The following is a 57,671-nucleotide window of genomic DNA, read 5'->3' as shown; positions in this document are numbered from 1 at the left end:
GCTCTCTGCGTGTCTTGTATGCGGGCCGCATTGGCTTCTGTCGGGCTTGCCCCTTGCGCGAGCAGTGTCAAGAACATCCTTCCACCAAAAAACCACGCCGCGTCAGTGCCGTCTTCTGGCCTCTGCCTCCTGATCCGCTCTCTGCTCCTGCGGTGCCATCCTTGCCGCATGTTCCCGCCGTGTCTCCGTCGGCTCCCTTGCTCTGGCGCGATTGGCCTCGTCGCTCTGTGCGCCGTCACTGGACCCAGCTCCTACGGCGAGAAACAGCCACCTTTTCCTGGGAAGCTTGCCCTCAGTCCTCACAGCCAGCACATCCTCTGAAGCCAGACGAGACGCTGCTGACTCGCGAGCAGCGTGCTCATTATCGGCTCTCCTGGTCCCAGCGCCTCGCTCGCAATGCCCGTTCCGCTGATGCTCCCAGGCTCTCTGTTCTTTTACATGGCCTGCCCGTCCGCTTCTTCGAAACGTTTGGCCCTCCTGCTCAAGCCGTCGCGTAAGCCTTTTTTCCTGTCTTTGGCAACCCTTCCGATGCGCTGCTGGCTGGGCATCACCTCTTCATCGAAGTCTATCGATGCAAGGCTTTTGCTTCCTTTCCTTTTCCTGTTGAGGTTTTCAATTGATTCCATTGCCTGAGTTTACCTCGTTGCGCATCCCGTGGGATACGTTTCGTTTAAGCGCTTTTGTGGTTACAAAAGCTGTTGTGAAAAAAAGCAGCGGATCGTCCGTGGAGAGGGCGCCACACGCGGAGGCCGGCATGCGGCGTGATCATGGAGCGAGGGGCTCAACGAGCAGCGCATGCCTGTGGCGCCTCCACCGCGACGGATCGTGTGTCGTGATCCTTTCCGCACCGGTACGGGGAGGATCCACGCGCTCACCCACCACGTTGCTGCGCGAGCAGGCCACGGTACGGCACACACGATCCCTGTAGGCGCCACAGCCCTGCGCGTCGTTCGAGCACGCTGGCCTGCGCAAACGCAGCAGGGCGGCCTCCGCGTGTGGCGCCCTCTCCACGTACACCTTGCTTGCTGGTCACGTCGAACCATCTCTCAACATATCGCTAAGTGAAAAGTATCAGGTCTTGGGCCTGCTAGCACCTCTCCCAACGGAACGGCAGGTCTTGGGCCTGCTAGCAGTTCACGTACGAGTAAGCACCATCCAAAGGCGGGATGAGCTCGCCTCACCACGACTACGTGTGTGAGGAACCTCTCAGACGTGATCAGGTCGCAGGCTCAAGCCCTACCTTGCAATCGTGTGAGCGGCGTTCACGATTGTCTTTCAAGGGGCCCTGCCGCTACGCTGAGAAACCTGCTCACGGTTCTTCGGCGTCTCAATCGCTGACGCTACTAAGTGAAACGTATTAGCCACCAGGGCTGCCGCGACGCGACTGTTCGGCTTGCTGGGGCGTATTATAACTGAAGATGTTCCATTGCAAGGTGGAAGATTTTGGTGACATGATGGAAGTTGAAAAAGCGCCAGGACCGGGCCCGGGCGAGCCAGTCTGGTGTCCTGGATGCAGGAGTTTTTGTTAGTGGTGCGGCTAATATCTGGATAAAACAGGAGTGTAATATGAAGGCGAAAATTGCGTTGTTTGGGGCCACGGGTATGATCGGTCAACGTGTACTCAATGAGGCGCTGAGGCGCGGTCATCCGGTAACAGCGATCGTGCGCGATCCTGCCAGCATGGATCTATCCAATCCCAATCTGATGGTGGTAGCCGGCGATGTCATGGATGTTGAGAGTATCGCGCAAAAAGTAGTGGGTCATGATGTAGTCGTGAGCACGCTGGGTCCTGGCCTGGATGCCGATCCTGAGAAACTGGTCACAATTACGCGTTCATTATTGGAAGGCGTACGCCACTCGGGGATCAAGCGTGTGATCGCGGTCGGCGGTGCCGGCAGCCTTGAGGTAGCCCCTGGCGTCCAGTTAGCCGACACCCCCCAATTTCCCCCCGCATGGAAAGGGATCGCCAGCGCTCATCGCGACGCCCTGGATGTCTATAAGCAAGAACAAAAACTGGACTGGGTCAATGTCAGTCCTGCCGCTCTGATTGAGCCAGGTACGCGCACCGGCCAATATCGTACTGGCACCGATCAGTTACTCACCAATGCACATGGCGAAAGTAAGATCTCCGCCGAAGACTTCGCCGTGGCGATCATCGACGAGGTCGAACAGCCCCATTTCAGCCGCCAGCGCTTCTGCGTCGCTTATTAGTCGAGCTGAGACCTCAAGGGGCGAATCTACCTTGCTTGTTTGCTTATGGTGGAATATAATTTGGTGAACAAATTATTGGATTTACAAATAAACCCATGAGCTTACAGATGAAGGACGGCAAGATGGATAGCAATTCAGGCACGGCGGCGGATACGGTGCGCATGCTGTGTACGACGGTGATGAAGACGGCTCGACAGGAGTTGATGCAGCGTTTGGAGGATGCTGAGATCGGGCTTTCTCCGCATCAGTTTCTGGTGCTGCGCCGCATCAGTGATCGGGCGATGGCTCTGAATGAGGTGAGTAGAGATCTGGGGCTGGATCCTTCGACGCTGGCTCCAACGGTCGAGCTCCTGGTGCGTAGAGGATTGGTGCAGCGGGAACGCGATCCTCTGGACCGTCGCCGCACGCCCCTATCGCTCACACCAGAGGGTAGCGAAACACTGGAGCGGCTCATGCGCACCAGCGGCGAGAGTCCTTTGAATAAGAGCTTGAGCGCAATGGGGCCTGAGAAGAGTCAGCAGCTCGTGGCCCTGTTACAGGAATTTGTGACCTCACTGGGCCATGATGCCCGCGATGAAGCGATGGGCCATTGTGGTCCTTCTGCACTTGAAAAGCAATCGTAAGCATTATGTTGCTTGCATATTTGCTGAAAAGTTCATCTATAAAGGATGTTTTAAGAAAATGACACGTTACGCGTTTTTGAATGTAGGCGCCTATGGCCACGTGAATCCAACCCTGGCCCTGGCCGAGGAACTGGTAGCACGCGGCGCACAGGTTGATTATTATCTGACCGAAGAATTTCGGGACTCGATTGAAGCAACCGGGGCCACGTTTCATGCCTATCAGACGCCGAATTTTGGACCTCCCATCGCGATGCCCAATCAGCAACGCGATGGCATGCAACAGGCACTGATCCACATGCTACGCATCAACACGGCGTCCCTGCCCGAGATCATCGAGCTATTACAGGCCGAGCCGCCCGACTGCTTGATCTATGATTTTATGAGCCTGCCCGGCCTGCTGGCCGCCCGCATCCTGCGTGTACCGCCGTCAAACTGCGACCCAGCTATATGCCCCATCGTAACCTGGCCGCACTGATGGCCCAGGGTCCCTTTGGTCGGGGCATACCCCCTACTGGCGCACCTGCCACGCAACCCATCAACGCCCAGGGTACACAACCCACCGACACGCCTGCCACGAAGCCTGGCGCACCATCAGGACACCCCCCCATGGCCATGGGACCTTTTTCAGGGGTCCAGGGTCCGGAAATAGTCGCGTTTGAGCAGGAATTGGAACAACTCTGTAACCGCTATGGAATCGCGCCGATTCGTCCACAGGATATGTGGATGCATAATGAAACGTTGAATATCAGCTTTATCCCACGCACATTCCAGCCAGGCGGCGACACCTTCGACGAGCGCTTTATGTTTGTCGGACCATCAATCTTTGCGCGCCAGGATGCACCGGCCTTCGAGATCGAGAACAGTGAGGAGAAACCGGTCCTGTATATCTCGCTGGGCACGGTAATGAATAATCGACCAGATTTCTTCAAGCTTTGCTTCGAGGCCTTTGGCGATGGACCCTGGCATGTCGTGATGGCCCACGGACAACGCATCGACATGCAGCAACTGGGACCAATACCGGCCAACTTCCAGGTCGCGCCCTATCTTCCCCAGCTTGAAGTGCTCGCCAAAACTCGCGTCTTTATTACCCATGGCGGCATGAATAGTACGATGGAGGCCCTCTATTATGGGGTGCCGCTGATCGTCGTGCCACAGCAGCCAGAGCAGGGCATGACTGCGCAACGCGTCTCCGACCTGGGATTAGGCGTGGCCCTCAATCCCAACGAACTGAGCACCGAAGTCCTGCGCGCAGCCGTTGAGCGCGTCGGTGATGACGAAACTATCCGCCAGAACGTCGAAGCCATGCAGGAAACGGTCCGCGACTCCGGCGGAGCCTACGACGCCGCCGATGCCATCACCACCATGATGGAAACACAAGCCAGCCAGGCAGAAACCGTCTAAAGGACAAAAAAATACAGGCCCTTCTGATCAGCATATGATCAGAAGGGCCTGTATTGGTTACAGACGCGACGAGAAGAGTCAGGAAGGTGTATATTCGCCGGGAACGCTGCGGAAGCTGATGCAGAGGCGGTTCCAGATATTGATGGTGCCAATGGCCAGGGTGAGATTGGTGATCTCTTGCTCGTTGAAATGCTGGCGCACCTGCTCATAGACCTCCTCGGGCACCCGATCAACCGAGATCAAGGTCACCTTCTCGGTCCAGAGTAAGGCGGCCCGCTCACGCTCCGTGAAAAAGGGGTCTCCTGCCAGACTGGAAGCGCGTAGAGTCGCTGCTCGGTCTCGCCCGCCGCGCGTGCATCCAGGGTATGCATATCGACACAGTAGGCACAGCCGTTGATCTGTGAGGCCCGCAACTTGACCAGTTCTTTTAAAGCCGGCTCCAGACCGCAATCAGCCAGATACGCCTCAAGTGCATTCATCGCCTTCATAGCTCCAGGAGCAGCCTTACCGTAATTCATTCTAGCTTTCATAGCGTTTATATCCTTTGCTTCTATAATCTCTCTAAGAGACACGTTTCTTTCACTTGTGGATGTAGAATACCATAACAATGGACTTGTAAAAAGAGCCATTTTCCGCTATAGTAAGAATGCCATTTAAGAAATACGAGTACCGGCAGGTCTTGGGCCCAATACGTTTCGTTTAGCGAGACGTTGAGAGCTGGTTCGACGTGACCAGCAAGCAAGGTGTACGTGGAGAGGGCGCCACAAAAGCACTTCACCGAAACGTATTGGCCCTGGTGGCTGCGATTGATAAAAAAAAAGGGGGAAAGGTGGCGAAACGAGCGTTACCGATTAAGAAGCCGGATATTATTCTGGATCAGAAGGCGGCGGCGCCACTTTATCGGCAGCTGTATGAGCGGCTGCGGGCGCAGATTCTGGTGGGCCAATTGGAGACGGGGGCGCGTCTGCCTTCGACGCGCGTGCTGGCCAGTGAGCTGGGGGTGTCGCGCAATACGACGGCTCTGGCCTATGAGATGTTGCTGCTGGATGGCTATATTGAGAGCCGCGTGGGGGATGGGACACGCGTGTCACGGCTAGAGCCAGAACTGTTACAGCAAGCCAGCAAGGTGAGCAGGAAACGTCCGCAGCAGCCAGCGGCAGAGCCACAGATAGCACGGCGTGGTCAATTGCTGATCACAGCCTCACATGAATCGGATTCCTATACGACACTGGACCCAACTCATGCCAATCCGTTTCTGTCCGGCATGCCCGATGTCAAGCATTTTCCCTATGAGCTCTGGGCGCGGCTGCTGGCCAGGCATGCACGGCAATCGCTACAAAGCGTCTCGCTCTACCAGAATGCGCAGGGCTATGCTCCGCTACGCGAGCCATCGCCACGCACATCGGCATCACACGCGGCGTCCAGTGTACACCCGAACAAATCATCCTGACCGCCGGCTCGCAAGGCGCCCTCGACCTGGTCGTACGCGTCCTGCTGGATCCTGGTGAGCAGGCCTGGGTTGAGGATCCTGGCTACTTCGGCGCCCGTGGCGCGCTAATGGCCGCCGAAGGTAGCTTAATACCGGTACCAGTCGACGAGCAAGGTATTAATGTCGAGGCCGGTCGGCAGTTGGGTCCCAACGCTCGCATGGCCATCGTCACACCCTCACACCAGTTTCCGACCGCCGTCACCATGAGTCTGGGACGCCGCCTGGAATTACTGGAATGGAGCCGCGAAGCACAATCCTGGATCGTCGAGGATGATTATGATAGTGAGTATCGCTTCAGTGGTCGCCCCCTGCAAGCATTACAGGGACTGGATCGCAACGGGCGCGTCATCTACATTGGCACCTTCAGCAAGGTCCTGTTTCCGTCCCTGCGTCTGGGCTACCTGATCATTCCACCCGCGCTCCTGCCAGCCTTTATGGCCGCGCGCCGCCTGATCGATGTACATACGCCGTTACTCGAACAGCTCGCCCTGACCGACTTTATTACCGAGGGCCATTTCGCCCGCCATCTGCGCAAGATGCGCCTGCTCTATTTAGAGCGCCGCAACACCCTGGTCGCAGCGCTCTCCAGGAGCTTGGCGACCTGCTGGAGATCACCATACCTGAAGCCGGTATGCACCTGGTCGCCTGGTTGCCCCCTGGTATCAGCGGCCAGCATGCCTTTGAGCAAGCCGCCGCGCAAGGACTGAATGTGCAAGTGGTCACGCAGCATAATCAGCACACCCAGCAGCGCGATGGCCTCGTGCTGGGCTTTGCCACTACCACGCCACAAGAGCTACAGGCCGGCGTAAAAATGCTGGCCCGCGCTCTGCGTGGCTAAGGACTTTCCTCAGGAATTGGTGGTGGCGCAATCATACAACTGCGTCCCACCCTGAGTGGCGGTGTTAGATGAACTGGAAGACGGCTGCCAGTCACTGGTTGGCACGACATGACAATTGTTCGTGACCCAGGTAGCCGCCTCGTTCTGGCGACCAAAGCCGCCCACAGGATTCGGGCGAGTTTCCTCGGTGCCGGTTCCGGTTCCAGTGCGGGTGGTCGGTGCACTCAGCCAGAAGTAGCGCACGGTCCCGTTATTGATCATGCTCTGCAATTCAGCCGGCGTTAAGATCGGGTCGCTACCACCAAAGCCGCCCAATGCCATCACCGGCTTGTTCGTGGTCATAATAATCGAGTCGGCGGTACTGGAACTGGCAGTGCCACCAGAAATTCCGCCTTGCCCTGATGAGCATTCAGATAAGAGATCAACGCCGGATTAGCGTTGCCTCCCTGTCCAAAGCCCGCAAACCCCTGGCCAGGTACATTTTGTCCTGTGCGTGGCGTGCGGCCTGCACCCTGACCCGGAAAGCCACCATTTGCTCCCCGACCAGGAAAACCACCATATCCCCCTGACCACGGAAACCACCATATCCCCCTTGACCAGGGAAAGCAGCAGCATCAGCAACCTGCGCGGGCGGACCAGCCGTAGGCGCAGATGATTCAACATTGTGGATCACCGCATAGCCCGACCAGATAGTGGGAGCAACCAGCAGCACCGCCAGACCCAGTCCGGCCGCGCTGGCCGCTAACTGGGAAACCGACAGCGACCATTTGAGGGTTGGACGTAAGCGGAAGAAGATCAAAGCGGCCACCGCCACGATCGTCAGGATACCGATGATAGGGCTCAACCACTGCGACCAGCTCGGATAACTGAGCAACATATAGATCTGGGCCACAGCCGTCAGGGCCAGCGCCAGAGGCAGCAACCAGCCACTCCAGGACCGACCACGATAGGCCTGCCACATCACCACCAGTCCGATACCCACCAGCGCACCCAGGCCCGGCGACATCTCGGTCATATAATACTGGTGGAAGGCACCATCGACCGTGAAGAAGATCGCCATGGTCAGCAACCACATACCCCACAGCACCATCCCGATCTGGCGCTTATTTTCCTGGAAACGGAAACGCTGTACAGCGAGCAGGGCAATAATCGCGATCAGCGCAAAAGGTAACAACCAGCCGATCTGCCCACCCAGGTTAACCCCAAACAACCGAACGGACCAGCATCATTATTCTGTCCTCCTCCTGGAGCACCTGCGAATTGACCAGCACCGTTGCCACCCTGGAATTCACGGTTCGTCGCAGGAGGTGTAGGGGTGCCAGCAGCACTGGCAGCAGCACGACGATAGCTCACCGCGGACTGCGAACCTGTACTGGTTCGCGGCGGCGTCGTAGGAGTTGTTGTATTTGGACGCGCACGACCACCGCCAAAACCATTCCCGCCAATATGCAAACGGTTAAGACCATTATAACCAAAGGCCAGACTCAACTCCGAGTTATCCTGGGTCGAGCCAACATAGGGGCGCATAGAAGCGGGCGTCAGGTCCACGGCCAGCGCCCAGGAGAGCGAGAGGGCGAACATCACGACCAGGGCCAGCAGCAAATGCCAGACACGGGTCCAGACCTTGCGTGGCGCACAGAGCAGATAGGTCAGTCCGAGGGCCGGCACCACCAGATAGGCCTCGGCCATCTTGACGTTAAAACCGAGACCGACAAAGACCGCGCTGAGCAACAGCCAGCGCAACTTGCCACTTTCGGCCGCATGGATCACCGCCCACGCCGCCAGCAGCAGTACCAGGGCCAGCGTACCATCAATCGTATTATTGCGGTTAGTGACCACACTGATCGGCGTCACCGCCAGGACCAGAGCCGCCACCAGACCGGCCACCGCCCCGAAATGACGCGTCACCAGACGATAGAGCAGCCAGACCGCCAGCACGCCACACAGCGCCTGCGGAAAAAAGATACTGAACGGCGTAAAACCAAAGATCTTCGTGCTCAGCGTCTGTAGCCAGAAACCAAGTGGTGGCTTATCCACCGTCACAAAACCACCGGGATCAAACGAAACAAAGAAAAAATTATGCCAGCTATCAGCCATACTCCGCACACCGGCCGCATAATAGGCATTCCCATACCCATTTTGACCCAGCTGAAAAAAGTCCATAAATACAGCCAGCACGAGCACCGCCCTAAAGCGATGCGGCGCCAGAGCGTAGGCAGCTCGAAATTTCGATCAGCCACACGCGGGCCACGGATAGATGCCGGTGCGGCATCAACAAGATCAGCCATCTACTCTATCTCTCCTTCACAGGAAGTATTATCCACATCCAAAAAATTAGCACGTTGCCAACATCACCCCAACTACATAAGCATATGCGATTTTCGCTATGCACAGTATAAAGGAGAGTTCTCAATAAATGCGCAGGCAATTGTAAATAAACTATGAAGTTATCTGCAAAAGCTGATCTTTTTTTGCGCAAAAGCGCGCCGCATACCGGCGGCACTTCTAATCCCCTCGTAAGAGAATAACACACGCGACGCCAGAAGAGTTGCAAGGTTATGGTGCAGTATGACGCAGATCATATCCCATACGTATGGTAGCTAGCGTACGGACAAGCTTTGCGGCACATCACGTAGAAATTGGCGAAATTCTTTGGGTGAGTGGATGTGGATAATGTGCGTGTCTGTTTTATCAAGGCTGTCCAGGTGCTTGATAAGCTCAGGCCGATAGTTTTTGTGGACAGAGTAAATCGTCTTCAGCATCGGCCAGGTCATCGGGAGCAAGGGACAGCCTTCGGACCACCAAGACGTGGACGGAATATGGACTGGATCTGCCGTTTCATGGCCCACCATAGATGCGTCTGCAAAGGGAAATCCACAAAAATGATAGTGTCGGCCAACTCGAAACGCTTCTGCATAGCATCCCATGGCCCCCAGCCATCAATAATCCAGCGCTCTTGACGCAGGATCGCATCATGCTTCTCACGCACCTCATCCAATGGAGTGCTTACCCAACCTGGCTTGAATTGAATCTGATCGATTTCATAGATCGGCAACTGCAACACAGCATGTAAACGCCAGCAGAGCGTGGTCTTGCCACCACCACCATTACCAATAACAGCAATACGCTGTATCAATATTGTTCTCCCGAGATGACTATTCATAAAGCGACTTTGGTGAATAAAAGGCAGCATACACATTACGCTTAACAAGTAAATAGCCCATAATTAATACAGGCATAATGATAACGTTTTGCAGTGATGTGGTCAGTGCAGAAGCAGGCGCCGACGCAAGCTGAATAATGCAATAAAGGAACATTGCACCTTGCAGGACGAGGGTAGCGCCATATGCCCAGGACTTTAATTTCCAGACGCCCCAGGCAATCGGCAAATGCGCCAGCCCAAGTACATCTGCAACGACATTAAATTGCACGGGTGCGCCATGGGACCAGGCAAGAACCAAAGCAACAAGTATGAAACAGATCGTCAAGCCCCAGAATCCCATCCATACAGTACAAAGGATTACGCCTAATGGACGTTTACGCTGCATTAATTGATTGGTGCTCTGCATAATATTAAACCTCTTTTCATCCCAAAACTCTTACAATACCAGAAACTTGATAAGTATGTACGAATCAATTCAATCACATTATATATGAATATTTATTATAACATATACTTCTATTGAATTATCTATAAAACCATAAAAAAACATTAAACGTAATCCACATCCAGACATCAGATAAAGCAGAACGAACAGAAAATTTTCTCTGACGTAGCGGCAGCGCTGGTCGCCAATCCGTTTCGGTTAAGGATGGAATGGCTATGATTGGTAGCATGATAATGAAGCAAAACCAGCTCAAATAATCAAGAGAGATACAAGCGGTAGGTTCGACCCTTGAGGTCGATTTCCTGACCCCCACGATAACGCATCGTATAACATGCCACGGCGTGCTCATGGTCAAACGGTGATCTCATAAAGGGTACAAATCGACCTCAAGGGTCGAACCTACATCTGCGATTTTACCGATTTTTTGACGCAATGGAACCTTTTATCGCGCGCATACGTTCGCTCATAACATCCAAGGATCAAACCAATCCAGGGCTTAAACGAAAAGTATTGGCCTTCACGGCTGCGACCTGTCGGCGTACCGACAAGCAACCACCACGCAACGGCATGCGCCCATGGAAAGACCATCGTGAACGCCGCTCAATCGCGGCTAGCTTCGCTCACACGATGGCAAGGTAGGGCTTGCCGCTGCCCCGTTGCACGCACGGACAAGCCACGTCATCACCCACGTGTCCGGGGCCATTCCCATGATGTGCGGCGTGGGCCCATCGGACGTCGAGAAGGGGCAGCGGCAAGCGCATGCCGTTGCGAACAGGGAGTTCTTCATACGCGGAACAGATCGCAGCCGTGAAGGCTGCCGCTACGTTTACGTTATATCGTCCTCCGACCGGGGCTTAAGCGAAACGTATTGGATGAATTCACGGGCCACGCGTGAGATGGGTCCGATGCGGCGATAGATGAGGGCGAAGATGAATTCTTCGCTGAGGTCAGCGATCGGTAGCAGGACGAGGTCGTGTTCCAGATGCGATGGGCGGATCAAGGCGGGCAGGGTCAGAGTAACGCCGATGCCCTGGCGCACCATCTCTTTCAGGCCTTCCACCGACTCTATCTCTACCAGCGGCTGCATGGCCAGGCCGCGCTGCATAAAAATACGCTTGGTGATCTGGCCCATGCGCGATGTCTGGTCCAGGAGCAGGAAGGGCTCGGCGATGGCCTGGGCCAGGGTGACAGACGGCTGGCTGGCCAGTGGATGCTGCGCCGCAACCAGCAGGTGCAGCGGCTGGCGGAAGAGTTCTTTGATGATCAGGAGCTCGGATTGCAACCGGGGATCCAGGATCAGACCAAGCTCGACCTCTCCCTGCTCGACACTGGTTACCAGTTCATCGGTATGGTTGACGCGCACCTTGAGGCGTACATGGGGATATTGCTGGTGGAAGGAAGCGAAGAGCTCCGGCAGAAAGGATGTGGCCAGCGATTCAATACAGCCCACCTGGATCGTCCCACGGTGTCCGGACTGCAACTCACTCAGCAACTGCTGACCCTCCTGCAACTGCTCCAGGGCATTACGCACATGCAGCGCGAACTCCTCGCCCGCAGGCGTCAGGGTAACACGTTTCTTGTGGCGTGCGAACAGCTCAACCCCTAACTCATCCTCCAGGGCCGCGATCTGGCGACTCAGGGCCGATTGCGCCACCAACGCTAGCTCGGCCGCCTTGCGGAAATTCTGCGTCTGTGCCGCCGCCAGAAAATAGGTCAACTGATGAAACTCCATTGCTATTCTTTCCTCCCAGAATTGATCTCACTGTGAGATCAACATTATATCAAACAAGTGTTGGACGCATCAACTTGCATGCGTTATAGTGTGTATGTGATCACACTAGCGCTGGCGCATATAAAAGAATCTATGGTAGTTAAGGATACTTTTCAGTACTCTAAGGTAGAGTAGAAAAGAGGGCAAGATGACCCAGGTTGAACAATTAGCAGCGTTTGTTGTGCGTATGAAGTATGAGGATCTCTCACAGGATGCGCGTCAACAACTAAAGATACGCATTATTGATGCGCTGGGCTGCGCCATCGGGGCGTTGGAAGGTCAACCGATCAAGCAGTTGCGTGCCCAACTGGACGATTTTGGTGGCAATCCCCTGACCACCCTGATTGGTGGCGGCAAGACCTCTCCTGATCGTGCGGCACTCTATAACTCGGCCCTGGTGCGCTATCTGGACTATAACGACAGCTATATCGCCAAAAAGGAAACCTGCCATCCCAGCGATAATCTGGGCGCGGTACTGGCGGCCAGTGAGTATGCGCAGCGCGATGGCAAGGATTTTATGACAGCGCTGGCTATGGCCTATCAGGTGCAGTGTCGGCTCTCCGATGTCGCACCCGTACGGGCCAAAGGCTTCGACCATACCACCCAGGGTGCCTATGCCGTCGCGGCCGGCGTGGCCAGAGCGCTAGGACTGGACCAGCAGGGAGTCGCCAACGCGATAGCAATCAGCGGCACAGCCAACAATGCCCTGCGCGTCACCCGCACCGGCAATCTCTCCAACTGGAAAGGACTGGCCTATCCCAATACCGCCTTTGCCGCCACCCACGCCGCCTTCCTGGCCATGCGCGGCATCACGGGTCCGATGGAGGTCTTTGAGGGCAATAAGGGTCTGATGGATGCCATCACCGGCCCCTTCACCCTGGACTGGTCGCAGGAGAATCTGGAGGCCGTGTGCTCTACCAGCGTCAAGAAGTATAACGCCGAATTCCATTCACAGTCCGTGCTTGAAGGCATACTGGAACTACGCACGGCCCACAAGATACAGCCAGAGCAGATCGAGCACATCCAGATCGACGTTTTTGATGTGGCCTACCACATCATCGGCGGCGGCGAAGAGGGCGACAAGCGGCAGATCCACACCAAGGAAGAAGCCGACCATAGCCTCCCCTACATGGCAGCCGTGGGCCTGCTGGACGGCGAGGTTTCGCCACAGCAATATGTTCCCGAGCGCATCGGACAACAGGATGTCCAGAATCTGCTGCGTAAAGTCAGCATCCAACCCGACGAGCACATGAGCCAGCGCTTCCCCGATGAGATGCCCTGCCATATCCAGATTACGCTCAAGAACGGCCAGGTACTCAGCAAAGAAAAACAGGACTTCGAGGGCTTCCACCGCCGTCCGATGTCCTGGGAACAGGCCGTCGCCAAGTTTGAACGGCTCACCACAGCGTATACCGATGCCGCACAACGTGCAGCAATCATCGAGACCGTGGCAAACCTCGAAACCAAAACCGTCGCGCAACTAACCGCAGTACTACAACCGTCATTTGCACAGGTAATTTAGACTATACGAAAGAGAGAATATTATGAGCAACCGAGCATTTCCATTTGTCCGCATGAACGAGCGTGAAGGCAAACCCCGCACACGCGGCATTACTGAGATCCGTGGACCATACTACACGCCGATGGGCAAGCGTTACCTGGAGGATGTACTGGAGACAATGGGTGAATATGTGGATTCGCTGAAGTTCGCCGGCGGAGCCTTTACACTGATGCCGGAGAAACAACTAAAAGAATTGATTGAGCTGGCCCACAGTTATAATGTACAGGTCTCGACCGGTGGCTTCATCGAACATATGCTCACCCAGGGACCCGAGGCCGTCAATCAATACATCCAGGAATGTCGCAACGTCGGCTTCGATATCCTGGAGATATCCAGCGGCTTCATCACCATCCCGGTCGACGACTGGCTGCGCCTGATCGAGAAAGTCCAGAGCGTCGGACTCAAAGCCAAACCGGAAGTAGGCATCCAGTTCGGCGCGGGAGGCGCTACCGCCATCGAGGAACTGGAATCCGAGGGCACCCGCGACGTGGATTGGGCTATCGGCCAGGCCAGAAGATTCCTGGATGCCGGCGCCTACATGATCATGATTGAGTCAGAGGGCATCACCGAAAACGTCAAAACATGGCGCACCGATGCCGCCGCAAAGATCATCGGCGCCCTCGGACTGGAAAAAGTCATGTTCGAGGCCGCCGACCCGAGGTCTTTGCCTGGTACATCAAGAACTATGGTCCTGAAGTCAATGTCTTTGTGGACCATAGCCAGATCGTCCAGCTTGAATGCCTGCGCGCCGGCATCTGGGGCAACAAAAGCCTCTGGGGCCGTGTGCTGACCTACAAGGGCTAATGTGTATGTATGCTCTGGCTCTCCCGAGGAGGGTCAGAGCATACATACACGAACAGGTACCCAATTTCTATGCGCGCATCGTGCCAGTACAGGGACGAAACAGCGGGCGCAGGAGGCGATCTGCCTGGCGAGTGCTGATGCGATGGCCCATATTGCACAGCTGGCCTCTTGCCCTCATCCGCTATGCTCGTTAGGAGTCGTTGCATGGATGAAATCCTCAACAATAGCGTCATTCAGCTCGCGGATCGAAGGGACACCAGTCGCGTGGCGCAACGAGCACCGCGATGCTGCGACGCCAGGTACGAGCCAAAGGGAGATAAACAATGGAAAACCAGGAAATTCGGACAGCCCTGGATCGGCACTGGGCAGCCTCCGCGGCTGGTGACATTGAAGCGGAACACGAGATCTATCACGACGACGTCCTGGTCGAGTATCCTCAGTCGGGCGAGCGAATCCGCGGTCGCCACAACATTCAGGCCCTTCGCGGCCACCACCCGGCGAAGCTGGGCTTCACCATCCGGCGCATCCTTGGGAGCGGCGATCTATGGATCACCGAGTACGTGCTCAGCTATAACGAGCAACCAACTCAAACAGTCAGCATTATGGAGTTTCGCGATGGCAAGGTTGCCCACGAGACACAGTATTTTGCCGATCCGTTCGAGCCACCTGCCTGGCGAGCTCAGTGGGTCGAGCACCAGAAGAAATAGTTCAGTAAAATTGCAGAGGTTTGACGTGCGCGGAGGCGTGCAGGGAGGTGCTAGCCAGGGGGCAACTGGCTACGCTCGTAGGGGGACGGGCGCAGCCTCCAGGGCTGCCGTTACGACAGGGTGGTGTATGTGCCGTGTTCGTAGAGTTCGGTGACGATGGTACGCATGTGTTCCAGGACGGCGCGCTGGATGTTTCCGGCGAGGCTGACGCGGGCCACGCCGAGTTGTTCGAGTTCCGGTATGGTGGGAGAGGGCGGGCCGCCAAGGATGTTGATGGGTCCGTTGATGGCTTTGACCAGGTTGGCGATAACGTCACGATCGAGGCGGCCAATGGGATAGATGCAGTCCGCGCCGGCCTGGAGATAGGCGTTGGCGCGCTTGACTGCGTGCTCGAAGCGTTCCTCGGACTCGCCGATTCCCAGTAGAAACACATCCGTGCGGGCATTGATTACCAATGGGATATCCAGCGTGGTCGCCAGTTGTCGCAACGCCTGGATCAACTCGACCTGGGTGGTAATATACACCAGCTTATCCTCATCACCAGGATGAGAGTCCTCGATATTGATGCCGACCTCGCCAGCCGCGATGACCTGACGCACCGTTTCGAGTATTTCTGCAGGCGTAGAGCCATAGCCGGCCTCGATATCGGCCGTTACTGGCAGGTCGACCACACGTGTAATGCGGGCAATGGCCTCGATCAGCATCGTGCGACTGATCTGCTGACCATCCTGATAGCCGAGCGCGGCCGCGACCGCCGTGCTGGCTGTAGCGATCACCGGAAAGCCTGCCTGCTCCACAATGCGCGCGCTGGCCGCATCCCATACATTCGGTAACACCAACAACGCCGGATCATGATGCAACTGGCGCAAACGCCGCGCCCGCTCTTGCTGTATCCCAGAATCCATAGATATCGTCTCCTCACAGTATTTCATTGGACGTGATCACAGGGAAAAATCGGAGGCATGCTCCGAACCTACAAAATCTGAGGCATGCTCCGAACCTACAAAATCTGAGGCATGCTCCGAACCTACAAAATCTGAGGCATGCTCCGAACCTACTATAGAGGGATAATGGCATGAGGGAAAGATCCAATTATGGTAGAAATAACAATACCATTATAGTAGCGGCAGCCTTGAAGACTAATACTTTTCACGTAAGCCTTTTTCTGGACGAGATTGACGAAAGCATCTGAGCCGATCAGAGGCCCAATGACTTCAAAGGATCAAGAAAAGCGAACAGGTAGGTTCGACCCTTTGGGTCGATTCGTGCCTGCATGATATCCTTGCTTGACCATGAGCAAGCCTCTTCACGCCTTGCTTCACCGCTTTTTCACTTGCGTGATCCTGCGGAGGTGAGGGTAGCGTGGAGGCAACCGAATCGACCCAAAGGGTCGAACCTACACGTTTTTCCTCTCTTGATCCTTTGAGAAGGTGTTCCTTCACCGTTATGCTATCATTTCAGCCATTCAATCCTTAAGTGAAAAGTATTAGCCTTGAAGACTGCCGCTACACTTTTTCACTCTTTCTTCGAGCATGGAAATCCCCTGCGTGTCTCCATCTGTCACCATGATTTGAACCATGTCTTATGTTCTTATGTTCTTAAGCTTGATACATTGTGGTGAGGCAAAAAATTGCATATACTTGCTTAGATAGTAGTGCCTGTAATTTTCAGCATCTGCCAGTTATACGAATAGTGCAGGATGTAAAGGCGTACTGCTAAACGGAGGTGTGTTTGTCGCAGAATTAAAGGGAACCAATCGACGCAGGGGTCGAACCTACATCTACAATTTTATTGATCATTTGATGCAATGAAACCTCTTATCGGCGCAGACATTTTCTCATCGCCTCCAAGGATCAAATCGTCCCTGGGCTTAACCGAAAAATATTGGCGGCTAGCGCTGCCGCCACGGGGAAAGGAAATGAAATGAACAGTCACGAAATAAATTCTCTACTGCTTTTTTGCGGTGGATTAATGGGATACTATTTAATCGCCATGTATTCGTTAATAGGTATACGGACATTGCGCCAGGCCAGACGAAACAGAAGGGTTTATCGGCAAATCCAACAAGATTGTTTACTAATAGGAATTGCATCAATTCTGGTGAGCATCGTAATGTGGTGGGGATGTATTTTCCTTCCTCACCAGGTAAATCCTATATGGGGAGGGCTGATAGGGATTCTAGCTACTCTCATACTCACGTATCTGTTCCCTAATCTGAACGATTTCTTTGACCTCCTACGCCAGGGTATACAAATGGTATGTTTGGCAAAAAGGATAACTGGAAAAAGACGCTGAACTGGAGTGGGATATTGCTTCTTCTAATCCTGGGGAAATGGAAATATCTCCCGCTTATTGGGGGATGCATTATTGGAGTATTTTCAGCTCTTTTGTTACGATGAAAGTAAATATATCAATATATGACCAAAAGCAAAGTTTGAGCACACCTGGCTGGTTTGCACAAAACTTTGCTTTGCTTTTATTAAGGCTATAGGAGGTGGTGGATCAGGGTGATGGAGGAATCCTGAGGGGTGGAGATGCCGGCGTCGTTGAAGCCGTAGCGTTCGTAGAGGCGGCGGGCAGGATTCTCGCGATCCACGGATAGGCTGAGGGCTGGACATCCTTGTTCGGCGGCGGCCTGCGAGAGGGCCTGCAATAGTGCTCCTCCGATGCCTAAACCACGGGCTTCGGGGGCGACGCTGATCGTCAGTTCTGGAATGTTGGCGGCGACAAAACCATAGCCGGGCGCATCGGCGGGAAAGAAGCGATACCAGGCTGCCCCCAGCGGCTGGTGATCTTCTCCCACGGCGATCCAACCCATATCTCCGGCACGCTCCCCCCAGTCCGCCAGATATTTACGTACGCTGGATACTGCCAGCGCCTGCTCACGCCCCAGGGCACGCATGGCCGGCGACACAGCGGCGGCCTCGTAGAGCATATCCCATAAAAAATCTTGATCTGCGGGCTCAACTGGCCGCAGAATAAATGTAGAAGCCATAGAGTAGCATCCTTTCTGCTCGGTACCTGAATAAATAACCCACACGCTTATCTATCTGGACGAGGTAGATAGGTGGCAGGCATTGATTATGATAGTTTTAATGCTTTTCGAAAGCGATGAAGGGTGGCGATACTTGCTCAGACGGGTACTGATCGCAGCGACCAGCGCTGCCGGTACGTTGAGTCCCTTGTATAGTTTTAGCATATGGAGTGCGGGAGCACAAAAAGCTATGGCGTGTTGGCTGCTTTCCGCCTTCTCTTGATCAGGGCGACGATCAGTCCGCTTAGCAGGATGATGGTGCCAATAGCGGCGAGCAACAGTAGTGGTATCATGAGGACAAAGAGGATCCAATAGGCTCCAAAACCGTGGTTGGCGGTAGCAGGACTTTCCTGGTAGTCCGCGAAGAGCAGGGCGATCACGGCGAACCAAAAAGTGAAGAGCAGTATTATACAGCCTGTGAGCACTAATATCTTTTCTATTGACGCTCTTTTTCGTGTCTTGCGCGCTGGCGGCTTATCCATGCTAACACCATCCTTCTATGAGCGGTGAAGGTGAATAAAGCGTGGAAGCATTGCTTCCTGTACTTAGAGCTAGAAACGTTTTATTTGGTGCGAAGGTAACAGGAGTATGTGCTTGAATGGAGTATTCTGATAAGTTCTCTGGGAAATGTTTACGTGGGGGATGGTGGAGGGAAGTACCGTGGGTACACAATTTGCATACCCACGGCATTAAAAAGCGTTAGTGGATGATTACGCCGGGACGATCTTAAGCCAGGTCGCTGCGGGTGACGACTTCGGCTTTGAGGCGCTCGGCAAGGTCGGCGATGGAGAGGGTGCCGAGGTCTCCGCCGCTACGACGGCGTACGGCGACGGCTCCGTTCTCGGCTTCTTTATCGCCAAGGACAAGCATGTATGGGATTTTCTGCATCTGGGCGTTGCGGATCTTCTTCTGCATGGATTCGCGGCCTCGTCGATCTCGACGCGCAGGTGCGACCATTGGGTAGCTCGATGGCCTGCAGGGCCTTTTTGACTTCGTAGGCATAGTCCACGTGGCGGTCGGCGATGGGGATGACGACGGCCTGAACCGGGGCCAGCCAGGTTGGGAAGGCTCCGGCATAGTGCTCGATCAACACCGACATGAAGCGCTCGACCGAGCCCAGGATGGCGCGGTGCAGCATAACCGGGCGCGTTGGATGGCCATCGGCCCCAATATATTCCAGGTTGAAGCGCTCGGGCAGATTGAAGTCCAGCTGGATGGTTGCCAGCTGCCAGGAGCGATCCAGGGCATCCTTGGCGGTAAAGTCGATTTTGGGTCCATAGAAGGCGGCTTCGCCCGCTTCTTCGGTCCAGGTCACGTTGTTGTCACGCAGGAACTGGCGCAGCTGCTCCTGGGCATTGTTCCAGGTTTCAGCGGTGCCCAGATATTTCTCTGGATGCCGCTCGTCCCAGAGGGAGAGCCGGATTGAGAGATTCATGCCAAAGGGTTTGTAGAAACCATCGATGATCTCGTAGATACGTCGGGCTTCATCGGCCACTTGATCGGGACGGCAGAAGACGTGGGCGTCATCCTGGGTGATGGCCCGGACACGCGAGAGACCTTGCAGGGTGCCGGGTAGCTCGTCGCGATAGACGGCGGTCACCTCACTAAAGCGGATCGGGAGCTCACGATAGCTACGCATACGGCTGGCAAAGATCTGCGTGTGGTGTGGACAGTTCATCGGCTTCATGCAGAAGTCCTCACCACTCTTGCCGCTGACATGGAAGATATCATCCTGGAACTTATCCCAGTGGCCCGACACCTTATACAGATCGCTTTTGGTGATATGCGGAATACGCACACGCTGATAACCATGGGGCTTTTCCAGCGACTGCACAAACTCTTCCAGCAGATCGCGGATCACGGTGCCCTTGGGGGTAAAGAGTGGCAGGCCACCACCAACCAGGTCCGAGAACGTAAACAGGTCTAACTCCTGACCCAGGCGGCGATGATCACGCTTCTTCGCCTCCTCCAGGAACCAGAGATAATGGTCCAGCTCTTCCTTATTATTGAAGGCGGTACCATACAGACGCTGCAACTGCGGATTCTTCTCGTCGCCACGCCAGTAGGCGCCAGCGATACTCATCAGCTTGAAGACTCCGATCTGTTTAGTGCTATCGACGTGTGGTCCACGGCACAGATCGACAAAATCACCGGTCTGGTAGAACGAGACCTTGTCGACACCCTGATCGCTGCTCACGCCGACCGCATCACTATCACCGGTCTCCTCAACCACAGCGGTACTACCACGCTCTTTGAGCAGGTTCAAGAGCTCAACTTTATATGGCTGCTTGCGCTTGCTCATCTCTCAATAGCGGCATCGATATCCATCTCAATGCGCTCATAAGGAAGCTTCTTATTCTTCAGCTCGCGCATCTTAATCTCGATACGCTCCAGGTCTTTGGTGGTCAAAGCAACCGGCAACTCGATATCATAATAGAAGCCGTTTTTAATCGCCGGACCAACGCCAAATTTCGCATCCGGCCACAGCAATTGCACCGCCGCCGCCATCAAGTGAGCGGTAGAATGGCGCATGCTCCAGTTCAAACTGCGCCTGCTGCTCTTCAGATACTTCCATCGAAGCACTCATAGTGTATGTTCCCTTTCTAAACTCAATCTATATTCTCAGCACTGGTATAGTTCCAATGCTAGCTGCATGCAGAATCGTTTCTCAAGCGGGGCAACGGCAATAAAAAAAACTCCCTCATCCCGCACAACGGGGACGAAAGAGTTAACTCATCCGTGGTTCCACCCACAATTCATTCATTCTATGTATAGAACGAATCTCTATAGCCCGCTAACGGAGGCCCACCGCTCGAATAAGAGAAAGCTTCTTGAGTGGTATCCATCGGTATGTGTTCAGGACAACTTGCAGCCAGTGATTGTCCTTCTCTATCAACACCAAACACGATAGCGTTGTCTCAAGCCATGCCAGTATCTATTGAAAGTATGTAGCTTAACTACCATACTGAAGCGACTATAACATAAAACAGCAGCAGTGTCTACACTCATAATTTTGTCAGCCATGGACCAGTGAGTATCCAACAAAATCATCAAGAAATTTGGAAAACCTTCCGGTTTTGATCTTCTAGTACATTGTCAAACTTCGTGTGATGAGTTGTGCGCCCGCTACGCGGGCGGGATGGGGGGAGATGCCGGGGCACAGCCCCCGATCCCCCAGTCAAGGGGCTTAGCCGCCCTTGCATCCCCGCCTCCCCATCACATGATGTCTGACAGACTACTAGCTGGTATCTGTTTATAGAGAGGTGTATGCAAATGTGTCAGGAGAGATAAATTGCATTTAGCTGGATATGATTATCGCTTGCCAGGGCCCGATCCATGGTGATCCAATAAGCGCCAATGCCACGATGGATATTTGCAGGAGCTGCGCGATATTGACGTCATATAGACCGTGGCGGCAGCGGTTGCGGCGGCGTTGCTTGTTCGTACGCCAACTGGGCGCAGCGGCTAGCGCCAATACGTTTCGGTGAAGCGCATTTGTGACCATAAAAAACATGGTGGAGAAAAGCAGCGAATCATCCGTGGAGAGGGCGCCACACGCGGAGGCCGGCATGCGGCGTTCTCGTGGAGCGAGGGCTCAAAGCGCAGCGCATGCCTGTGGCGCCTCCACCGAGCCGGATCCTGTGTCGTGATCCTCTTCGAGAAGGTACGGGGAAGATCCACGCGCTCTCCCACCACGTTGTGGCGCGAGCAGGCCACGGCACGGCACCCACGATCCCTGGAGGCGCCACAGCACTGCGCGTCGTGCTTGCACGCTGGCCTGCGCAAACGCAGCAGTGCGGCCTCCGCGTGTGGCGCTCTCTCCACGTACACGACGCCACGCCATACCGTTGAGATTCTCTCCTTCACCGAAACGTATTGGCGGCTAGCGCTGCCGGTACGAGAGGGCTTTGCCAGCGAGGCCACCAAGGGCGGCGAGGCCTGCTCCCAGGCCGACGGAGATGATGAGAAAGCTGGCGGCAAAGACCATAAACAGGAAGGTATAGTCGGCGTCGGAGAGCAGCATCTGCCGGGTGATGGCGCTTTGCTGGAGAAAATATACGACGATCACACTCAGGAAATACCAGAGATTGATCCAGAGGCTCGTAAATACACCAGCCCTGACTTTCCCGGTGCGCCAGGCGGCAATGAAGCCACCAGCCAGATAAAGAAACCATTGTACCAGCAGCGGCAGGCTCCAGAGATAGACGAGATATAGTCCGGCGTTGGTGGTAAGCTTCATATGCGGCAGGACATAACTCAGAAAGATAAATAGAGCACTCAGGAGTATACCAATAATCGATCCAAACATGACGGCAACACGGCCAGCTTCAGGCCGCCGCGGAGGCTCTCGCTGCGGCAGAGGTGGGAGGGCATTGGGAAATGATGAGGGCGGTGAGTAAGGGTCTCCAGGTATGGGAGATGGCGACTGGTGCATTAACGATGTCCTTTCTCTCCAAATAGATGTGATAACAGAAACCGGCAGCGAGCTCCAGGCACATGGGCGTAGGCTGGCTGCCGGTGCAAAAAAAACTGCTTACTTATAGTTTACGCTACTGCTGTTTAGCTTTGACATCCTTGTGGGTAACAGTCAGATAGCCAACGAAGCAGATGATCAGAACGGTTAAGATCAGGCTGACCAGTCCCGTACCGACCCCGAGGCCACCCTGGTCGCGCGCCTTACCAAGCCAGTCCGCAATTGAGGCACCAAGCGGCCGGGTTAAGATGTAGGCAAGCCAGAAGGCGACGATCTCGTTCAGGCCGAGCCGCCAGTAACCCAGCATTGGGATCAAGATCAACACGGCAAAGAGGATACCAGCCGCAAGATAGCCCAGGTTGGTAATGGTAGCAGCCAGGTCACCGGCGGCGGTACCGAGCGCGAAGGTCGCCATAACGGTCGCCCAGTAGAACAGCTCACGACGGCGGGTATAAATACTGTGAATCGATAATGTCTTCTCGACGCTATACCAGGTCGCAAAGATAATGGCCAGCACCACCAGAAATAAGATAGTCGATACAATATATGGTACATGAAATCCGACGTGTAATACATCAGCGGCCATGGTGCCAAACACGGCCACCATCACAACGGCCAGCCAGTAGACCCAGGGAATATAGCGACGTACCGCGAACTGCAAGACCAGCGCCACCACCAGACCGACGCCACCGATAGCGACCGCGATCATCGGATCAAGCTGGTGGGCCAGATAGTCAGAGGTCACCTCACCCATGGCCGTGGTCAACAATTTAATAACCCAGAAGAAAACCGTAATTTCAGGCACCTTCCGCAGCGCATGCAGGACAGGCTGTCCAGGCTGCGCAGGACGAGCCAGCGTGCCCGATGGCGCTAATTCAGCCTCGGTATCTGGTTGAATTGGAGAAATATTTTTACGCAATGACGAATGCTCCCTATAATAACCATAACACTATATATTTAAACCTGCTTTTTCTTGAGACATTCAAATTTTCGGCATAGTGCAAACAACAAGAAGTTCACCAGAAAAAAAGAAAGAACCACAGGCCTACACTTTTCTTAGCATGTACATGTAGCGACTGTCAATAAAACCACCACACATGAGACGAGAGGGCTACTTTTCTCGTCACATGGCGGTGGGGGAGCGAGCTCATGCGCGAACAGATCGCATCTGGGGGATTATTATAGATCAAAGATGAAAGCATACTACGCCAGATCAAGTCCCACCGGTAATCTCAGAAAAAGGAAAATAGAGCTACGCGTAGTAATCTGGAGCTGTCTTGAGCGTTTTCCGTTGCGCGCCATCGTGGCCGAAGACGACGAGCTGGATCTGCTCACGCTCAACCAGTTCCAGCAACTTGCGGGTACTGGCCCGCAGCTGCTCCTCATTGTCGTCCATCGGACCAGCTTTGCGCTCGGGCGTAAACATAAATTGCAGCATCACCGCATCTATAGCCAGCAGCACCAGGCCCGTCTGCGGCAGGCGCAGCAGCACCGATTGGTGTCCTGGTGTATGGCCGCTGGTCTCAAGCAAGGTCAGACCAGGAAACAGCTCGGTATCACCATCCACCAGGCGATAGCGCAAAGCCGGATCATCCCAGTGCTTGCGCGCCGCCGCAAAGCGTGGATGTCCACTACGGGCCAGTTCATAGTGCTCACGCTGCACCACCAGTTCCGCACGGCGAAACGCATCATGATAGCCCGCGTGATCGACATCGAAATGCGTACAGATCAACACATCAATATCATCAGGACCCAGACCCAGAGCCGCCAGACACTCCAGCACATCCTTATCTTCAGCAGACGGCGTCGTCCCGGGCGGAGGAGGAACATCAGCGGGATACCCACTATCCACCAGGATCCGCTTACCATCACTCATCTCAATCAAATAACAGCCAGACACCATATCCAGGGTCCTCGCCCCCGCAGGAATAGTCGCAGTCGACAATGTAAAAAGATACAATCTCTGCGGAACAGCATCAACCATAGCCATACAGCAATTCCTCCAAAAATACATAATCATAACGCCATATCTGTATTCCAGAGTGAAGTATAGCAGCACAGCTATAGCCGAACTGTAAATATGATTACTGACAAAATTCGCGTTTTATGCTATGGTTTTGACAATGAAGAGCTCCTTGTACGTGGAGAGATGATCCGTGTGCTCATGAGTACCATGCTCTTGAATGGTTTTGACAATGAAGAACTCCTTGTACGTGGAGAGGGGGCAGCCGTGAAGGCTGCCGGTACGTGGGGGTTGCTTGCTCATACGTGAAATGATCGCAGCGGCGAGCGCTGCCGCTACGGCTACGGCTACGGCTACGGCTACGGTTACGGGAGGGGGTGTTGTTCGAGTTGTTCGAAGGCGGCGCGCATGGTGGCGGGTACGGGATGCGGCCGGCCGGTGCGGTAGTTGCACCAGACGAGGATGGAGCGGCCAGTGGCGAAGATGCGGCTGTGGTCGGTGATGTCACGGATCTCGTGTTCCATGATGATGCTGGTGTTGCCTACTTTGGTGACACGCACACCGACCTCGGCACGATCACTGCGCACCAGCGGGATATGATAAGTGCAGGTCGCTTCTTTGACCAGGATCCCATAATGGTGGCCACGCGGACCCGTCTGGATGCGGGGATTATGGTCCTCCGTGGGCTCCTGCACATGCTCAGGCTCCTCGGCCTGCTGTTTGCGCCATGGCGCGAGCTGATCAAAATAGAAACTGCGTGCTTCCTCAAGATAAACAAAATAGACCGTATTATTCACATGGGCCAGCGGATCTAAATCCCGAAAACGGATCTGTACGGGATACCAGCAACGATACGTCTCGACAGACATGACATTTTTTTCCTTCCTTCGTCCAGCGGCTTCTGCTCTTGCTGAGATTCTACAGGCCCTACTATACCATATCAAGAGCAAGATAGGAGTATTTCTATGCCGGGTGTGAACCGAATAGACTGGTAATTCTCCTGCCTCTGATACGACTAAAATACAATAACTACAAATAAGTGATATAAATAATCCAAAATGTCATGAATGTAATATACAACGAATCACAGCGATATTATCAATAGAGGTATGATACAATGCATTCAATCTCTATTGTTGAGTTGTTTTCGAGGAGAAAGACCGTGCAGAAGAAAATCCAATGGCGTATCTTTCTGGTGGTGCTGTCTGTTGTAGTATTACTGGCCCTGGTGGCAATTCCTTTGTATCTCTGGCAGAGTGCCAGTCACCATACCGAGGCGAAGACATCTTCTCAACCATCATCCGCGTTCGTCACACGCTCAGGCTCTCACTTATTGCTCGATGGACATCCCTTCCGCTTTGCGGGACCCAATATTTACTGGTTGGGCCTGGATACTGATGGCTATAGCGAGCTCTATCCCAGCCATTTTCGGGTCGATGATGCCCTGACCACGGCTGCAGCGATGGGGGCCACGGTGGTGCGTGCGCATACACTGGGGATCTCGGTAGGCTGCCCACTCTGCGTGGAACCAACCCGGGGATCCTTCAACGAGACCGCCCTTCAGCATATTGATTATGCTATCCAGGCCGCCAGAGCACACCACCTGCGGCTGATTATCCCCCTGGTCGACAACTGGCGCTACTACCATGGTGGCAAACATACCTTCACCGATTGGCGGCATGTGGATGCCGAGACCCTCTTCTATACCGATAAAAACGTGATCTCCGACTTTGAATCCTATGTTCAACATATACTCAATCGGGTCAATAGCTATACTGGAATCGCTTATAAGAATGATCCAACGATTATGGCCTGGGAAACCGGCAATGAAATCTCACCCTCAACCAGCTGGACCAAAACCATTGCTGGCTATATTAAAAGTATTGATGCTCACCATCTGGTCATGGATGGTAGCAAGAGCGCGAATGCCGCTGACCTGGCCCTGAACACCATCGACATGTTCACCCAGCACTATTATCCACTCAGCACCAGCCTGCTGGAATCAGATGCCCAGGTCGCTGCCTATCAGCATAAGGTCTTTGTGGCCGGTGAATATGACTGGACCGGCACCAGGGGCGGCGATGCACTCAGTAGCTTCCTGCCGGACATCGAGCACCAGAGCGAGATCGCCGGCGATCTCTACTGGTCGCTGTTCGGGCACAATGATACTTATGGCTATACGCAACACGACGACGGTTATACCCTGCACTATGCCAGCGACACCCAGGATCGGCGCGTACGCAGGCAGGCGTTGCGAGCCCATGCCTATGCGATGAGCAAGCAACCTATGCCCGCCCTGCCAGCACCGGGTACACCGCTGATCACCAGTATCTACGGCAACGCCATCAGCTGGCGCGGAGCCGACATCGCCGTCCACTACAGTCTGGAACGCTCCACCCACGGAGCCAACGGACCCTGGACCGTGATCTGCCGCCAGTGCGCTACCGATAACGATACTCCCTGGATCGATGATCACCAACCCAGTGGCCCCAGCTGGTACCGTGTACAGGCCTACAACCAGGATGGCATAGCCAGCCCCTATTCTCCCAGTGCCGCCGGCAATATATGATATAATAGTATTTTCCAGGTAAAGGAGGTACAGTGCATTGAATCAAACCACAGAAAATGTTAGAAAAAGTTATGATCTGGTTGCCGACGAATATACAGCACATATCGCTGACGAACTGGAATACAAACCGCTGGATCGGGATTTGCTGAGGCGCTTTGTCAGGCAAACACGCAGGTCAGGCCAGGTGTGTGATCTGGGATGTGGTCCCGGACACGTTACCAGCTATCTCTATGAGCAGGGAGCATCCGTACTCGGGATCGACCTATCAGCCCGCATGGTTGAGTTGGCCCGCCAGCATCATCCGGACATCGAGTTTCAGCAAGGAAATATGGCCGCCCTCACTGACATCCAGGACGAAAGCTGGGCGGGCATCGTAGCTTTCTACTCACTGATCCATTTCGAGCGTCCACAACTAGTAGCGGTCCTGCAAGAATTTTACCGGGTCCTGCAACCCAACGGCCTGCTCCTGCTCGCCTTCCACGAAGGACAGGAGGTCAGGCATTTCGACGAATGGTGGAACCAACCCGTCTCCCTGAACTTCAACTTCTTTGAACGTACCGAGATCGAGCACTATTTAAACACAGCCGGCTTTACCATCGAAGAAAGCCTGACCCGCTCACCCTATGACAGCGTCGAAGTACAAACGCAACGCTCCTACATCATCGCACGCAAACCATGAATCGACGCCATGCACACAATTGCAGGTAAAATCGTCTGCGCCAATAAAATACACCCTCACCTCAAATAAGCAAGAAAATTGATCATGTAGGTTCAACAAAACACGAGCTACAGACAGAATCTATCCTTCCTTGATCAGGGTGGTAACGGTAACGCATGGACCTGGAAAGGCCCGCTCAAAAATGCTCCGATCACGAGGCAACGGGTAATCAAGGTGAGACGTGGCATGAACATAGAACCTTTCTTTTCTACGAGAGAAGGGACTGCTTCTCTCGCTATAAAAGTATCAAGGTAGAGTGAATTACAGTGAGAGGGCAACCTGTGTGCAATAACAGGTTGCCCTTTCGATCTGGCCAATATCAGGAGTTACTCCTGAGCAGACCTTTTTCACCCAGGTTTCTATGGAGTGCCGGAGTTCACTTCAGACACCACAATGGTCACATCATGATAAAGCGTGCGTCCCTTCGCATCCGGTGAACAGGAAAGATCGGGGCTCATTTGCGAACCGTAGGCAATGCGCGTACTGGTCCCAAATGATATCGATTTTGCGCAGCGCGCTCCCTGAGGCAGGGCGGTCAAGGGCAAAGCGCGATGGACATCATTAAACAACTTTGTTACCGTCGAAGTAGAAAGCGCTCCGACCTTCGTGCTGCTACAACGCTTGATAGTAATATCGCCATTCGAATTCACCACAAGCGTTAAGGCACAGGTATTCGTCGAACGTGAGATATACACAATAATCGTGGCCCGGGCAGCGGCCGGATCGCTTACAGTGTGTATATGCGCAACGCCCACAGGTAACGCATGGACCGGAAAAGGTCCTGCCAGAAACGCTCCAATGACAAGACAACAGGCAAAAAAGGTAAAACGTGATGCACACATAGAATTCTCCCTTTCCACGAGAGAAGGCAGATTGTAACTCATTACCTTCCCACTACCACGAACATCTCTTGTGGATCCACGCTACAGCTACTATTTACCCCTCTATTGCGATAGGGTGCATGTACTATATGGCCGCTATGATAGCGAATACGTCATGATACAATTTCTGACCAACGACATCATGCGAACAGGAAACATCGGGACTCACCTGCGTCCCATACACAATGTGCGTTGTCGTCGCAAACGAGACTGGTTTGATGCAGTTCTTTTCCAATGGGAGATTGCCCAATGGGGATGCAGCGGCAACATCATCAAAAAAATTGCGCGATGGTAAAGACAGGTAGCGTGCTGGTGATCGTTTTGCCACAGCGCAGCATAGCAGTGTTTCCATTGATATCAACCACTATAGACACGGCACAGGTGTTCGTCGAGGCCGAAATAAGCACGACAATAGAATCATACGGAGTGGCAGTACTTTTTACAGAGAGTGAGTGATGAGTGTGACCACCCACACTCAGCGGCGACGCATGAACCTGTAGAGATCCTGCCAGAAAAGTTCCTACCAGCAGACAGCAGGCAACCAGGATGAGACGTAACACAGCCATACGACCTTTCCCTTCTACGCGATAAACGATTTTCTATCTCTATATGATGTGCCAGGAAAATAGCGCACCCTTGCCAGGGTCATCGCGATCCCTCACTACATCTTTATGCTCGTTATTCTATCCAATAGATACAACAATAATATGTAACCATTATACGGCTTATAAAATCTAGTCGTCAACAATATCATACAATGCATAAAAATCTATATATATTTTCTTAATAATTTTTATGACATTTCTGCAATATTGTAGAGTTTATTAGAAGGATACTTTATGGAATTTCAGCACAGGCCGTTCAATTGTGAGAGGAAAACGCAACTTTGCCAGCAATTTAACAATAAATGCCGCAATGCAGGCTCTCGCTACCGTAGGTTCGGCCCTTGAGGCCGATTGGCTCCCCACACACCAACCTCGCCCCACCGAGATCACGCAATGCAGGGTTATCACCTCCAGAATGAAAGAGATATACAGCGAGGCTTGAAGCGGCTTGATCATGATAAAGGGAAGGAAAGCATAGGGAGCCAATCGGGTGCAAGACCCGAACCTACATTTTCGCTTTTCTTGCTCATTTCATGTAATTGATCCATTTATCGGCATGGATGCTTTCGCCACAACATCCAATGATCAAACATGCTCGCACACGGACAGGTCGGCAGGCTGGCTGGCTGTGTTTGACATGGGGGAATTGGGGTGTATATAGGGTGGTGGTTTGGGATAGGCGTTTGCTTATGGTTGGATTTATCGGAGGTGTGCTGATGAAGGCAGCGACATATGAAGAGGCGTTTGGGCGCGTGGAGGATTTGACGGTCAGGATCCGTTATCTCGAGGACCAGATGGCTGAATTGATGGAGCGTATGCTGGCACAGGAATCGTGGTGGGGAGCAATCAAGGTCCTGGATCAACGGGAAGCGGTGGTGCGGGCACAGCATGTCTTGCTGAATGAATGGAATGACGCCATGAATGATTTGATCGGCTTTCTGGAGCCTGCGGACCATGAATGGGCCTACCGGCGCTTCCATCCGAGCATGAGATGACTTTTTATTTATGGTCTGCTTCCAATCCAGGTTGAAAGCAGACCAGTGATGATTATGCAGGGAAAACTAGGGCTTCTCAGAGCCTGCGGGGGTGAGAGACTGGACAGTGCTAACCGTCTCTGGCTTTTTGGGCTGGCGGATGTCCGTAAAGAGCATGAAAACAAATAAGAGAAATACGGCTACGGAAATAGCCGCATCCGCAACATTGAATATATAGAATTTGAAGCCGATCTGCGGGATGCGGAAGTAGATAAAATCCACCACATAACCACCACGAATAAAGCGATCCAGAAGATTCCCAATCGCACCACCCATGATCAGGCCGAAGAGAATTTTGTAGACGAGGGGTCCACGACTGAACCAGCGAATATATAAAGTGACCAGGACCAGCATTGCCACAGAGATCAGGATGACCAGCAGGATGGGGTTGGTGAAGAGGCCCATAGCTGAATTCCAGTTCTGGATATAATAGAGTGAGAGATAATCCCCGAGCAACGAGACGATGCGTCCACTATCCGGCGGACTCAGGCGCTCAACCACCATATTTTTGGTCCACTGATCCACAATAATCACACAGATAGCACACAGCGCAGCCAGCAGATGGGAATAGACAGGCTTTTTTGTTTTCATCAATACCGCCATTTAAGGTGTAAACAACTATACTTACCTTTTTTTATCACAGCTGTTATGGAAAAGCAACCCGAAAAAAAATCCAGCCATCCACACACACAATACATCCCCAACTCTTCCCATCCATGCACGACCATTGCATCTATACTGGCAGCATAAGAGTACTATTTTTAGAGCCCTCTGAGCATGTTATACTGCTCACAGGCACCATGTCTGATGAGCATAAGGATAATGACCTGCTTCCTCGCTTATTTTAAAAATCGTATTTTTTATATAGAAAGATATCGTAATATGACAACCAGCGCCTCAAATCCCCACCGCCTCTACCTGATGCAAGTCGCAACTATGGCGATCGGTTCGCTTGAAGTACCGGTGCCCTGTTATCTGATCCAGACCAATAACGGCAAGAACATCCTGATTGATAGCGGACTCCCCCCGATGCTCAGTTGCCGGCAGGCGGGCTGGCCAGCTCCGAATAGAATATAAGAAAAACGTCATTGAGCAACTGGCCATGATCGGCGTTCAGCCCGAAGACATCGATATTTTGATCTGCACGCACTACGACCTGGATCACGCTGGCAACAATGGGTCCTTCCCTAAAGCACAGCTTGTCACGCAGCGCCTGCAACACGAGGTCGCGCTGGCCGGTCATCCCCGCTTCATCTCCACGCGCTCACAATGGGACCTGCCCGCCACCCGCTACCAGTTAATCGACGGCGACCTGGAACTCCTGCCGGCATCGACCTCATCGAGACCAGTGGACACGTGCCCGGCCACCAGGCCATCCTCGTACACCTTCCCGAAAGCGGACCCGTCCTGCTGGCCATCGACGCCGTCACCATGCAGGCCCACTTCAATCCTGACGCGCCGTCGGCCCCATGGACCTCGACGGAGCCAGCGCCATTGCCAGCACCCATAAACTCCTGGACCTGGTCGAGAAGAAACACGTCTCTCTCGTCGTCTTCGGCCACGACAGTCCACAATGGTCCACCCTCAAACAACTCCCTGATTATTACGAATAAGGGAAGGAATCCAATTACCGCTTTTGCCTGTGCCGAGAAGAATGGGTGGCTATAAAACAACATATGCCTGAAAAACGAGAAGGAGTCGTGATCTATGAACGCGGAAACAGCTCTGGTAGTAATCGATGTCCAGCCTGGTGTAGTGGGAGAAGCCTATCGCCGCGATGAGGTACTGGCAAACATCCAGTTGTTGTTGGAGCGTGCCCGTAACAGTGGGACGCCGGTGATTTATGTGCAGCACACTGACCCCGCCATGCAGCCAGGAACACCATGGTGGCAGATTCACCCGACCGTTGCGCCACGCGAGGGTGAGCCTGCCATCCAGAAAAAATCACCCGATGCTTTTCATGAGACACGTCTGCAGGAGGTGTTAACGGCACGCGGCATCAAACGCCTGATCATCACCGGGGCGCAGACACAGATGTGTGTGGATACCACCACGCGTCGGGCAGTTGCTTCCGGCTACGACGTACTGCTGGTCAGCGATGCCCACACCACCGATGATAGCGAGACCCTGCCGCGGAACAAATCATCGCCTTCTACAACGAAACCCTCAACGGCTTCTGGGCAGGAGAGCACAGAGTACGCGTGCAACCAACCAGCGAAATCCATTTCGCCTCGTAGCGGCAGTCCTGGTGGCCAATACGTTTCGGTTAGGAGATAATAAAGTACCGGCAGCGCTGGTCGCTGCGGCCTGTCGGCATACGAGCATGTCCCTGGAAACGATGACCCATCCTCTCTTCGTGTTGCTGGCTCGGACCTCAACTGATCGCAGCGACCAGCGCCAATACATTTCGGTTATGGATGGAATGGCTACAATGGTGGCATGATCATGAAGCAACGCATGCAAAAATGATCAAGAGAGATACAAATGGTAGGTTCGACCCTTTGGGTCGATTGTCTCCTCCCACACGAACGCATTGCCTCACATGGCATAGCTTGCTCATGGTCAAGCAAGGATAGTATGCAGGGAACCAATCGACCCAAAGGGTCGAACCTCCTTTCGTTCATCTCCTCTAGGGATCAAACCGTCCCTGGGCTTAAGCGAAACGTATTGGTCCTGGTGGCTGCGACCAGTTCACGAATGAGTAAGCATCCGCTTACTCGGACGCCAACGATGCCTTATTTAATATGTACATACTCTTCAATATATGCTACAATGCAGGCGTAGCAAGCATGTACATAATAAAAGAAGGATTAGAATTCTTATGGCCTGGTTGTTATTTTGGATCCTGATTATCTTTTTGCTGCTTTTTGTGCCGTCGATGTGGGCGGCCCGCGCACGGCGAGCGCCACGTCATGAGCAGCTAGAAAAGCCAACGCAACCCGCAAGGATTGTGGCTGCACCCAGGCCATGGCAACCAGAGGTGCTCCGCGAGCACGCGCCCCTATTAGCCAATCAGATCAGACAGGCACAGGTCCAGGGTGGATTGATCAGGGCACTGTCGGTGGTACGGCCAGCGCTGGTAGAGGCGTTAGTCCAGCCACAGGCACAACTGCTTTATGCGCTACGTGCGCGAGCCATTACGCTCTATCAGCAACAGGAGTCCTGTAGCTGGCTGGAGGCGGTAGAAGCCATCGCTTATGCTGGCCTGAGCATAGAGACCAGCGGACCCGGACATGCGGATCCGCTGGTGATCTATTTTCTGCTGCAGGCCAATTGTCGCGAGGACGCCATGGCCTACTTCTGCCTCAGCACCGCATCATCCACAGAAGTAGCGCGGGAGGTTGTCCAGCAGATCGAGCAGTTGATTGAGGACGGGAACACCGATCTCCTCTCAGAGGGGAAACGCGATCCCGATCCGCAAGCGCTGCGCTTTCTGCTCACGGCAGGCTATATCCTGCTCGCCATCCGCTACTATCGCGATTGCACCGATGTTAGCATGCTCGAGGCCCGTGAGGCCATCCAGCGCCTGCAGACGCAATGGGGCCTCACGTAAGAATGCTCAGGCGATGGCATAATGGATTGGCTGCCAGCTCGCGCCACCGTCGCTGGTATGCAAGAGCTGCTGGCCAGCGATGCCCCAGCCGGTATTGGCATCCGTAAAACTCAATGCACCGAGCTTGTAAGCGCTATTGGAGACAGCGGACCAGTTACCGCCACCATCGCGGGTGCGATAGAGCTTCCCGCTCTGACTATCAGTCGCCCAGGCATGATTGACATCCAGCACATACGTATTCCTGGCAAAGATATGCGCCGGGCTGGTCTGAACCCAGTTCTGTCCACCATCATTTGAACGATACAGGATCAATAGATTACCAGTGTGGGTGCTCACAAATACAGGTAGAAAAACAACATTGCCAAAGAAGACCGGCGGCTGCGATTGATTCGCGAGCCCCATATAGCCACCCAACACATGCGGTAGCAAGAGCACCTGCCACGACTGACCACCATTATGGGTCAGCGCCAACGATGGCACGCTATTATCCCCACCAGTGCCACGATCACCGGCAGCAATACCATTCTGCGCATCGTTGAACGAGATGCCCGTGACATGGCCCAGGTACAGGCCGTTGTTTTCAACATTGGTCGCAATCTTACTCCAGGTCTGGCCGCCATCCATTGAATGCCAGATATCGGATTCGGAGTGACCGGCATCGGGCATAGCGGATATCTCTAACCAGCCCTGCTGAGCATTCAGGAAATGTGGAACATCGACGATACTCACCAACGGATCATTAATTTTTGAGCGCTGCCAGCTTGCGCCACCATCAGCGGTACGCAGCACAACAATGCCCGCGCCCTCCTGCATCTGATAAGGCCCAACCGCAATCCAGGCATATTGCCCATTCATGAACTGGCCCTTCGCATACTGATTGAGACCAGCATTTGCCGGCGTCACATCCTTCCAATGCGCGCCACCATCCGCCGTCTTCAGAATAGAACTGGCCGTCAACGCCCAACCATTATGCTGGTCCAGCATACGAATAGCAGTCAGTGCCAAAGTAGGCTTTGATGTACCTGGATTTGAAGCCACCTTCACAGCCGTCGTCGGAATCTTCTGCGTAGCAGAGGTAGGTGCTGGCGTCGAGGTTACCGTCGCAGACGGCACATCAGTCGTCCCGGTATTCGCACAGGCCGCCAGTGCCAGAATCAGCACCACAGCTAGCAGCCATAATGGAAGCAAAGTTATACGTATTGGCATTCTATCCATGTTCATAATCATATCTTCTTTCACTATTTTCCATAGTATTAAAGATTCCCACATACCCTACATACAAGAATGCCAATACCGTGACACTCCGCACGCCCTGAAGGGGCGGCGGCTTCTTGCACTCCTACGTAGTCGGCCCCCTGAGTCGGTGCCTCGTTGAGGCAACTCGTTGAAGACCGTAGTGGGTGAGGAATACACTCAAGCACAGATCCACACATCTGCTCGCTTGAAGGGCGGTGCCATGCCTGTTCACCGTTTCATGCCGTACCCGACGGGTGTGCAGCCAACGTCGGGTGTTTGGCGACCTGGAAAGGGTGAACACCTTTCTCTTTCGAAAACTGATGCATGCATCAGTGGGAGGCTTTTCTTGAACGATTTTGCCTGGCAACACTTCCTAAGGCCGTACAGCCTGTGCTGTCGTGCCTTCGTTGCACCTATGCAGTATAATCCAACCATGCATTCTATGCAACAAGCAAGGGCTAAAGCCCACGAGAAACCCGCCTATCCGCCTGGGTTTAAACCACAGCGGCTTGCGGCGGGTTATGCTTTTGTCACAATTATTGCCGTCCCATTGTGAGCTTATTCACAATTCTACGTACCGGCAGCGCTGGTCGCCAATATTTTTCGTTGAAGCGCTTTTGTGGCGCCCTCTCCACGTACACCTGGCTTGCTGGTCACGTCGAACCATCTCTCAACGTCTCGCTAACCGAAACGTATTAGCGCTGGTCGCTGCGATCACGGAACGTTGCTTGCTCATGCGTCCATTGGGCCTGATTTGCTCGTTTTTCCTGGATTTATTGCCACAGGGCGGCCACGCGTGCCACCTCATTACGGCTCTGCTCACGGCCCAGTTTGGCGGCGGTGGCTCGCAGGGAGGGATCAAGCGCGTTGCCTCCGACGGCGGCCAGGGCGGTCTTCATGGCTTCATCAGCAGCAATCACTTCTATCTGCGCTCCCTGGCTCTGCAGGCGCTTGATCTGCTGCTCCAGACTTTCCATGACGGCAAAGGCAGGGACCTCGGGCTGGAGTACCAGGATCTTATCGAGGCCTGCGGCCAGGTCCAGATTGGCCATCGAATAACAACCGCCATCGATATAGCGGCTCTGATTGATGGTGGTTGGAGGCCAGACATAGGGCACTGCGCTGCTGGCCATTACCGCATCCACTAATTCAACTCCAGACTCACTGGTGAAGGTAGTGCGCTCACCGCTGAAGGCGTCAACCGCCACGATAGCCAGGCGATTTTGGGGCCAGCTATGCACTGGCAGGCGTGAGACAACCACCTCGCGGCGTTGGTCCTCAGGCAATGTCGGAGCAGCTAGCGACAGAGCGCCGATACGTTGCAGGATCTCTGCACTGCTTCCGCCTCCATTCAGGACACGGGTGAAGTCAGCGATCATCTTCTGGAAATCCGCCTGCGGCGCCAGTTCATGAGCCTGTAACGCTGGATCAACCTGGCGCTGGAAGAGTTCCTCAAACGACCGGCCACTGGTGATCTGCGCGGCCACATTGGCACCAGCCGAAGTTCCCAGAAATAGATCAGCGTTACGGACATCGATCCCGGCCTCAGCCAGTCCCACCAGTATGCCAGTCTGCCAGGAAATTCCAGCTACACCTCCACCGCCAAGTACTAATGCATGTGTTGCCATCGTTACATTCCCTCATATTTCTAGATTTAGCGTAAAGAACAGTATACTTTTACCGAACATTGTACGGTAATGAATAAAAAAAATCATGCACGGTTCAAGTGCGCAAAAGCCGAACGGAGCACCTGCTGGTTGATGGCGTCGATCCCTGTAACAGCGCTCACACGTGTCATGCGTAACATGGCCAGTCCATGCAGTAAAGCCCAGGTACTATAGACCTGCTGCTCAATGCTTTCCCCGGAAGGGAGAATAAACGCTCCACGCTCCACACCCGTCTGGATACAGTGGCGCAACTGGCCATAGGCCGAATTGTGCTGCAGTTGATCGAGGCTGGTTACCAGTCCAGATGGCGAAAAGATATGCCCGAAGATGAGCGCATAAAGCTGCTCGTGCTCACGGGCAAAGGCCAGATAGGCCTCTCCGATGGCAAAAAGCCACTCGCTTGCGCTCTCCCCAGACGGCACGTGCGCGAGCATCTCATTCAACTGTGCAAGCCCCTGAGCAATAAGCGCATCCAGGATCTCGTCCTTGCTCGCATAATACTCATAGAGGCCCGATGGACTATATTCGATACGCTGCGCAATCTCGCGGATCGAGAGAGCCTGCAGACCCTGCTCAGCAATAATGGCGAGGGCCGCATCAAGGATAGCCTGAGCCGTTCTGGCCCTACGCCGCTCGCGAGGCGTTTGCTTCTCTGCCATTCCGAACACCTCACTTTTTCCGTACATTGTTCGGTAATAGCATAACACCCCCAGAATGAAATGTCAAATCGTACCGGCAGCGGCAAGCGCCAATACGTTTCGGTGAAGCGCTTTTGTGACCATAAAAAATAGGGTGAAAAAAAGCAGCGGATCGTCCGTCGAGAGGCGCCACACGCGGAGGCCGCCCTGCTGCGTTGCGCAGGGCGGCCTCCGCGTGTGGCGCCCTCTCGACGGACACCTGGCTTGCTCGTCACGTCGAACCATCTCTCAACATAGCGCTAAGTGAAACGTATTAGCCTTCAAGGTTGCCGCTACAGGGCGCCGGCGCGGATGAGGTTGAGGGTGGCCATGGCGTCGGCGAGGGCCAGGGTGCCACGTTGGGGCTGGCTCTGGCAGATGTGGGCCAGCCGTGGCCAGCAGTAGGTTCCGCGCGGTTGGCCTGCCCGGGCTTTGTATTCGGCGTAGGCAACCATGGCGCAGTGCCAGGTATAGCCGGGCATGCTGACATGGCGCAGGGCGGCGGTGCGCATCAGGAGTTGTGAGTTGTAGGCCGCACCGTAGCTGATGATGGTTTTGCCAAGCAGGACATCGTTGAGGTCAGACCAGAGTTGCGCGAAGATCAGCAGATCATCCAGGTCCTGCTCGCGCTCACTGTCCGGATCCACGGCACAGGGCTGAAACATCCGCTCAAACAGGATCTGCCCCTGCGCATCCACGACGGCGATGGCGATGGCCTCGGAGCGCTGAGACGGCAGGACAAAACTCTCGGTATCCAGTAACACCCAGTCGGTGCGCTCCTGTAAACTACGGCACCAGCGGGGAAAGCTTTGCCGGATCGGCATCACGTGTTGGGTCGTCATAGCTTTTTTATCCTCTTCATCAATTCCACACAAAAACTGCAACTACACACTTACCGGACCGCACGCTGGCCACGCATAGCTAGCTGACGGTCGATTTCCTCGTAGTAGAGGCCCTGCCGTACTCCGGTCGCGATCTGCTCGCGCAGGTCAGCAGGCAGACGGCCGGACAGCAGTTCCTGCTCTTCTCGGGGATCCAGGGCTGCCCTAAACGACGCATCTCGTCCGCCAGTTGCTGATCGGTAAAACTATATTGAGCAATCTGCGTCCCGATCTGGTATTCATCGATCAGGGAGAGAGCAGTGTCCTCGGACTCCTGACGATGTCCCCAGAATTTTTCCTGCTGCGCCCGATAGCTGGATGGCTGGGCAAGCTCGGCTGGATCCTGTTCGCGCAGGGCGCGCACGCGCTCGACGAGTTGCAGGATCTCGCGCTCCAGTTCGGTGAAGAAGAGCGGCATGCCATTGGGACCGCCCTGCGCGTTCTTGCAGCGGAACTTCACGCCACGCAGACGCTCACGGATGTCCAGCACCAGTTCGGCAAAGTAGAGGTCAGGATTGTCCAGGCTGTATTCGTCGTCTAGCTGGTTGATCTGCAGCAGATGGCGATACAGCTTGTGGGCCCACGTGCGCGATGAGCGGTTCGCGTTGTCTCCTAGCTCGTGCGAGATATGGTTTATGGCAACGGTACCGTTCATCGGCAGTGGCGCCTCCGAGGACTTCCAGCTTGCCGTCAGTAACGCCTGGATAGGCTCACGCTCCGGCTTTGTTTTCGCTACCGGCTTTGACTTGTCTGCTGTCCGCGTGGGCTCGGCGGGCTGGCCTGGCCGCATATACTGCTTGCTCGCTACTGCTTGCTCGACTGCTTTGGCGGCAGAATATTTTGCAGATTGGGGGATGTCTGGTAGATCGCTTGTTTGAGCAAGCGTTGCGGGAACCACTGCAGAGCAAGAAACCTGTTCAGCACTGGCAAACATACACACATCAGTGACAAATGTGTCTTCATGCGTATGTTTCGAATTCGAGATATTATAATTATTATTATAGTTATTAATATATTTCGAATTCGAATTATTCGAAGACGAAAAAAAAGAAGAGTTATCGCTCGTTGACAGATCTGTCATTGAGCTCAAAACCACGGCTGGCGCTGACAGATCTGTCACTGAATAATCCTCATTGTCAGATCTGTCACAGACATTCGCGACAACATTGTCAGTTTTGCCAGTGACATCTACGGCGGCATTGTCAGATCTGTCAGTGACATCTACATGAGATTGATGGGCGGCGGCCAGGGCGGCGATTTTTTGCAGGAATGGAGTGCAATCAAAATCATGGTAGGTTGTGCGGCGTCCACATTCGTCATAGCAGTCATAGATGAATAGCAGTCCCTTTCGGACCAGCGCATCCAGGTGACGCCGGATCTGGCGCTCAGAGAGGCGATAGCGCCGGATCAACGCCAGAAACGCCAGTCGGCGCACTGGCCGCGCACAGCCGGCAGTCAATAAAATCATCCGAATAAAGGAATATTGCCATTCAGTAATCTCGGTCTCGGATACCAGAGCTCGACCGCCAGCGGAATCAGCGCCAGTTCAGACTGGTCTGTCCCAAAACAGTAATCACGGCTCAAGCTTCCTTCGACCAGCTCGGTTGGATCAATCACAGATACACATACACTCATCTTCCACATCCCCTTTTTGACATCCAACGCCCTATAAGGTTACATATTAATAACCCGCAGGGGCATACTATGCCTGATAAGGAGTATTTTCGGAAACGATCATGGTAAATTCCTTGACCGTTTGAGCCGACAATGGTATGCTCTTTATCAGGCAGTTTGGTGCCGGCAGAGGTTGGGATTTGACAGATCATTATTACCTCTACCAGCACGCCTTTTTTTTTGGCTTTGCCTGCGCCTGTCTGTCACAGCGTCAAGGCATCGCGCATTACAACAAAAACATCTGAATTGTATAGAGATTGGTAAGAGCACATGAGCCAATCTAGCCTGCATGTATGCACACATAAGCACCTGCGAAAAAGTCGATCCAACTGGAGCGAAAAACACGCCATGCCAGGACCGAGATACCAGCGCGGGGGATCACCGGCATCAACGACTTTCCACATCACTCTGTTGCCTCAAGATCATCAGTAGCAACCCGCTTCACCAGATTCTATCGATCCTGGTAGCGTGTCGTATCTGTCAGGCAGAAGATTGTCTTTGTACGTCGCAAAAAGAACAGCCAGGCTGTTCTGGAAAGGAGTAGAGTCAAGAGGAGATTGCAGAGTCAATGACCGACCAATAATATGTAACACCAAAAATCTCTTGAAATTCATCCTCAACACATCCTCACCAATCAAGCGAGATTCAGTTTATGCGCCTAGTATAGCATACAAACACATTGCCAGCAATCATCATTTTGGCCTATTTTTCCTGCTATCTGCGTACGCATATTTACGTATGTGGCCAGCAGATGCGACTAAAATAAGTATACCTGTACCACCAAACTCTACGCGATATGCAAGGGCTAGCCCGGCCTGAAGATGGATGACCAAATCTCGTCTGGACGGACCATGCGTTGCTTTTTGCTGGCGGCTGTTTTATCATAGAAAAACCTGGCCCCAAAAGAGCTTTTTTGGCTATATACAAATAGAGAAAGAAAGCATTTATAGATTATGATAAAGAGCGCCGATCAACCTTTATCCACACAGAAAAATCTCTACACAAAATTTATGACGATAACGCAAAAAAAGACCCCGAAAAATTATATCGTCTGGCTGGTTATCGGTATGGTCTTGCTTGCAACTATCGGCCGCCTGCTACTGATCAGCAATAACTGGCCAGTGACCAATAGCGATGAAGCCACCATGGCGCTGATGGCCCGGCACATTGCACAGCAGCGGGAGTGGCCGCTCATGTTTTATGGTCAGGGCTATATGGGAGCGATCGAAGCATATGTAGCCGCGCCGTTTTTTCTACTCACAGGACCATCCTTAGTCGGTTTGCGGATAGGTCTCTTATTATTTTATGCCTGTTTTGTCATTGCTCTCTTCTTCCATACACGCTTCCTCTCCAGCCAAAAATTTGCCGTGTTTAGCAGTCTGTTACTGTGCCTTGGCTCAAAAGAAATTATTGCGCGTCAATTAAAAGCAATTGGTGGCTATCCTGAACTGCCACTACTGGCCATACTTCTCTGTATACTCGTCGTAAAAATAGTCTGGTCCGATGATGAAAGAAGCCTGCAACAGCGCAGATTTTTGTATGCTTTATTTGGTTTATTGAGTGGTATTTCACTCTGGATTGATTTTTAATTCTCCCATTTGTATGTACGGCCTGCTAATCATCCTGCTCTTTCCCAAAAACAGCTCCGATCATCAGCAGGCTTATGGCTGCTGGCGGGCTTTGTTATCGGCATAGCGCCAGTGATCATCCATAATCTTGTGGCCCCATTCGACCAGAGTACCTTCGCCAATATGGCTGGCTTTGTCAACGCGAGCGATGGCAAAAGTTATACACTGCTCCACAAGCTCGCTGGAACATTCTTCATCAGCATCCCGGTCGCCACCGGCTACCCGAATGTATGTCCTGCAAACGCCCTACCAATCCTCGGAACGATGGATGCCGCCTGCACAGTCCTGCAAAGTTGTTGGAGCCTTGGCTATCTGCTCTTATGGACCCTGGCTTGCTGGAAGGCCGTCCACAAAATTCTGCAGGAAAGAAAAAATCCAGACAGTGCAAGCCGCGAGTCACGCCAGTGGCAAATCCTTGAGTATAGCCGTCTGATGATCCTGCTCAGTTGCGGCCTTACCATCCTGATCTATGCCCCGAGTATGTCCGCGGCCTCAGCACCCATGCTAGCCGCACGCTATCTGGTATGCCTGCTACTATCCATTCCAGTTATACTCTGGCCACTCTGGCCACACAAACTGCAATTCAGGACCATACCGGGAGGCATGCTCTTCCTGAGCCGCATCTGTCTGTTCCTACTCATCTTCTGCATGTTCTTATCCGGAATCGTTGAAGCATTTGCCGATATTACGACGGCCCAACAATTTTCTGTACACCAGGCAAACCTGATTCAGCGTCTACAAACACTCAAAGCCACACACATCTACTCGGAATACTGGACATGTAATCGCCTGATCTTCCAGAGCAACGAAAAGATCATGTGTAGCGTCCTGAATGAAGACCTCACGCCGGGTATGAATCGCTATCCCCCATATCACCTCGCCGTCAAGAAAGCATCCAGGCCCGCGTATGTTTTCCCATATAGATCCAAACACGACTTAAACTTCATCAAACAACAAACGCAAACAAACCAGCTACAGAAATACCGCTACATAAAATACGAAAACTACTCGCTATACATCCCCCGTACCGGCAGCGCCTGTCGCTGCGACCTCCCCACGCATGAGCAAGCCGTACCGGCAGCGCTCGTCGCCAATAGGTTTCGGTGAAGCGCTTTTGTGACCATAAAAATAGGTGGAGAAAAGCAGCGAATCATCCGTGGAGAGAGCGCCACACGCGTCATACCGTATAATTTCGAATAAAAGGAGGAAAAGCGTGGATCACAAACACTATACGACCAGTCAATTTGCGCAGAAGGCTGCCGTAACACCACGGACCTTACGTTTTTATGACAAAGTGGGTCTGCTCTCCCCCTCTGAGCATACCGAGGCAGGACACCGACTGTACTCAGATGAGGATCTGTGGAGTTTGCAGCAAATTCTAGCATTGAAACTTCTGGGTTTCTCTCTCGAAGAGATCAAAGTGTGTCTGCAAAAGGATCCGGAACATTTACAAGAGGCACTGGTGATGCAGAAGGCGATGCTGCGGGAGAAGCGCAACCAACTGGATGCGATCCTGCGGGTCATCGAGAAAGCTGAAGAATTGTTAAAAAGGAACCAGAGAGATTGGGAATCAATTCTTACCAATGTGATCCAGGTGATGCATACGGAACAAGATAAAGCGTGGGTGAAGAAATATCTCACTGAGGAACAACAACAGAAGTTGGCTGAAATCTCTCAGAAATCGTACAGCCCTGAAACTGCACAGAAACTGGCAGTATGGGGAGAGATCTGGACCGAGGAGGATCAGCAACGGGCAAATCAGCAATGGGATGCTGTGTTCGCGGAACTGAGGAGGCTGGTTGCGGAGAGGAAAGATCCAACCAGTGTGGAAGGCCAGGCTCTGGCGAAGCAGCACAGTGAACTGATCAAGCAATTGACTCGGGGTGATGCGGATGTCGAGGCAGGTGTGAAACAATGGTGGAAGAACTATGAGGAGCTTCCCCTGGAGGAGAAACCGCTCCCAATGTATCACTTTAGTAAGGAGGAAAAAGCGTTTCTGCAGAAAGCGCTAGCGTACTACAAGCGCAGCAATGGGACGCAGTGTCGCGCCATCTGATAGGATACTCACGGTCTGGTCCGTCTCGATATTGCGCAACTATATTGTATCAAGATATGCATAGGCAATACGCTTGCTATGCGGAGACCACAGCACCTGATTGGTATAATCAGGCGTTGACTTGATCGTGATGGCGCGAGCAGATCGTGCAGGAACCAATCGGCAGCAAGGGCCAAACCTACATTTACGTTTTTATGGGTACAGACAATTTCACCATCTTATCCCACAAAAATATTATTTATGTCAATTTATTGCTTCATGGTATCCTTGGTAATCAATAATGTATTTTATAGACATTAAAATAGTATATTTGTCATTGATAGTATGGTATACTTTTGCCCTGAGCTAGCGTCAATAGTGTTGATAAAGCTCATGCTCGATATGAAAAGTGTCGTTACAAGGCATAAGGAGCTCTAGATGAGTGTCCAATGGTGGTTGCGGAAACCATATGCAGTCTTAGTGCTGGTGTTGCTGCTATCATTGTTGCTGGGAGCCTGTGGCAATCATGCTGGTCCGAAAGAAGTGGTCTTCTGGACCAGCGTGACCGATGACATCGATATGCAGGCACAACGCGATATCGCCACGGCCTTCAATCAGGCGAATCCGACCCTGCATGTACGTGTGGTGCCTGAGCCCAGTACGGGCATCGGCGATTCGACGGCGCTGATCACGTCTGTTCGCGGCGGCGTTGGGCCGGATGCGTTTCTGATGGACCGCTTTACGGTCGGACAGCAGGCCGCGCTTGGACTGTTGGCCGATCTCTATCCATATACCAGTAAAGAGCAGAATCTGACCGGTCAATATCTGCCTTTTGCCTGGTCGGAGACACAGTTTCAGGGCCATCCCTATGCGCTGCCGATGGATACAGATGCACGGGTGCTTTACTATAACAAAACGGTACTGCGCGCCGCGGGCATTGATCCGGCTGAACTGGATCCAAAGAATGGGCCAATCAAGATGAGTAAGCTCAAGGAACTGGCCTTTAAGGTTAATCATAAGGATGCCCACGGCAATTATGATCGCGTCGGCTTTATTCCCTGGTTTGGCCAGGCCTTCCATACCACCTGGGCCCTGGATTATGGCGCACAGTTCTTCGATAACAAGCAGTGTCAGTTAACACCACTTGAACCGGCCATGCTGAAGACCTTTACCATGTATCATGACTGGTCACAGGCGCTGGATTTTCAGAAGATCAGCACCTTCACCGCCACCTATCAGCCTGCCAACGCCCTACCATCACAGAATCCTTTCTATTCCAACCATCTGGCCTTCAAGATTGATGGTGACTGGGACCTCTCAAGCATCAAGCAGTATGTCCCGAAACTGGATTATGGGGTGACCTATATGCCGGTGCCAGATGATCGCAGCACGCCGTTTACCTGGTCCGGTGGCTTTGCCATGACGATTCCAACTGGCGCCAGTAATCCTGATGGCGGCTATCGCTTCCTGCGCTTTATGGCCGGACCCGAGGGGCAGCGGATCTATACGAAAGAGACCAGCCACTTACCGACCTGGAAAGCTTTATTAGACGAGAAGCAACTCTACGATCCAGGCCATCTTTTCTTTGCCCGCACGCTGGCTTTCTCGGTCAGTCGTCCACCATTGCCGGTTGGTGGCCAGATCAGTGATGAACTGGCGTCCGTTCAAGATAAAGTAGATTTCAACACAGCATCCCCCAAAGAAGCACTACAGGAATTTTATAATCGTGTCCAACCACAGATGCAACAATACTGTCCATTCAAACTAGAAGGCTGGAGCAACCCGTACAAATAAGGTCATACGCATTGCTATTGAAAAGCAATCGTGAACGCCGCTCTCTCGCGGCTAGTGAAGTCGCCACAACTCAAGCATGCAAACGTGACAGCCTGTCAGGCGACTTCACTCACACGATTGAGCGGCATGAGATAGAAGGAGGTAGGGTGGTGGTAGCAGTAAAGTCTTCATCTAAACTGAGTCGCCGCGAGCGCACCAATCTGTCCAGAGGACTCCTATTTATCAGCCCCTGGTTACTGGGCCTGATCATCTTTACCATCTATCCACTGATCTATTCGATCATATTCAGCTTCACGCGCTACTCGGGCTTCAGGAGACCGGTCTGGCTGGGTATGCAGAATTATACACGCCTGTTTAGCGATAGCCTGTTCTGGCTCTCGTTGGGTAATACGCTGTATTACGTCCTCTGGGCTGTTCCCATTGGTATCGTGGTCGCGCTCTTGCTGGCGCTGGCCATGAACCGCGATGTGCGCGAGGTAAACGTCTATCGCGCCATCCTCTATCTGCCATCGATCCTGCCGACCTTCGCGCTGGCCTTTATCTTTATCGTGCTGATCAATCCGCAGTATGGTATCGTCAACATCTTCTTCTCGCTATTTGGGGTACCTACGCAGAACTTCCTGAGTGATCCACTGGGAGCCAAAAACGTGATTATCGTGCTGGCACAACTGGGGGCCGGCAATGCCGCGCTGATCTTTCTGGCCGGACTACGCGGGATACCCGCGACGCTCTATGATGCGGCCAGAATTGATGGGGCCGGCGTCTGGCGTCGCTTCTACTCGATCACGCTACCGCTGCTGTCACCAATCATCCTCTTCAACCTGATTACCGCCCTCAGCGGTGGCCTGCAAATCTTCCAGCAAGCCTATATCATGACCAACGGCGGCCCCAATAATGGCACCCTTTTCTACATGCTCTATCTCTACCGTAACGCCTTCGCCTATGCTCAACTGGGTTATGCCTGCGCCCTCTCGCTGGTCCTCTTCGTCATAGGTCTGGCCCTGGCTGGCATCCTCTTTAGCGTCGCGCAACGCTTCGTGAACTATGAGATGGTAAGTTAAATTGAGCCGACCACAACATCGGAAGGATATATATATGGCAACTCAGGTTATGGACAAAAAAGCCGTCGCGACAGATGAGATGACACGCTATCGGCGGCGCGCCCGCTTGCAGCACGTGATGCAAACAGCCATCCCGCGTCTATTCCTGCTCATCATGTGCCTCATCTACGCAGTGCCATTTTACTGGATGTTGAGTACGGCCCTCAAATCAACCAGCGAACTGGCCGAATTTCCACCCGCACTATTTCCCAGAACACTCCACTTCGAAAACTTTGTCCTGGCCGTCACGAAGATTCCATTCGCAGTCTATTTCGGCAATACACTCCTGATCACACTCCTCACCATCATAGGATCAGTGCTGGCCAACCTGATCGTAGCCTATGGTTTTGCCTGTATCGAATGGCCGGGACGCGATAAAGTCTTCTACATCGTGCTCGCCACTATGTTCATCCCATTCCCAATCGCCATCGTCCCCCAGTTCGACATGTTTGCTCGACTGCACTGGATCAACACCATCCTACCGCTGGTCGTGCCCCACTTCTTCGCTGGAGCCTTCTTCATCTTTATGCTACGGCAGTTCCTGCTGCAAATCCCCAGAGAACTGCTTGAAGCCGCCAGGATGGATGGTGCCACGGAACTCCAGATTATGTGGAACGTGATCCTCCCCCTATCGCGGCCCGCGCTGGCCGCCGTGGCCCTCTTCTCCGGCATCAGCGCCTGGAACGACTTCATGGGCCCCTTGATCTATCTCCAGGACGACCTCAAGCGCACCCTGGCAGTCGGACTCCAGGTATTCCGTTCCACGCACGACATCCAATTCAACCTGCTGATGGCTGCCTCCTTACTGACAGTACTACCACTGATCATCCTCTTCCTGTTCAGCCAGCGCTTCTTTATCAAAGGAGTCACCGTCGGCAGTATCAAATAGCACAGGTTGACAACGGCAAACGCTCTTGTTTAAAATAGAGGTAGGTGGCTCAAAAGATGTTAGCTAATGAGGAACATGAGATTTGTCTGCTCCGATCTTGATACGCACCTGTGTGCAGCAAGTTGCCACAGATGGCAAATTTCGTTGTTCCTGCTTCATAGACCATCGCCATAGCACCGGGCCTTGAGATCAGCTACCGGCTTCGGCCTCACACAGTCTCCACAGGCGTTTTTACGTTGGGCCTGAGCCACTATCCACAACGGGAACGGATCACTCTTCTGCTTCTAGCAAGCGGCGGCACTCGCGTTCCAGATTGATCGCCGCATTCAAATCACGATCCATCAGCAAGCCACATTTCAGGCAGCAATAGGTCCGGTATTTCAAGGGCATGCGCTTTTTGACGTACCCACACCCAGAGCACATTTTTGTGGATGGGAAGAACCGACTCACGAAGATGGCCTGCCCACCCACGGTCTGCATCTTAGTTTCAAAGAGCCGCAATAGCTGGCCTAGCCCGGCATCAGCCATTGCACGAGAGAGGCAGCGGTTCTTGAACAAACCGCCGACAATCGGATGGGTGTTGATGACAGAGACGTTAGGCACTTCCACGTGAATGCTCACATACCAGTACCCGCCAGACAAACCGATGGTTGCGCCCATGATTTTGACGGAGGAACATGGGATCTTCTTGCGCTCATTGCGCCATTTGCCAGCTTTCTTGTTCGGATCAGGAACCACAAAGCGCAATGACTCTGCCATGTTGACCTTGCCCAGGCTCCGCTTGTAGGTGCGCTTGTTCCGTATCTTCTGAGGTAGGATCCCATTCGCTTGCTGCTTGTCCAGAAGAAATTGCCCCAAGACAGGAACGATGATCCAGTGGTCTCCCACCGAAAATTTATCATTCGCGATGGAAAATGTCTCCCTGCTCTTGTTCTTCTTTTTGAAGGTGGGATACTGGTTCTGCCCCTTGAAGAAGCGAGAGAAGGCATCACCAAGATCATCAAAGGCACCTTCAATCACGCACTTGGTGACCTCAAAGGTCCAGGGAAATTCCTTTGCTCGGATCGCCCGAAAGTGTTTCTTGAGCTCGTTGGCGGTGGGCTTCTTCTCCCGTTTGCCTTCCTGGTACGCTTTGTATTGCTTTGTCCATTCTGCTAAGCCCAGTTGTACACGAACCTGCGGGTACCTGCTGCCCGTCGAAGATAGTCTTCCTGCTCAGGAGTTGGATGCAGGCCAATCTTGTGTGCTTTAATCATCGTTGGTGCCATGGCCTAACGCCTCCTGCAACAACCCCTACCAGTTTTGCAAACTCACCAATGGTGTACATGTGCGTAACATAACACGCATATAAGTATAATTTCAACTATTTAGTACCTCCTTCTCAATACAGTCTTTTAGGAACCGCCGCCAAAATATCCCTCCCCGACCATACCCAATGTAAGTTCGTGGCTTGCCCACGATTTTCTCGCCTCAAGGTACCATTCGCCTCAACACACGGTACGTGCACGCATTGAAACGTCCCAAGCCAATGGTATCGTGTCCAGGCACATCCTGATCGAGGGCGGAGGCAATCGTGGGCAAGCCACGAACCTACGTTTTCCGCCACCATAGCCATGCGGCGGCGGCGATGAGGAGGCTGAGGAGGGCGCCGGTGAGCATGGCGTGGGGAGCGCCGAAGGTGGCGGAGAGCCAGCCCATGAGGAGATAGCCGAGGGGCAGACTGCCATCGAAGAAGAGGACCTGGACACTGGTGACGCGTCCCGTGAGGTGCTCGGGGGTGATTGTTTGCAGGGTGGTCATGGCACGCATGGCGAAGAGTTCTTCGCTGAAGCCGATGCTGGCAATGAGGAGCAGGGATAGGATGTAGATGGGCGAGAATGAAAATGCGATCTCCAGGATGCCAAAGGCCAGCATACCCAGTAACACGCTGCGTGGGGTCGCTGGCTGGTTACTCCAGGCCAGCCAGAGTGCCGCCAGTAAGGCACCAATGCCAGCCGCGGCCGAGAGGAAGCCAAAGCCGCTTGCGCCAACATGCAGCCTATCGGTAGCGAAGAGTGGCAGGATCACGTTGAAGTTTGAGCCAAATAATAAGACTAATCCTACCACCAGAACCATCAGTATGATCTCCGGCGTGCTCCAGACATAGGCCAGGCCCTCGCGCAGGCTCTGCCAGGTTTTCTGCGGCTTATCCCTTTTTTGTGAAGAAGGTACCTGACTGTGGAGCTCATGGCTCCTGATTAGAAGCAGGCTGACGATGACCGGGATAAAGCTGAGCGCGTTCAGCAGGAAGAGTGTGGTGACGTTGCTGGCGGCGATGATCAAACCACCAAGCGCGGGACCCGCGATCCGCGCCAGGCTATTGAAGGAGAGTTCAAGGCAAAGGCGTTGGGCAGGTCCTCACGACCGACCATCTCAACGACAAAAGCCCGGCTCGCCGGCTTGCCCAGGCTGTAGGTGCATCCCAGCAATAGTACCAGCACATAGAGTTGCCAGAGCTGTAATCTACCGGTCGCGATCAAGATCCATAGTAGCAGCGCCTGGAGCATAGCGGCGGACTGCGTGAGCAGCAGGACGCGCCGTTTGGGCCAGCGATCCGCGAAGACGCCACCAAAGATTGAGAAAAATAAGATCGGCAGCGCCTGCAATGCTCCCACCAGGCCAATCTGCCAGGCACTATGGGTCAGTTGCAGGACCAGCCAGGTCTGCCCGATACTCTGCATCATCGTGCCCAGAAGCGAGATAATCTGCCCGGACCAGAAGAGCCGAAAGTTCCTCTGCCGTAACGACGTAAAAGCCCGTAACCAACCTGTCCGCGCGGGTCCAGGCGGCAGTAGCGTTTCCCGCTCGGGCTCAGTCACACTCTCAGGAACCGACCGTGCCTGCGCACGTGGCAAGCGCCACTTCATACTCTGTGTTCCCTTTCTTAAATATCTTATCCCACAACTCGCAGGAAAAGTATACCGAAGGCGTAGATAAAAAACGCCGTCCAAAAGCACGTTGTCATGCCTTGACGTGAATGATACAATTAAAATGAGAAATCAAGGTCTTTCATGAAGAACATGCAAAGCCTTTTCCACTATTTATAAAATTTGAGCCTCATTCCCCTGTTCTGCTTGCAACAACGCGGCTTTTTTGTGTATCGTCTACACAGTAGGTATGTCCATCGATGAGAAACTGAGAAAGGTTTTAGAGCGATCACTCATATGACGCACAAGCCTCCACATGGAACGCCAGCGGCATCTGTCGAAAACACCCGGCACATACCTCCCGGGACAAAGAGTCATGACCCGGGCAAGCAGCTCATGAGCCTGCTGGATACGCTGGACGGGGCCATCTCAACCATGGACTCCCGGTGGTGCTATACCTATGTCAATCCCCTGGCGGCTTTATTGATCGGGCAACCATGCGAAGCCTTACTCGGACAGCCGGTCTGGGATCTCCTCCGGAGGCGGTTGCGGCCCCCTTCGCCGCCGAAGCACAGCGTGCGGTCCAGGAAAATACAATAGGGCTGTTTGTCGCCTGCTATCCAGCGCTCAATCGCCGGTTCGAGCATCACATCTATCCTTCTCCTGAAGGTATTCTCGTCATTGCCCAGGATATCACCGAACGCCAGCAGCACATACTTCAGTCCGCAGAGGAGAGCGAAGCACGCTTTCGCACCCTTGCCGATAATATCTCCCACTTGGCCTGGATGTCCGATGAGAGCGGCTGGCTTTTTTGGTACAATCAGCGCTGGTATAACTATACCGGAACGACCTTGCAAGAGATGCAAGGCTGGGGCTGGCAAAAAGTGCATCACCCGATCATGTGCAGCGGGTAACGGAGAAGTTCAGTCACTCCCTTGCAATGGGCGAGATATGGGAGGATACCTTCCCACTACGCAGTAAAAATGGAGAATATCGCTGGTTTCTTTCTCGCGCTATTCCCATTAAAGATGAAAAAGGCAAGGTGCTGCGCTGGTTTGGGACAAACACGGATATTACTGAACAAATACAAACTGAAGAAGAACTGCGCCAACTCACGAGACAACAACAAGCCACGCTGGCCCAACTTGACTCACTGCTCCAAAATGCACCAGTTGGCTTTGCGTTCTTTGATATGGAGCATCGCTATGTGCGCATCAACGATTTCCTGGCGGAAATAAATGGCATACCGACACAAGAGCATCCTGGCAAAATCATTGAAGAAGTGTTACCGGAAATCGCAAAAATTATTGTTCCCATTTTTGATGAGGTAGCGAAAACGCGCAGGCCGATACTGAATGTAGAAGTAATGGGAGAAACACCAAAAGCTCCTGGTGTCATACGCTACTGGCTGACCAGCTTTTATCCGGTGATGAATGAAAGCAATCAAGAGGTTGCGTTGATTGGTACCATCGTGATGGAAATCACCGATCGCAAGAAGCTTGAACAGCAAAAGGACGAATTTATCGGCGTGGCCAGCCATGAATTAAAAACTCCGCTCACCAGTCTGAAAGCCTATGCCCAGATCCTTGAGCGGCGTTTCCAGCAGAGTGGCGATATGCGTTCATTTGTCTTGCTCCAGAAAATGGACGTACAGCTCAATAAACTGACGAGCCTGGTAGAAGAGCTCCTCGATGTCACCAAGATCGAGAACGGGCAACTGCGACTGAACTACTCCTCGTTTGATGCCAACACCTTCATCAATGATGTGGTCGAAGAAACACAACGTGTGACCACCAGGCATCACATTGTGCAGGAACTGGCCCCATCCGTCACCCTCCAGGCGGATCGTGACCGCATTGGACAGGTGCTAACCAATCTGCTGACCAACGCCATCAAGTATTCACCCAGGCCGATACCATCCTTGTGAAGACGGTCCGCACTGAGCACGAGTTGATTATCTCGGTGAGAGATGCTGGCATCGGCATCGCGAAAGAGAAGCAGTCGCACCTCTTTGAACGCTTTTTCCGCGTCGAAGGCGAGAGCCAGCTCACCTACCCCGGTCTGGGCCTGGGCCTGTATATCTCAGCCGAATTCGTCAAACGCCATCGCGGCTCCATCTGGGTCGAGAGTGAGTCGGGCGCGGGAACCACCATGTCATTCTCATTACCCCTCCAGTAGCGGCAACCCTCGTGGCTGCGACCAGTTCGCGTACGAGCAAGCCCACCTGCCATGGAATTTTTTTCAGCTGCAAATTGTTGTGTTTACTATATGACCATTGGTCCCGAGGCGCATAAGCACACGCTTTGATGCCACTACTCTATTTGAAGGATTGTTTTTACACATGGAATGCATCGTTCGCAACATCCCCGTTTACTATGAGACATATGGTACCGGCACCCCCATTATTATGATCCATGGCTATACACCTGACCATCGCCTGATGACTGGCTGTATGGAACCGGTGTTTGCCCAGCGACCAGGCTGGCAACGTATTTATCTGGATCTGCCCGGCATGGGACGCACACCTGCCAGCGACCAGATCCAGGGCATCGATGATATGCTGGATCTGGTGGTCGCTTTCATTGATGCCGTCATCCCCGGACAACCGTTCCTGATCGCAGGAGAATCATATGGCGGCAACCTCAGCCGAGGCGTGGTACAGCGCAAATTCGCGCAGTTCAGTAAGCTGGCCCAGCCGTTCACCAGACCCGTCCTGATCTTCACCGGCCGCCAGGACACGGTAGTCGGATACCGCGACGCCTGGAACATCCTCGAACAATATCCACGCGGCACCTTCGCCGTCCTCGATCGTGCCGGCCATAACGGCCACATCGAACAAAGCCAACTCTTCAACGCCATGATCCATGAATGGCTCGACCGCGTCGAAGAAACCCTGTAGGTTCGTGGCTTGCCCACGATTGCCTCCGCCCTCGATCAGGATGCGCCAGCGCACAATACCATTGGCCCGGAACGTTCCTATGAGCACATGTGCCTCGTGTTGAGACGAATGGTATCGTGAGGCGAGGCAATCGAACGCGAGGGTCGAACCTACATCGAACGTGTCCAGTTCATGCCATGACGCGCATGTCGTAGACTTCGTGTTCATGGTTAAAGGTGCGGCGGTAGATATAGATTTCGGTGACACGCTGGTTCAGGGGCAGGGCCAGATAATCTACGGCATCCGCTGTACCATGAGGCCGGGCGCTGAGCGTGCCATGTTTGCTGATGTGTAGCGTCAGGGCCTGCTCGGGCTCGACTGGACCTAGCCGATGATAGCCATGGTAGAGCATCCAGGGCACGGTAGTGGTGTTGCGCAGGATGAGCAAGTCGTCATCACTATCCAGGCCGAGTCCAATGCGCGAGCGAGACCAGGGCCACCAGCGCTGCACCAGCGACTGGTCCTGGTCTGCGTAGGGCGGACCGGCGGCTCTTCGATCTCAGGGCTGTATGTCTTGACCATAATCCTTCTCCTTTCTTTTAGCAGGATCGCATTCACTTTGAGATCGGCAGCAACGGACCCCGATCGGCCACCCCGCGCTGACCGGGGACGCCATGGATGCAGATGCGCCGGGCACGGGCGGCCAGCGATGGGGTGCCCCAGCCTGGACGCCTGGAATGGCGGCTGCGGCTGGCGAGTCCTTGCAGTCCCTCACAGGTACGCTCACGGCCCAGCCAGCTCACCACACGGGCGTCAGCCTGGAAGGTCAGCCAGCGCTGATAGCTATGGATCAACACAAACATACAGGCGCTAAGAAGGGCCAGCCCAAGACTCCAGGCGAGCTGTTGCTGCCAGCCAAGCACAATACTACTCAAGATGGCACCAGCGGCCAGCAGACAGAGCAGCCAGGATAGTAGCTGGTTCACGGGCCTACGGTTGAGTAGATAGCGGGCCAGGCCACCGGCCAGCAGGACATCGAGCTCGACCTGATCAAGAATCCTTTGACGACCACGAACATCGGTCAGACGGATAGCACGGGGCAGCAGAAACGCGATCCTGATCGTGGGCAGGTCGCCACGGCGTACCAGGCGATAGCGCAAACGCGGCGCTGGTACACGCCAGCGGATATCAGCACTGCGCGCAACCTCGACATAGGCTTCCTGGATATACATAGGGGCGCTACGGACCGGACGCCGTCCCCGCGCCAGCCAGGCAGGCTGATACCATGGGCGCTTCAACTGTTGCTGTAGCTGCATCCAGGTCCGTGGAGGCAAAGGCTGCTCGTCCAGCGGCGGGCCATAGTATGCTGAGAGTACCTGCTCGACATCCGTAAGCGGCTGCTCCGGTTCCGGTGATCGGCCAAATGCATCGGGCATCACAAACCTCCTCCTCTTATTTCCACTAGATGGCGCCGCAGTTGCTCACGGGCACGGTTTAAACGCGATTTCACGGTTCCCGGCGGCCAGCCCAGCACCCGGGCAATATCCAGCTCGGTCAGATCAGCTCCATAGCGCAGAGCAATCACGCGACGCTGCTCGGCGTTCAAATAAGCCAGGGCCTGCCGCACCTCGTCGCGCTGCACGACCAGTTCCTGCATATCGCGGGCTCCATCGCCATAGACCGCTTCCTGCACCACCACATCATCCAGCGAGACAGGATGCAGGTGGACGCGCTGCTTCTCCATGACATCCAGGGCATGACGATACAGGATCCGCATCAGCCAGGGGCGAAATGGACTGCCCGCCTGAAAACGCGGCAGACCACGCCAGGCCAGCAAAAACGCGCCCTGCGTAATCTCTTCAGCCAGCGGACGCTGATGGCACATCCTGAGCGCCGCCGCCATCGCCACCGCATGGTGCAGCTCCCATAATTGCTGGAACGCCATCTGGTCCCCATAGGTCGATCGTTCCACAAGCTCCGTTTCACAGCTAACCACGACGTCCCTCCCTTCTCGCTACTATATACAGCAGGTAAGGCTCAAAAGGTTCCATCTTTTTCGTTCTGGTGGAAAAACACGTAGGAATACATAGATGCTATAATAGTAGCTGTACTATAGTCTCTACATATTGACGAAAGGGTGCGCGGACTCTATTTAGCGAATGGGGCCTGGCGTATAAATAAATACAAACATATGGCATTAGCAACATGGTGGCAAGGCGATCCCTTGCCAGAACTCGCTCCCCTGCCAGACTTTTCTGTCGGCGTGGCAAGGGACAGAGCGGCCCTGGCGAATCTGGCCCATCTCACCGAGGAAGAAGTGACCCGCCGTGTGCGAACTGGCAGCCAGGCCTATATTGCCTATCTGGGACGCGACGCCGTAGCCTATGGCTGGGAAGCCACTCATTTTGGTGAGATCGTCGAGATCGGACTGCGCTTCATGGTCCCGGACCGCCAGCGCTATCTCTGGGACTTCGCCACCCTACCCAACTGGCGCGGACGCGGCATCTATCCCCGCTTACTCCAGGCCATTATGCGCCAGCACATCACCAACATCGAACGCTTCTGGATCCTCTATAAGCCCGACAATATCATCTCCGAAAAAGGCATCCACAAAGCCGGCTTTCAATCCATCCTCGACTTCAGCATCGAAGCCCACGGCTTCCTCGGCCATCCTCTCAACAACTCCCCCGCGCCCACGAAGGCGCCAGATTCCTCCAGATCCCCCTCGATAACACCCCGTAGGTTCGAGGCTTGCCCTCGATTGCCTCCGCCCTCGAACCTACCTGGTTTAATGGTGTTTGGCCAATGCGTCGGTGTTGATGGCATCGTAATTCAGATAATACTTTTCTTCTTTAACACGTTTCTGTACATAGCTGACAAAGGATTTCACCAGTGGCCCGGGATTTTTCTCTGTATACATATACTCGACGGCCCAGATTCAAGCCAGACACTTCTGGATGATTTCTTCAACACCCGCCGTCAAAAGCCCCCAGAGCGGCGCAATAAGGACAATTCCGCCATACAACATAGTAACTGGGCCGTTGGGATCCCCATTTTTCCATGCAATAAAGAGCAGGACAACTACCAGGACCAACGCTCCCAGGAGGATAACGATTACATTTATCGGCGCGCCAACGTATTTTCTCAGATCATAGCTCAGGCCCACCAGCAGTATGACAATGAATACCGGAATCAAGAACCAGAAACTGGCCAGGCTCATATCGATCCAGAAGTGGTTATTCAGGAGATGCGTGATCTGGATGCTACTATAGATCGAAATACAGGAGACTAATGCGCCACGCCAACTGCCAAAGAGAGCTGCACAGAGGAGGGTTGTCGCTGGAGCAAGCACGCATACTAGCACCACGGTCTGACAAAATTTGATCAATCCAAACCAACTATTAGGATCTTTATCAATATTAGAATTTATCGTGAAAAGGCAACTTACCAGGATAAGGATACTTATCAGACTATAAAGCAGCATAGCCAGCACTTGTTGCTTTTTCGAAGTTCTGCGCGTCAGGGGCAGGACCGCTGGTAGCTGCCGTGGCCTGCCTGGAGTTGGCTGTAAAGGCGTAGAGGTTTGTCCATAATACTTGTTTCCCTGATTAGCAGCGGGTGGATGCCCTGGTTGATGCGACATACAATGGCTCCTTCCAGAGATACAATGATCATAGGTAATAGAGAGAAGATTCCTGCTTATTTACGTCTGCTTTATCTTTATTGTAGAGCTGTCGATCAAGGCCTCATGTGCATCTACACGCTGTCCCGAGACCCCTTCCACCGCCAGGAATCCTGCCATCGATTCCAGTGGCTTAACCCAAATTTTTCTGGATGATTTTGTCAACACTCAGCGTCAAACCCACCCAGACCGGCACCATAAAGATACTTGCGCAGGCAAATATAATAACGGCCCCGAATCCATAGTCCTGGCTGCCGGGATCCCCCCTATGCTAAAGGGAAGAACAAAAAGCAAGACAAATGCTCCCAGCAAAAAGAACGAATACAGGTATCGGCGCGCCAACGTATTTTCTCAGATCATAGCTCAGGCCCACCAGCAGTATGACAATGAATACCGGAATCAAGAACCAGAAACTGACCAGACTCATATCGGGCCTGAAGTGGTTATTCAGGAGATGCGTGATCTGAATACTACTATAGATTGAAATACAGGAGACCAATGCACCACGCCAACTGCCAAAGAGAGCTGCACAGAGGAGGGTTGTCGCTGGAGCAAGCACGCATACTAGCACCACGGTCTGACAAAATTTGATCAATCCAAACCAACTATTAGGATCTTTATCAATATTAGAATTTATCGTGAAAAGGCAACTTACCAGGATAAGGATACTTATCAGACTATAAAGCAGCATAGCCAGCACTTGTTGCTTTTTCGAAGTTCTGCGCGTCAGGGGCAGGACCGCTGGCTGCTGCCATGGCCTGAGTGGAGCGCCCTGTCGCG

The 57,671-nt window shown here is 53.5% G+C and carries 63 protein-coding genes and 3 pseudogenes (2 of these 66 only partly in view); 32 read left to right on the top strand and 34 right to left on the bottom strand.

The window, feature by feature from the left end; all coding sequences use genetic code 11:
* The 6 genes from KDW_RS29690 to KDW_RS29665 all read left to right on the top strand — a co-directional run.
* Positions 1-497, top strand: the 3' portion of a protein-coding gene (locus tag KDW_RS29690) for a hypothetical protein (protein WP_151759503.1). Its footprint begins 1,501 nt before the window's first position; the window shows 497 of its 1,998 coding nt (coding positions 1,502-1,998); its start codon lies off the left edge, out of view; the stop codon is at positions 495-497.
* A gap of 298 nt (positions 498-795) precedes the next feature.
* Positions 796-1,065 (top strand): hypothetical protein, encoded by a 270-nt coding sequence (locus tag KDW_RS29685; RefSeq protein WP_151759502.1) that lies wholly within the window; start codon positions 796-798, stop codon positions 1,063-1,065.
* Positions 1,066-1,566: 501 nt separating this feature from the next.
* Positions 1,567-2,211 carry an NAD(P)-dependent oxidoreductase gene (locus KDW_RS29680; protein ID WP_151759501.1) on the top strand — a complete coding sequence of 215 codons (645 nt, stop codon included), beginning with the start codon at positions 1,567-1,569 and terminating at the stop codon, positions 2,209-2,211.
* Between the two features lie 122 nt (positions 2,212-2,333).
* A complete protein-coding gene (locus KDW_RS29675; protein ID WP_162005741.1) occupies positions 2,334-2,834 on the top strand; it encodes a MarR family winged helix-turn-helix transcriptional regulator in 501 nt (166 codons plus the stop codon).
* Positions 2,835-2,892: 58 nt separating this feature from the next.
* Complete coding sequence (locus tag KDW_RS29670) at positions 2,893-3,309, top strand: glycosyltransferase (protein WP_162005740.1); 417 nt, start codon at positions 2,893-2,895, stop codon at positions 3,307-3,309.
* A complete protein-coding gene (locus KDW_RS29665; protein ID WP_151759498.1) occupies positions 3,282-4,235 on the top strand; it encodes a macrolide family glycosyltransferase in 954 nt (317 codons plus the stop codon). Before KDW_RS29670 ends, KDW_RS29665 begins: the two co-directional genes overlap by 28 nt.
* Positions 4,236-4,313: 78 nt before the next feature.
* Here KDW_RS29665 and KDW_RS36310 read toward each other — a convergent pair.
* Positions 4,314-4,765, bottom strand: a pseudogene (locus tag KDW_RS36310) (carboxymuconolactone decarboxylase family protein).
* A gap of 197 nt (positions 4,766-4,962) precedes the next feature.
* On the opposite strand from KDW_RS36310, the gene KDW_RS34595 reads away from it, so the two are divergent.
* Genes KDW_RS34595 through KDW_RS35510 form a run of 3 tightly spaced genes read left to right on the top strand, consistent with a single transcriptional unit; the run spans position 4,963 to position 6,562 of the window.
* Positions 4,963-5,685: a GntR family transcriptional regulator gene (locus KDW_RS34595; protein WP_233098002.1), complete on the top strand. Its 723-nt coding sequence runs from the start codon at positions 4,963-4,965 to the stop codon at positions 5,683-5,685.
* On the top strand, positions 5,625-6,431 hold the full coding sequence (locus KDW_RS34590; RefSeq protein ID WP_233098027.1) for an aminotransferase-like domain-containing protein: 807 nt from the start codon (positions 5,625-5,627) through the stop codon (positions 6,429-6,431). Before KDW_RS34595 ends, KDW_RS34590 begins: the two co-directional genes overlap by 61 nt.
* 2 nt (positions 6,432-6,433) lie before the next feature.
* Entirely contained in the window at positions 6,434-6,562 is a 129-nt protein-coding gene (locus KDW_RS35510; protein WP_269822547.1) for a hypothetical protein, read from the top strand.
* A 9-nt stretch (positions 6,563-6,571) separates the two neighbouring features.
* On the opposite strand, the gene KDW_RS29650 is transcribed toward KDW_RS35510, so the two are convergent.
* The 6 genes from KDW_RS29650 to KDW_RS29620 all read right to left on the bottom strand — a co-directional run bounded on the left by KDW_RS29650 (position 6,572) and on the right by KDW_RS29620 (position 11,902).
* A complete protein-coding gene (locus KDW_RS29650; RefSeq protein WP_443092592.1) occupies positions 6,572-6,949 on the bottom strand; it encodes a mannosyltransferase YkcB-related protein in 378 nt (125 codons plus the stop codon).
* 34 nt (positions 6,950-6,983) lie between these two features.
* Entirely contained in the window at positions 6,984-7,772 is a 789-nt protein-coding gene (locus KDW_RS29645) for a hypothetical protein (RefSeq protein WP_151759496.1), read from the bottom strand.
* The gene (locus KDW_RS29640; RefSeq protein ID WP_151759495.1) at positions 7,718-8,725 is read right to left on the bottom strand and encodes a glycosyltransferase family 39 protein; all 1,008 of its coding nucleotides are present in this window, start codon (positions 8,723-8,725) and stop codon (positions 7,718-7,720) included. Before KDW_RS29640 ends, KDW_RS29645 begins: the two co-directional genes overlap by 55 nt.
* A 607-nt stretch (positions 8,726-9,332) precedes the next feature.
* Positions 9,333-9,698, bottom strand: a complete 366-nt coding sequence (locus KDW_RS29635; RefSeq protein ID WP_151759494.1) for a P-loop NTPase family protein — start codon at positions 9,696-9,698, stop codon at positions 9,333-9,335.
* 19 nt (positions 9,699-9,717) lie between these two features.
* A complete protein-coding gene (locus KDW_RS29630) occupies positions 9,718-10,131 on the bottom strand; it encodes a hypothetical protein (RefSeq protein WP_151759493.1) in 414 nt (137 codons plus the stop codon).
* A gap of 865 nt (positions 10,132-10,996) precedes the next feature.
* Complete coding sequence (locus KDW_RS29620) at positions 10,997-11,902, bottom strand: LysR family transcriptional regulator (protein ID WP_151759491.1); 906 nt, start codon at positions 11,900-11,902, stop codon at positions 10,997-10,999.
* 187 nt (positions 11,903-12,089) lie between these two features.
* Between KDW_RS29620 and KDW_RS29615 the strand changes: the two genes are divergently transcribed.
* From KDW_RS29615 to KDW_RS29605, 3 genes and pseudogenes are all read left to right on the top strand, one after another.
* Positions 12,090-13,463 (top strand): MmgE/PrpD family protein, encoded by a 1,374-nt coding sequence (locus tag KDW_RS29615; protein WP_151759490.1) that lies wholly within the window; start codon positions 12,090-12,092, stop codon positions 13,461-13,463.
* A gap of 22 nt (positions 13,464-13,485) precedes the next feature.
* A pseudogene (locus KDW_RS29610) lies at positions 13,486-14,306 on the top strand (phosphosulfolactate synthase).
* Positions 14,307-14,629: 323 nt separating this feature from the next.
* A complete protein-coding gene (locus KDW_RS29605; RefSeq protein WP_151759489.1) occupies positions 14,630-15,013 on the top strand; it encodes a nuclear transport factor 2 family protein in 384 nt (127 codons plus the stop codon).
* A gap of 110 nt (positions 15,014-15,123) precedes the next feature.
* On the opposite strand, the gene KDW_RS29600 is transcribed toward KDW_RS29605, so the two are convergent.
* The 6 genes from KDW_RS29600 to KDW_RS33395 form a co-directional block, all read right to left on the bottom strand.
* The gene (locus KDW_RS29600; RefSeq protein ID WP_162005739.1) at positions 15,124-15,918 is read right to left on the bottom strand and encodes an isocitrate lyase/PEP mutase family protein; all 795 of its coding nucleotides are present in this window, start codon (positions 15,916-15,918) and stop codon (positions 15,124-15,126) included.
* Between the two features lie 1,580 nt (positions 15,919-17,498).
* A complete protein-coding gene (locus tag KDW_RS29595; RefSeq protein ID WP_151759487.1) occupies positions 17,499-18,008 on the bottom strand; it encodes a GNAT family N-acetyltransferase in 510 nt (169 codons plus the stop codon).
* Positions 18,009-18,235: 227 nt separating this feature from the next.
* A complete protein-coding gene (locus KDW_RS29590; protein WP_151759486.1) occupies positions 18,236-18,529 on the bottom strand; it encodes a hypothetical protein in 294 nt (97 codons plus the stop codon).
* A gap of 244 nt (positions 18,530-18,773) precedes the next feature.
* Positions 18,774-18,962, bottom strand: coding sequence for a His/Gly/Thr/Pro-type tRNA ligase C-terminal domain-containing protein (locus KDW_RS33400; protein WP_198925695.1), 189 nt, complete (start codon positions 18,960-18,962; stop codon positions 18,774-18,776).
* Complete coding sequence (gene thrS / locus KDW_RS29585; protein WP_198925693.1) at positions 18,898-20,349, bottom strand: threonine--tRNA ligase; 1,452 nt, start codon at positions 20,347-20,349, stop codon at positions 18,898-18,900. Before thrS ends, KDW_RS33400 begins: the two co-directional genes overlap by 65 nt.
* A complete protein-coding gene (locus tag KDW_RS33395) occupies positions 20,346-20,579 on the bottom strand; it encodes a hypothetical protein (RefSeq protein WP_198925690.1) in 234 nt (77 codons plus the stop codon). Before KDW_RS33395 ends, thrS begins: the two co-directional genes overlap by 4 nt.
* Positions 20,580-21,656: 1,077 nt before the next feature.
* Here KDW_RS33395 and KDW_RS29575 point away from each other — a divergent pair.
* A complete protein-coding gene (locus KDW_RS29575; protein WP_151759484.1) occupies positions 21,657-21,899 on the top strand; it encodes a hypothetical protein in 243 nt (80 codons plus the stop codon).
* A 31-nt stretch (positions 21,900-21,930) separates the two neighbouring features.
* On the opposite strand, the gene KDW_RS29570 is transcribed toward KDW_RS29575, so the two are convergent.
* The 4 genes from KDW_RS29570 to KDW_RS29550 form a co-directional block, all read right to left on the bottom strand.
* Positions 21,931-22,482, bottom strand: coding sequence for a hypothetical protein (locus tag KDW_RS29570; protein WP_151759483.1), 552 nt, complete (start codon positions 22,480-22,482; stop codon positions 21,931-21,933).
* Positions 22,483-22,597: 115 nt separating this feature from the next.
* A complete protein-coding gene (locus tag KDW_RS29565) occupies positions 22,598-23,440 on the bottom strand; it encodes a COG4705 family protein (protein ID WP_151759482.1) in 843 nt (280 codons plus the stop codon).
* 333 nt (positions 23,441-23,773) lie between these two features.
* Complete coding sequence (locus KDW_RS29560; protein WP_198925689.1) at positions 23,774-24,511, bottom strand: N-acyl homoserine lactonase family protein; 738 nt, start codon at positions 24,509-24,511, stop codon at positions 23,774-23,776.
* A gap of 338 nt (positions 24,512-24,849) precedes the next feature.
* On the bottom strand, positions 24,850-25,353 hold the full coding sequence (locus KDW_RS29550; protein WP_151759480.1) for an acyl-CoA thioesterase: 504 nt from the start codon (positions 25,351-25,353) through the stop codon (positions 24,850-24,852).
* Between the two features lie 293 nt (positions 25,354-25,646).
* Here KDW_RS29550 and KDW_RS29545 point away from each other — a divergent pair, with 293 nt between their 5' ends.
* Positions 25,647-27,053, top strand: coding sequence for a glycoside hydrolase 5 family protein (locus KDW_RS29545; RefSeq protein WP_162005738.1), 1,407 nt, complete (start codon positions 25,647-25,649; stop codon positions 27,051-27,053).
* 37 nt (positions 27,054-27,090) lie between these two features.
* Positions 27,091-27,732 (top strand): class I SAM-dependent DNA methyltransferase, encoded by a 642-nt coding sequence (locus KDW_RS29540; protein ID WP_151759478.1) that lies wholly within the window; start codon positions 27,091-27,093, stop codon positions 27,730-27,732.
* A 398-nt stretch (positions 27,733-28,130) separates the two neighbouring features.
* On the opposite strand, the gene KDW_RS29535 is transcribed toward KDW_RS29540, so the two are convergent.
* Both KDW_RS29535 and KDW_RS29525 read right to left on the bottom strand, forming a co-directional pair.
* Complete coding sequence (locus tag KDW_RS29535) at positions 28,131-28,613, bottom strand: hypothetical protein (RefSeq protein WP_151759477.1); 483 nt, start codon at positions 28,611-28,613, stop codon at positions 28,131-28,133.
* A 311-nt stretch (positions 28,614-28,924) separates the two neighbouring features.
* Positions 28,925-29,218, bottom strand: coding sequence for a hypothetical protein (locus tag KDW_RS29525; protein WP_151759475.1), 294 nt, complete (start codon positions 29,216-29,218; stop codon positions 28,925-28,927).
* 755 nt (positions 29,219-29,973) lie between these two features.
* Here KDW_RS29525 and KDW_RS29520 point away from each other — a divergent pair.
* The gene (locus tag KDW_RS29520; RefSeq protein ID WP_151759474.1) at positions 29,974-30,252 is read left to right on the top strand and encodes a hypothetical protein; all 279 of its coding nucleotides are present in this window, start codon (positions 29,974-29,976) and stop codon (positions 30,250-30,252) included.
* Between the two features lie 66 nt (positions 30,253-30,318).
* On the opposite strand, the gene lspA is transcribed toward KDW_RS29520, so the two are convergent.
* Positions 30,319-30,882, bottom strand: coding sequence for a signal peptidase II (gene lspA / locus KDW_RS29515; protein ID WP_162005737.1), 564 nt, complete (start codon positions 30,880-30,882; stop codon positions 30,319-30,321).
* A gap of 291 nt (positions 30,883-31,173) precedes the next feature.
* On the opposite strand from lspA, the gene KDW_RS33390 reads away from it, so the two are divergent.
* Positions 31,174-31,368: a hypothetical protein gene (locus tag KDW_RS33390; protein WP_198925687.1), complete on the top strand. Its 195-nt coding sequence runs from the start codon at positions 31,174-31,176 to the stop codon at positions 31,366-31,368.
* Here KDW_RS33390 and KDW_RS36305 read toward each other — a convergent pair.
* Positions 31,325-31,534: a hypothetical protein gene (locus KDW_RS36305; RefSeq protein WP_371876293.1), complete on the bottom strand. Its 210-nt coding sequence runs from the start codon at positions 31,532-31,534 to the stop codon at positions 31,325-31,327. The two genes, KDW_RS33390 and KDW_RS36305, sit on opposite strands and share 44 nt — an antisense overlap.
* Between KDW_RS36305 and KDW_RS36300 the strand changes: the two genes are divergently transcribed.
* From KDW_RS36300 to KDW_RS29495, 4 genes are all read left to right on the top strand, one after another.
* Complete coding sequence (locus tag KDW_RS36300; protein ID WP_371876292.1) at positions 31,448-31,801, top strand: MBL fold metallo-hydrolase; 354 nt, start codon at positions 31,448-31,450, stop codon at positions 31,799-31,801. The two genes, KDW_RS36305 and KDW_RS36300, sit on opposite strands and share 87 nt — an antisense overlap.
* Positions 31,802-31,998: 197 nt before the next feature.
* Positions 31,999-32,568: a cysteine hydrolase family protein gene (locus KDW_RS29505; RefSeq protein WP_233098001.1), complete on the top strand. Its 570-nt coding sequence runs from the start codon at positions 31,999-32,001 to the stop codon at positions 32,566-32,568.
* On the top strand, positions 32,540-32,734 hold the full coding sequence (locus KDW_RS29500) for a hypothetical protein (RefSeq protein WP_151759472.1): 195 nt from the start codon (positions 32,540-32,542) through the stop codon (positions 32,732-32,734). Before KDW_RS29505 ends, KDW_RS29500 begins: the two co-directional genes overlap by 29 nt.
* A 378-nt stretch (positions 32,735-33,112) precedes the next feature.
* Positions 33,113-33,844: a hypothetical protein gene (locus tag KDW_RS29495; protein ID WP_151759471.1), complete on the top strand. Its 732-nt coding sequence runs from the start codon at positions 33,113-33,115 to the stop codon at positions 33,842-33,844.
* 6 nt (positions 33,845-33,850) lie between these two features.
* Here the strand turns inward: KDW_RS29495 and KDW_RS29490 are convergent, their stop codons facing one another.
* The 6 genes from KDW_RS29490 to KDW_RS32085 form a co-directional block, all read right to left on the bottom strand.
* Entirely contained in the window at positions 33,851-35,065 is a 1,215-nt protein-coding gene (locus tag KDW_RS29490; RefSeq protein ID WP_162005736.1) for a WD40/YVTN/BNR-like repeat-containing protein, read from the bottom strand.
* A 788-nt stretch (positions 35,066-35,853) separates the two neighbouring features.
* Positions 35,854-36,708: a patatin-like phospholipase family protein gene (locus KDW_RS29485; protein ID WP_151759469.1), complete on the bottom strand. Its 855-nt coding sequence runs from the start codon at positions 36,706-36,708 to the stop codon at positions 35,854-35,856.
* 83 nt (positions 36,709-36,791) lie between these two features.
* On the bottom strand, positions 36,792-37,406 hold the full coding sequence (locus KDW_RS29480; protein ID WP_162005735.1) for a TetR/AcrR family transcriptional regulator: 615 nt from the start codon (positions 37,404-37,406) through the stop codon (positions 36,792-36,794).
* 311 nt (positions 37,407-37,717) lie between these two features.
* Entirely contained in the window at positions 37,718-38,266 is a 549-nt protein-coding gene (locus KDW_RS29475; RefSeq protein ID WP_151759467.1) for a 3'-5' exonuclease family protein, read from the bottom strand.
* Positions 38,267-38,345: 79 nt separating this feature from the next.
* Positions 38,346-39,764: a hypothetical protein gene (locus tag KDW_RS29470; RefSeq protein ID WP_162005734.1), complete on the bottom strand. Its 1,419-nt coding sequence runs from the start codon at positions 39,762-39,764 to the stop codon at positions 38,346-38,348.
* Positions 39,765-39,769: 5 nt separating this feature from the next.
* Entirely contained in the window at positions 39,770-39,940 is a 171-nt protein-coding gene (locus KDW_RS32085) for a hypothetical protein (RefSeq protein ID WP_162005733.1), read from the bottom strand.
* 992 nt (positions 39,941-40,932) lie between these two features.
* Here KDW_RS32085 and KDW_RS29465 point away from each other — a divergent pair.
* The 6 genes from KDW_RS29465 to KDW_RS29440 all read left to right on the top strand — a co-directional run bounded on the left by KDW_RS29465 (position 40,933) and on the right by KDW_RS29440 (position 47,425).
* Complete coding sequence (locus KDW_RS29465) at positions 40,933-41,568, top strand: glycosyltransferase family protein (RefSeq protein ID WP_162005732.1); 636 nt, start codon at positions 40,933-40,935, stop codon at positions 41,566-41,568.
* 9 nt (positions 41,569-41,577) lie between these two features.
* On the top strand, positions 41,578-42,714 hold the full coding sequence (locus KDW_RS29460; RefSeq protein ID WP_151759464.1) for a hypothetical protein: 1,137 nt from the start codon (positions 41,578-41,580) through the stop codon (positions 42,712-42,714).
* A 106-nt stretch (positions 42,715-42,820) separates the two neighbouring features.
* The gene (locus KDW_RS29455; protein WP_162005730.1) at positions 42,821-43,663 is read left to right on the top strand and encodes a MerR family transcriptional regulator; all 843 of its coding nucleotides are present in this window, start codon (positions 42,821-42,823) and stop codon (positions 43,661-43,663) included.
* 417 nt (positions 43,664-44,080) lie between these two features.
* Positions 44,081-45,436 (top strand): ABC transporter substrate-binding protein, encoded by a 1,356-nt coding sequence (locus tag KDW_RS29450; protein ID WP_151759462.1) that lies wholly within the window; start codon positions 44,081-44,083, stop codon positions 45,434-45,436.
* Positions 45,437-45,585: 149 nt separating this feature from the next.
* On the top strand, positions 45,586-46,497 hold the full coding sequence (locus KDW_RS29445) for a carbohydrate ABC transporter permease (protein ID WP_198925684.1): 912 nt from the start codon (positions 45,586-45,588) through the stop codon (positions 46,495-46,497).
* A 34-nt stretch (positions 46,498-46,531) separates the two neighbouring features.
* Positions 46,532-47,425 (top strand): carbohydrate ABC transporter permease, encoded by an 894-nt coding sequence (locus tag KDW_RS29440; protein WP_151759461.1) that lies wholly within the window; start codon positions 46,532-46,534, stop codon positions 47,423-47,425.
* 270 nt (positions 47,426-47,695) lie between these two features.
* Here KDW_RS29440 and KDW_RS29435 read toward each other — a convergent pair whose 3' ends face one another.
* From KDW_RS29435 to KDW_RS36295, 3 genes and pseudogenes are all read right to left on the bottom strand, one after another.
* Positions 47,696-48,445, bottom strand: a complete 750-nt coding sequence (locus tag KDW_RS29435; RefSeq protein WP_233098000.1) for a zinc ribbon domain-containing protein — start codon at positions 48,443-48,445, stop codon at positions 47,696-47,698.
* Between the two features lie 134 nt (positions 48,446-48,579).
* Entirely contained in the window at positions 48,580-48,693 is a 114-nt protein-coding gene (locus tag KDW_RS34575) for a helix-turn-helix domain-containing protein (protein ID WP_233097999.1), read from the bottom strand.
* A gap of 322 nt (positions 48,694-49,015) precedes the next feature.
* Positions 49,016-50,230, bottom strand: a pseudogene (locus KDW_RS36295) (MFS transporter); the annotation flags it as partial.
* Between the two features lie 598 nt (positions 50,231-50,828).
* Here KDW_RS36295 and KDW_RS29420 point away from each other — a divergent pair.
* From KDW_RS29420 to KDW_RS29405, 4 genes are all read left to right on the top strand, one after another.
* On the top strand, positions 50,829-51,245 hold the full coding sequence (locus tag KDW_RS29420; protein WP_198925682.1) for a PAS domain-containing protein: 417 nt from the start codon (positions 50,829-50,831) through the stop codon (positions 51,243-51,245).
* The gene (locus KDW_RS33380) at positions 51,233-52,258 is read left to right on the top strand and encodes a sensor histidine kinase (protein ID WP_198925680.1); all 1,026 of its coding nucleotides are present in this window, start codon (positions 51,233-51,235) and stop codon (positions 52,256-52,258) included. The genes KDW_RS29420 and KDW_RS33380 overlap by 13 nt, the downstream gene beginning before the upstream one ends.
* Positions 52,255-52,509, top strand: coding sequence for an ATP-binding protein (locus KDW_RS29410; protein WP_162005729.1), 255 nt, complete (start codon positions 52,255-52,257; stop codon positions 52,507-52,509). The genes KDW_RS33380 and KDW_RS29410 overlap by 4 nt, the downstream gene beginning before the upstream one ends.
* A 163-nt stretch (positions 52,510-52,672) precedes the next feature.
* Positions 52,673-53,230: an alpha/beta fold hydrolase gene (locus KDW_RS29405; RefSeq protein WP_151759535.1), complete on the top strand. Its 558-nt coding sequence runs from the start codon at positions 52,673-52,675 to the stop codon at positions 53,228-53,230.
* 169 nt (positions 53,231-53,399) lie between these two features.
* Here the strand turns inward: KDW_RS29405 and KDW_RS29400 are convergent, their stop codons facing one another.
* The 3 genes from KDW_RS29400 to KDW_RS29390 all read right to left on the bottom strand — a co-directional run bounded on the left by KDW_RS29400 (position 53,400) and on the right by KDW_RS29390 (position 55,205).
* Positions 53,400-53,720, bottom strand: coding sequence for a hypothetical protein (locus KDW_RS29400; protein WP_151759457.1), 321 nt, complete (start codon positions 53,718-53,720; stop codon positions 53,400-53,402).
* A 103-nt stretch (positions 53,721-53,823) separates the two neighbouring features.
* Entirely contained in the window at positions 53,824-54,645 is an 822-nt protein-coding gene (locus KDW_RS29395; protein WP_151759456.1) for a hypothetical protein, read from the bottom strand.
* On the bottom strand, positions 54,645-55,205 hold the full coding sequence (locus KDW_RS29390; RefSeq protein WP_151759455.1) for an RNA polymerase sigma factor: 561 nt from the start codon (positions 55,203-55,205) through the stop codon (positions 54,645-54,647). The genes KDW_RS29395 and KDW_RS29390 overlap by 1 nt, the downstream gene beginning before the upstream one ends.
* 195 nt (positions 55,206-55,400) lie before the next feature.
* Between KDW_RS29390 and KDW_RS29385 the strand changes: the two genes are divergently transcribed.
* On the top strand, positions 55,401-56,501 hold the full coding sequence (locus KDW_RS29385; RefSeq protein ID WP_151759454.1) for a GNAT family N-acetyltransferase: 1,101 nt from the start codon (positions 55,401-55,403) through the stop codon (positions 56,499-56,501).
* 661 nt (positions 56,502-57,162) lie between these two features.
* Here KDW_RS29385 and KDW_RS29380 read toward each other — a convergent pair.
* Positions 57,163-57,671 carry the 3' portion of a hypothetical protein gene (locus KDW_RS29380; protein ID WP_151759453.1) on the bottom strand. It continues 70 nt past the right edge of the window, so the window shows 509 of its 579 coding nt (coding positions 71-579); the start codon falls outside the window, past its right edge — the gene reads right to left on this strand; the stop codon is at positions 57,163-57,165.

This window comes from Dictyobacter vulcani (genome assembly GCF_008974265.1).
GTDB classification, from domain to species: Bacteria; Chloroflexota; Ktedonobacteria; order Ktedonobacterales; family Ktedonobacteraceae; genus Dictyobacter; species Dictyobacter vulcani.
The sequence above is the reverse complement of the archived record's forward strand: the minus strand, read 5'-3'. Positions and strand labels throughout refer to the sequence as shown.

Coding starts and splice junctions, on each gene's coding strand:
- KDW_RS29685 (WP_151759502.1), top strand. CDS start 796: ATGCCTGTGGCGCCTCCACCGCGACGGATCGTGTGTCGTGATCCTTTC.
- KDW_RS29680 (WP_151759501.1), top strand. CDS start 1,567: ATGAAGGCGAAAATTGCGTTGTTTGGGGCCACGGGTATGATCGGTCAA.
- KDW_RS29675 (WP_162005741.1), top strand. CDS start 2,334: ATGGATAGCAATTCAGGCACGGCGGCGGATACGGTGCGCATGCTGTGT.
- KDW_RS29670 (WP_162005740.1), top strand. CDS start 2,893: ATGACACGTTACGCGTTTTTGAATGTAGGCGCCTATGGCCACGTGAAT.
- KDW_RS29665 (WP_151759498.1), top strand. CDS start 3,282: ATGCCCCATCGTAACCTGGCCGCACTGATGGCCCAGGGTCCCTTTGGT.
- KDW_RS29640 (WP_151759495.1), bottom strand. CDS start 8,725: ATGGACTTTTTTCAGCTGGGTCAAAATGGGTATGGGAATGCCTATTAT.
- KDW_RS29630 (WP_151759493.1), bottom strand. CDS start 10,131: ATGCAGAGCACCAATCAATTAATGCAGCGTAAACGTCCATTAGGCGTA.
- KDW_RS29620 (WP_151759491.1), bottom strand. CDS start 11,902: ATGGAGTTTCATCAGTTGACCTATTTTCTGGCGGCGGCACAGACGCAG.
- KDW_RS29615 (WP_151759490.1), top strand. CDS start 12,090: ATGACCCAGGTTGAACAATTAGCAGCGTTTGTTGTGCGTATGAAGTAT.
- KDW_RS29605 (WP_151759489.1), top strand. CDS start 14,630: ATGGAAAACCAGGAAATTCGGACAGCCCTGGATCGGCACTGGGCAGCC.
- KDW_RS29600 (WP_162005739.1), bottom strand. CDS start 15,918: ATGGATTCTGGGATACAGCAAGAGCGGGCGCGGCGTTTGCGCCAGTTG.
- KDW_RS29595 (WP_151759487.1), bottom strand. CDS start 18,008: ATGGCTTCTACATTTATTCTGCGGCCAGTTGAGCCCGCAGATCAAGAT.
- KDW_RS29590 (WP_151759486.1), bottom strand. CDS start 18,529: ATGGATAAGCCGCCAGCGCGCAAGACACGAAAAAGAGCGTCAATAGAA.
- KDW_RS33400 (WP_198925695.1), bottom strand. CDS start 18,962: ATGCAGAAGAAGATCCGCAACGCCCAGATGCAGAAAATCCCATACATG.
- thrS (WP_198925693.1), bottom strand. CDS start 20,349: ATGAGCAAGCGCAAGCAGCCATATAAAGTTGAGCTCTTGAACCTGCTC.
- KDW_RS33395 (WP_198925690.1), bottom strand. CDS start 20,579: ATGCGCCATTCTACCGCTCACTTGATGGCGGCGGCGGTGCAATTGCTG.
- KDW_RS29575 (WP_151759484.1), top strand. CDS start 21,657: ATGCCTGTGGCGCCTCCACCGAGCCGGATCCTGTGTCGTGATCCTCTT.
- KDW_RS29570 (WP_151759483.1), bottom strand. CDS start 22,482: ATGCACCAGTCGCCATCTCCCATACCTGGAGACCCTTACTCACCGCCC.
- KDW_RS29560 (WP_198925689.1), bottom strand. CDS start 24,511: ATGGCTATGGTTGATGCTGTTCCGCAGAGATTGTATCTTTTTACATTG.
- KDW_RS29550 (WP_151759480.1), bottom strand. CDS start 25,353: ATGTCTGTCGAGACGTATCGTTGCTGGTATCCCGTACAGATCCGTTTT.
- KDW_RS29535 (WP_151759477.1), bottom strand. CDS start 28,613: ATGTGTGCATCACGTTTTACCTTTTTTGCCTGTTGTCTTGTCATTGGA.
- KDW_RS29525 (WP_151759475.1), bottom strand. CDS start 29,218: ATGGCTGTGTTACGTCTCATCCTGGTTGCCTGCTGTCTGCTGGTAGGA.
- KDW_RS29520 (WP_151759474.1), top strand. CDS start 29,974: ATGAAGGCAGCGACATATGAAGAGGCGTTTGGGCGCGTGGAGGATTTG.
- lspA (WP_162005737.1), bottom strand. CDS start 30,882: ATGAAAACAAAAAAGCCTGTCTATTCCCATCTGCTGGCTGCGCTGTGT.
- KDW_RS33390 (WP_198925687.1), top strand. CDS start 31,174: ATGACAACCAGCGCCTCAAATCCCCACCGCCTCTACCTGATGCAAGTC.
- KDW_RS36305 (WP_371876293.1), bottom strand. CDS start 31,534: ATGACCGGCCAGCGCGACCTCGTGTTGCAGGCGCTGCGTGACAAGCTG.
- KDW_RS29505 (WP_233098001.1), top strand. CDS start 31,999: ATGAACGCGGAAACAGCTCTGGTAGTAATCGATGTCCAGCCTGGTGTA.
- KDW_RS29495 (WP_151759471.1), top strand. CDS start 33,113: ATGGCCTGGTTGTTATTTTGGATCCTGATTATCTTTTTGCTGCTTTTT.
- KDW_RS29490 (WP_162005736.1), bottom strand. CDS start 35,065: ATGAACATGGATAGAATGCCAATACGTATAACTTTGCTTCCATTATGG.
- KDW_RS29485 (WP_151759469.1), bottom strand. CDS start 36,708: ATGGCAACACATGCATTAGTACTTGGCGGTGGAGGTGTAGCTGGAATT.
- KDW_RS29480 (WP_162005735.1), bottom strand. CDS start 37,406: ATGGCAGAGAAGCAAACGCCTCGCGAGCGGCGTAGGGCCAGAACGGCT.
- KDW_RS29475 (WP_151759467.1), bottom strand. CDS start 38,266: ATGACGACCCAACACGTGATGCCGATCCGGCAAAGCTTTCCCCGCTGG.
- KDW_RS32085 (WP_162005733.1), bottom strand. CDS start 39,940: ATGAGTGTATGTGTATCTGTGATTGATCCAACCGAGCTGGTCGAAGGA.
- KDW_RS29465 (WP_162005732.1), top strand. CDS start 40,933: ATGATAAAGAGCGCCGATCAACCTTTATCCACACAGAAAAATCTCTAC.
- KDW_RS29450 (WP_151759462.1), top strand. CDS start 44,081: ATGAGTGTCCAATGGTGGTTGCGGAAACCATATGCAGTCTTAGTGCTG.
- KDW_RS29440 (WP_151759461.1), top strand. CDS start 46,532: ATGGCAACTCAGGTTATGGACAAAAAAGCCGTCGCGACAGATGAGATG.
- KDW_RS34575 (WP_233097999.1), bottom strand. CDS start 48,693: ATGGCACCAACGATGATTAAAGCACACAAGATTGGCCTGCATCCAACT.
- KDW_RS29420 (WP_198925682.1), top strand. CDS start 50,829: ATGCGAAGCCTTACTCGGACAGCCGGTCTGGGATCTCCTCCGGAGGCG.
- KDW_RS29405 (WP_151759535.1), top strand. CDS start 52,673: ATGGAATGCATCGTTCGCAACATCCCCGTTTACTATGAGACATATGGT.
- KDW_RS29395 (WP_151759456.1), bottom strand. CDS start 54,645: ATGCCCGATGCATTTGGCCGATCACCGGAACCGGAGCAGCCGCTTACG.
- KDW_RS29385 (WP_151759454.1), top strand. CDS start 55,401: ATGGCATTAGCAACATGGTGGCAAGGCGATCCCTTGCCAGAACTCGCT.